General features: G+C 73.7%; 49 protein-coding genes and 1 pseudogene (1 of these 50 running past the window's edge). 39 read left to right on the top strand and 11 right to left on the bottom strand.

What is annotated here, in order from left to right:
• Nucleotides 1–92: 92 nt before the first annotated feature.
• The 5 genes from Q7L73_RS20580 to Q7L73_RS20600 all read right to left on the bottom strand — a co-directional run bounded on the left by Q7L73_RS20580 (nt 93) and on the right by Q7L73_RS20600 (nt 4,855).
• Nucleotides 93–881 (bottom strand): alpha/beta fold hydrolase, encoded by a 789-nt coding sequence (locus tag Q7L73_RS20580; RefSeq protein WP_304691655.1) that lies wholly within the window; start codon nt 879–881, stop codon nt 93–95.
• Nucleotides 882–908: 27 nt separating this feature from the next.
• The gene (locus tag Q7L73_RS20585; protein WP_304691654.1) at nt 909–1,400 is read right to left on the bottom strand and encodes a DUF1269 domain-containing protein; all 492 of its coding nucleotides are present in this window, start codon (nt 1,398–1,400) and stop codon (nt 909–911) included.
• A gap of 89 nt (nt 1,401–1,489) precedes the next feature.
• Nucleotides 1,490–2,227, bottom strand: a complete 738-nt coding sequence (locus tag Q7L73_RS20590) for a hypothetical protein (protein WP_304691653.1) — start codon at nt 2,225–2,227, stop codon at nt 1,490–1,492.
• Between the two features lie 85 nt (nt 2,228–2,312).
• Nucleotides 2,313–3,455 (bottom strand): endonuclease/exonuclease/phosphatase family protein, encoded by a 1,143-nt coding sequence (locus Q7L73_RS20595; RefSeq protein ID WP_304691652.1) that lies wholly within the window; start codon nt 3,453–3,455, stop codon nt 2,313–2,315.
• Nucleotides 3,456–3,517: 62 nt separating this feature from the next.
• Complete coding sequence (locus Q7L73_RS20600; RefSeq protein ID WP_304691651.1) at nt 3,518–4,855, bottom strand: cytochrome P450; 1,338 nt, start codon at nt 4,853–4,855, stop codon at nt 3,518–3,520.
• A 148-nt stretch (nt 4,856–5,003) separates the two neighbouring features.
• Between Q7L73_RS20600 and Q7L73_RS20605 the strand changes: the two genes are divergently transcribed.
• Entirely contained in the window at nt 5,004–5,384 is a 381-nt protein-coding gene (locus Q7L73_RS20605; protein ID WP_304691650.1) for a hypothetical protein, read from the top strand.
• Here Q7L73_RS20605 and Q7L73_RS20610 read toward each other — a convergent pair.
• Together Q7L73_RS20610 and Q7L73_RS20615 are read right to left on the bottom strand one after the other, a co-directional pair.
• Nucleotides 5,381–6,010: a response regulator transcription factor gene (locus Q7L73_RS20610; RefSeq protein WP_304691649.1), complete on the bottom strand. Its 630-nt coding sequence runs from the start codon at nt 6,008–6,010 to the stop codon at nt 5,381–5,383. The two genes, Q7L73_RS20605 and Q7L73_RS20610, sit on opposite strands and share 4 nt — an antisense overlap.
• Nucleotides 6,007–7,296, bottom strand: coding sequence for a sensor histidine kinase (locus Q7L73_RS20615; protein WP_304691647.1), 1,290 nt, complete (start codon nt 7,294–7,296; stop codon nt 6,007–6,009). Before Q7L73_RS20615 ends, Q7L73_RS20610 begins: the two co-directional genes overlap by 4 nt.
• 114 nt (nt 7,297–7,410) lie before the next feature.
• Between Q7L73_RS20615 and Q7L73_RS20620 the strand changes: the two genes are divergently transcribed.
• From Q7L73_RS20620 to Q7L73_RS20680, 13 genes are all read left to right on the top strand, one after another.
• Nucleotides 7,411–7,884, top strand: coding sequence for a hypothetical protein (locus Q7L73_RS20620; RefSeq protein WP_304691646.1), 474 nt, complete (start codon nt 7,411–7,413; stop codon nt 7,882–7,884).
• Nucleotides 7,885–7,975: 91 nt separating this feature from the next.
• Nucleotides 7,976–8,434, top strand: a complete 459-nt coding sequence (locus Q7L73_RS20625; RefSeq protein WP_304691645.1) for a MarR family winged helix-turn-helix transcriptional regulator — start codon at nt 7,976–7,978, stop codon at nt 8,432–8,434.
• Nucleotides 8,435–8,474: 40 nt separating this feature from the next.
• On the top strand, nt 8,475–9,728 hold the full coding sequence (locus Q7L73_RS20630; protein ID WP_304691644.1) for an MFS transporter: 1,254 nt from the start codon (nt 8,475–8,477) through the stop codon (nt 9,726–9,728).
• Between the two features lie 186 nt (nt 9,729–9,914).
• Nucleotides 9,915–12,065 carry a hypothetical protein gene (locus tag Q7L73_RS20635; RefSeq protein ID WP_304691643.1) on the top strand — a complete coding sequence of 717 codons (2,151 nt, stop codon included), beginning with the start codon at nt 9,915–9,917 and terminating at the stop codon, nt 12,063–12,065.
• Nucleotides 12,066–12,188: 123 nt separating this feature from the next.
• Complete coding sequence (locus Q7L73_RS20640; protein ID WP_304691642.1) at nt 12,189–13,418, top strand: sugar ABC transporter substrate-binding protein; 1,230 nt, start codon at nt 12,189–12,191, stop codon at nt 13,416–13,418.
• 9 nt (nt 13,419–13,427) lie between these two features.
• Nucleotides 13,428–14,975 (top strand): sugar ABC transporter ATP-binding protein, encoded by a 1,548-nt coding sequence (locus tag Q7L73_RS20645; protein WP_304691641.1) that lies wholly within the window; start codon nt 13,428–13,430, stop codon nt 14,973–14,975.
• Nucleotides 14,972–16,003: an ABC transporter permease gene (locus Q7L73_RS20650; protein ID WP_304691640.1), complete on the top strand. Its 1,032-nt coding sequence runs from the start codon at nt 14,972–14,974 to the stop codon at nt 16,001–16,003. The genes Q7L73_RS20645 and Q7L73_RS20650 overlap by 4 nt, the downstream gene beginning before the upstream one ends.
• Nucleotides 16,000–16,875: an SMP-30/gluconolactonase/LRE family protein gene (locus tag Q7L73_RS20655; protein ID WP_304691639.1), complete on the top strand. Its 876-nt coding sequence runs from the start codon at nt 16,000–16,002 to the stop codon at nt 16,873–16,875. The genes Q7L73_RS20650 and Q7L73_RS20655 overlap by 4 nt, the downstream gene beginning before the upstream one ends.
• Nucleotides 16,872–17,600: a FadR/GntR family transcriptional regulator gene (locus tag Q7L73_RS20660; RefSeq protein ID WP_304691638.1), complete on the top strand. Its 729-nt coding sequence runs from the start codon at nt 16,872–16,874 to the stop codon at nt 17,598–17,600. Before Q7L73_RS20655 ends, Q7L73_RS20660 begins: the two co-directional genes overlap by 4 nt.
• Nucleotides 17,597–18,373 carry an SDR family NAD(P)-dependent oxidoreductase gene (locus Q7L73_RS20665; RefSeq protein WP_304691637.1) on the top strand — a complete coding sequence of 259 codons (777 nt, stop codon included), beginning with the start codon at nt 17,597–17,599 and terminating at the stop codon, nt 18,371–18,373. The genes Q7L73_RS20660 and Q7L73_RS20665 overlap by 4 nt, the downstream gene beginning before the upstream one ends.
• Nucleotide 18,374: 1 nt before the next feature.
• A complete protein-coding gene (locus Q7L73_RS20670) occupies nt 18,375–19,418 on the top strand; it encodes an Ldh family oxidoreductase (RefSeq protein ID WP_304691636.1) in 1,044 nt (347 codons plus the stop codon).
• A 22-nt stretch (nt 19,419–19,440) separates the two neighbouring features.
• Entirely contained in the window at nt 19,441–20,151 is a 711-nt protein-coding gene (locus tag Q7L73_RS20675; RefSeq protein ID WP_304691635.1) for an SDR family NAD(P)-dependent oxidoreductase, read from the top strand.
• 27 nt (nt 20,152–20,178) lie between these two features.
• Nucleotides 20,179–22,314 (top strand): hypothetical protein, encoded by a 2,136-nt coding sequence (locus Q7L73_RS20680; protein ID WP_304691634.1) that lies wholly within the window; start codon nt 20,179–20,181, stop codon nt 22,312–22,314.
• A 5-nt stretch (nt 22,315–22,319) separates the two neighbouring features.
• Here the strand turns inward: Q7L73_RS20680 and Q7L73_RS20685 are convergent, their stop codons facing one another.
• Nucleotides 22,320–23,978, bottom strand: coding sequence for a GAF domain-containing sensor histidine kinase (locus Q7L73_RS20685; RefSeq protein ID WP_304691633.1), 1,659 nt, complete (start codon nt 23,976–23,978; stop codon nt 22,320–22,322).
• A gap of 107 nt (nt 23,979–24,085) precedes the next feature.
• Here Q7L73_RS20685 and Q7L73_RS20690 point away from each other — a divergent pair, with 107 nt between their 5' ends.
• The 5 genes from Q7L73_RS20690 (at nt 24,086) to Q7L73_RS20710 (ending at nt 30,989) form a co-directional block, all read left to right on the top strand.
• On the top strand, nt 24,086–25,510 hold the full coding sequence (locus Q7L73_RS20690) for a cytochrome ubiquinol oxidase subunit I (protein ID WP_304691632.1): 1,425 nt from the start codon (nt 24,086–24,088) through the stop codon (nt 25,508–25,510).
• A gap of 24 nt (nt 25,511–25,534) precedes the next feature.
• Nucleotides 25,535–26,662, top strand: a complete 1,128-nt coding sequence (cydB, locus tag Q7L73_RS20695) for a cytochrome d ubiquinol oxidase subunit II (RefSeq protein ID WP_304691631.1) — start codon at nt 25,535–25,537, stop codon at nt 26,660–26,662.
• Between the two features lie 6 nt (nt 26,663–26,668).
• A complete protein-coding gene (gene cydD / locus Q7L73_RS20700; RefSeq protein WP_304691630.1) occupies nt 26,669–28,453 on the top strand; it encodes a thiol reductant ABC exporter subunit CydD in 1,785 nt (594 codons plus the stop codon).
• Nucleotides 28,446–30,251 (top strand): amino acid ABC transporter ATP-binding/permease protein, encoded by a 1,806-nt coding sequence (locus Q7L73_RS20705; RefSeq protein ID WP_304691629.1) that lies wholly within the window; start codon nt 28,446–28,448, stop codon nt 30,249–30,251. Before cydD ends, Q7L73_RS20705 begins: the two co-directional genes overlap by 8 nt.
• A 165-nt stretch (nt 30,252–30,416) precedes the next feature.
• Nucleotides 30,417–30,989, top strand: a complete 573-nt coding sequence (locus Q7L73_RS20710) for a hypothetical protein (RefSeq protein ID WP_304691628.1) — start codon at nt 30,417–30,419, stop codon at nt 30,987–30,989.
• Nucleotides 30,990–30,998: 9 nt separating this feature from the next.
• On the opposite strand, the gene Q7L73_RS20715 is transcribed toward Q7L73_RS20710, so the two are convergent.
• Complete coding sequence (locus Q7L73_RS20715) at nt 30,999–31,652, bottom strand: sortase (protein WP_304691627.1); 654 nt, start codon at nt 31,650–31,652, stop codon at nt 30,999–31,001.
• A 180-nt stretch (nt 31,653–31,832) separates the two neighbouring features.
• Between Q7L73_RS20715 and Q7L73_RS20720 the strand changes: the two genes are divergently transcribed.
• The 13 genes from Q7L73_RS20720 (at nt 31,833) to Q7L73_RS20780 (ending at nt 47,563) form a co-directional block, all read left to right on the top strand.
• A complete protein-coding gene (locus tag Q7L73_RS20720) occupies nt 31,833–34,838 on the top strand; it encodes a non-ribosomal peptide synthetase (protein WP_304691626.1) in 3,006 nt (1,001 codons plus the stop codon).
• Nucleotides 34,839–34,940: 102 nt separating this feature from the next.
• Complete coding sequence (locus tag Q7L73_RS20725) at nt 34,941–36,080, top strand: EAL domain-containing protein (RefSeq protein ID WP_304691625.1); 1,140 nt, start codon at nt 34,941–34,943, stop codon at nt 36,078–36,080.
• 22 nt (nt 36,081–36,102) lie between these two features.
• The gene (locus tag Q7L73_RS20730; RefSeq protein WP_304691624.1) at nt 36,103–37,962 is read left to right on the top strand and encodes an ABC transporter substrate-binding protein; all 1,860 of its coding nucleotides are present in this window, start codon (nt 36,103–36,105) and stop codon (nt 37,960–37,962) included.
• Between the two features lie 76 nt (nt 37,963–38,038).
• Entirely contained in the window at nt 38,039–39,358 is a 1,320-nt protein-coding gene (locus tag Q7L73_RS20735) for an ABC transporter substrate-binding protein (protein ID WP_304691623.1), read from the top strand.
• A complete protein-coding gene (locus Q7L73_RS20740; RefSeq protein ID WP_304691622.1) occupies nt 39,346–40,113 on the top strand; it encodes an ABC transporter ATP-binding protein in 768 nt (255 codons plus the stop codon). Before Q7L73_RS20735 ends, Q7L73_RS20740 begins: the two co-directional genes overlap by 13 nt.
• Nucleotides 40,103–40,834: an ABC transporter ATP-binding protein gene (locus Q7L73_RS20745; protein WP_304691621.1), complete on the top strand. Its 732-nt coding sequence runs from the start codon at nt 40,103–40,105 to the stop codon at nt 40,832–40,834. The genes Q7L73_RS20740 and Q7L73_RS20745 overlap by 11 nt, the downstream gene beginning before the upstream one ends.
• Nucleotides 40,831–41,718, top strand: a complete 888-nt coding sequence (locus Q7L73_RS20750; protein WP_304691620.1) for a branched-chain amino acid ABC transporter permease — start codon at nt 40,831–40,833, stop codon at nt 41,716–41,718. The genes Q7L73_RS20745 and Q7L73_RS20750 overlap by 4 nt, the downstream gene beginning before the upstream one ends.
• Nucleotides 41,715–42,767, top strand: coding sequence for a branched-chain amino acid ABC transporter permease (locus Q7L73_RS20755; RefSeq protein ID WP_304691619.1), 1,053 nt, complete (start codon nt 41,715–41,717; stop codon nt 42,765–42,767). The genes Q7L73_RS20750 and Q7L73_RS20755 overlap by 4 nt, the downstream gene beginning before the upstream one ends.
• Nucleotides 42,767–43,552 (top strand): polysaccharide deacetylase, encoded by a 786-nt coding sequence (locus Q7L73_RS20760; protein ID WP_304691618.1) that lies wholly within the window; start codon nt 42,767–42,769, stop codon nt 43,550–43,552. The genes Q7L73_RS20755 and Q7L73_RS20760 overlap by 1 nt, the downstream gene beginning before the upstream one ends.
• A complete protein-coding gene (locus Q7L73_RS20765) occupies nt 43,549–44,355 on the top strand; it encodes an SDR family NAD(P)-dependent oxidoreductase (RefSeq protein WP_304691617.1) in 807 nt (268 codons plus the stop codon). Before Q7L73_RS20760 ends, Q7L73_RS20765 begins: the two co-directional genes overlap by 4 nt.
• Complete coding sequence (locus Q7L73_RS20770; protein WP_304691616.1) at nt 44,352–45,113, top strand: SDR family NAD(P)-dependent oxidoreductase; 762 nt, start codon at nt 44,352–44,354, stop codon at nt 45,111–45,113. Before Q7L73_RS20765 ends, Q7L73_RS20770 begins: the two co-directional genes overlap by 4 nt.
• A 26-nt stretch (nt 45,114–45,139) precedes the next feature.
• Nucleotides 45,140–46,306, top strand: coding sequence for a C45 family peptidase (locus Q7L73_RS20775; protein WP_304691615.1), 1,167 nt, complete (start codon nt 45,140–45,142; stop codon nt 46,304–46,306).
• Nucleotides 46,307–46,375: 69 nt separating this feature from the next.
• Nucleotides 46,376–47,563, top strand: coding sequence for a PP2C family protein-serine/threonine phosphatase (locus tag Q7L73_RS20780; RefSeq protein ID WP_304691614.1), 1,188 nt, complete (start codon nt 46,376–46,378; stop codon nt 47,561–47,563).
• A gap of 19 nt (nt 47,564–47,582) precedes the next feature.
• On the opposite strand, the gene Q7L73_RS20785 is transcribed toward Q7L73_RS20780, so the two are convergent.
• Nucleotides 47,583–48,242: a class I SAM-dependent methyltransferase gene (locus Q7L73_RS20785; protein WP_304691613.1), complete on the bottom strand. Its 660-nt coding sequence runs from the start codon at nt 48,240–48,242 to the stop codon at nt 47,583–47,585.
• A gap of 90 nt (nt 48,243–48,332) precedes the next feature.
• On the opposite strand from Q7L73_RS20785, the gene Q7L73_RS20790 reads away from it, so the two are divergent.
• Genes Q7L73_RS20790 through Q7L73_RS20805 form a run of 4 tightly spaced genes read left to right on the top strand, consistent with a single transcriptional unit; the run spans nt 48,333 to nt 52,227 of the window.
• Nucleotides 48,333–49,892 carry a hypothetical protein gene (locus Q7L73_RS20790; protein ID WP_304691612.1) on the top strand — a complete coding sequence of 520 codons (1,560 nt, stop codon included), beginning with the start codon at nt 48,333–48,335 and terminating at the stop codon, nt 49,890–49,892.
• A gap of 30 nt (nt 49,893–49,922) precedes the next feature.
• Nucleotides 49,923–50,426: a GbsR/MarR family transcriptional regulator gene (locus Q7L73_RS20795; protein WP_304691611.1), complete on the top strand. Its 504-nt coding sequence runs from the start codon at nt 49,923–49,925 to the stop codon at nt 50,424–50,426.
• A complete protein-coding gene (locus tag Q7L73_RS20800) occupies nt 50,426–51,415 on the top strand; it encodes an ATP-binding cassette domain-containing protein (RefSeq protein ID WP_304691610.1) in 990 nt (329 codons plus the stop codon). Before Q7L73_RS20795 ends, Q7L73_RS20800 begins: the two co-directional genes overlap by 1 nt.
• Nucleotides 51,412–52,227, top strand: coding sequence for an ABC transporter permease (locus Q7L73_RS20805; RefSeq protein ID WP_304691609.1), 816 nt, complete (start codon nt 51,412–51,414; stop codon nt 52,225–52,227). The genes Q7L73_RS20800 and Q7L73_RS20805 overlap by 4 nt, the downstream gene beginning before the upstream one ends.
• Nucleotides 52,228–52,310: 83 nt before the next feature.
• Here the strand turns inward: Q7L73_RS20805 and Q7L73_RS20810 are convergent.
• A pseudogene (locus Q7L73_RS20810) lies at nt 52,311–53,501 on the bottom strand (cytochrome P450); the annotation flags it as partial.
• Between the two features lie 82 nt (nt 53,502–53,583).
• Here Q7L73_RS20810 and Q7L73_RS20815 point away from each other — a divergent pair.
• From Q7L73_RS20815 to Q7L73_RS20825, 3 genes are all read left to right on the top strand, one after another.
• A complete protein-coding gene (locus Q7L73_RS20815; protein WP_304691608.1) occupies nt 53,584–54,264 on the top strand; it encodes a TetR/AcrR family transcriptional regulator in 681 nt (226 codons plus the stop codon).
• A gap of 68 nt (nt 54,265–54,332) precedes the next feature.
• A complete protein-coding gene (locus Q7L73_RS20820; protein ID WP_304691607.1) occupies nt 54,333–55,328 on the top strand; it encodes an alpha/beta fold hydrolase in 996 nt (331 codons plus the stop codon).
• 31 nt (nt 55,329–55,359) lie between these two features.
• Nucleotides 55,360–55,664: the start of a potassium transporter Kup gene (locus Q7L73_RS20825; RefSeq protein WP_304691606.1), read on the top strand. It continues 1,624 nt past the right edge of the window; the window shows 305 of its 1,929 coding nt (coding positions 1–305); it begins with the start codon at nt 55,360–55,362; its stop codon lies beyond the right edge, outside the window.

Here is a 55,664-nt window from a genome sequence, read left to right on the forward strand (position 1 = left end):
ACCTCGAGGTCCTGCGCGACCACCCGCTCACCACCCGCCGCTACTACCGGCGGATCGACTACTAGGACGCGCCCGGCGGCGCGGCGCGATCCTCAGCGGGTGAAGCCGAGGATCAGCTGCGCCGCCTCCAGCGGCACGTCGAGCTGGGGGCAGTGGCCGACACCGTCCAGCTCGACCCAGTCGGCCTGCGGCAGCCCCTCGCGGTAGCGGGCGGCCGCCGTCGGCCAGGCGAGGATCTTGTCCTCGTGGCCCCAGACGATCCGCAGCGGGCAGGCGATCCGCGACTGGTCCAGCGGCCAGCCGCCCGCGCGCGCCAGCTCGATCAGCGGCGCGACCGCGTCGCAGGCGTCGACGCCGCGGATCATGTGCGCGACCAGCTCGGCCGGCACGTGCTGCCAGTGCTCGGCGACGAGCGCGAGCGCCTGGCGGCGGCCGTCCTCGGTCGCCGCGATCGCGTCGGCGTGCGGCGCGATCTGCGCCAGCAGCGCCTTCATCTCGGTGAAGTGGTCGAGCGTCGCGAGGTAGGAGTCGTCGCCCTCGGCCCAGCCGCCGGCCGGCGCCAGCGCGACCGCGGTGCGCGCCCGGCCGCGCGCGGCCAGCTCCAGCGTCAGCCAGCCGCCGAGCGAGTTGCCGACGATGTGCGCCGTCTCCCAGCCGGCCTCGTCCATCAGCCGCTCGACGGCATCGGCGGCGAAGTCGATCGTCAGCGGCTGCGGCAGCGGCGGCCCGCCTGCGTGGCCGGGCAGCGCCGGCGCCAGCACCTCGTGCTGCGCCTCCAGCGCCGGCAGCACCAGCTCCCAGGTGCGCCACGTGTCGGTGAAGCCGTGGAGGGCGACCAGCGGCTCACCGCTGCCGCCGCGATGGAACGGGGTGAAGGCCATCGCGGCAGCGTAGTCGAGCGCGGCGGCCTAGCCCTCCGGCGCGAACGAGTCGCGCAGCGCCTGCTCGTCGCTCGCGGACAGGTTCGTCTGGATCAGCTCCGCATGCGTGCCCTGGAAGGCGTCGCGGACGCGGTCGACGACGGCGCCGGAGGTGAGCACGAAGAGGGCCGATCTGCCCGGTCTGATCTCGGCGCGGACTCTCTCGATGAAGTCCTTGTCGATGCCGACGTTGGCGAGCGAGCCGCCGAGCGCGCCAGCCGCCGCCCCGACCGCCAGCCCCAGCAGCGGCACGAAGAAGATCAAGCCGAAGAGGAAGCCCCAGAAGGCGCCGCCGAGCGCGCCCTCGCCGGTCAGGTCGGCGAGGTGGCGGGTCTTCGGCTTCTTCCTGCCCTCCTCCCACGTGACGGTGGCGGCGTCGTGGAGTTGGATCAGCTCCTGCTTCTGCAGCTGCTGCAACGTCGCGACGGCGCCCTCGGCGCCGGCGGCGGTGTCGAATCTCCAGACGGAGAGGGTGGCCATGTGACGGTCCTTTCGATCGTGACGACCGCGCGAGGCTCGCTGCCAGCGGGGTGACACCGCCTCACCCGGGGTGGGTGAGGCGCGCCGCCTCAGCCCTCGTGGGTGACGTCCAGCGTGCCGGTCACGAGCGTCTCGCTGGAGCCGGAGAAGCAGCCGACGCCGACCTCGTACTCCTCTCTGACCGGCTTGCCGCCGAAGCTGACCGGGGCGCTCGCGCCCGGCGCCGGGCGCAGCGTCGTGGCCCGGCGGCGCTCGCTGATCGCCGGCTGCAGGTCGGCGACCAGCTGGCCCCTGCTGAGGAAGACGACGTCGCCGAAGCCGCCTCTGTTGGTTCCGCTGGTCATCCAGTCGCCGTCGACGTGGCTCGGCTTCAGGTACTCGACGTCGACGACCTGCCGGTCGAGCACGACTCTCCTGCGCGATCTCGTCGTCAGCGTGCCGTCGCCGCCGGGCGTGCCGCTGCCGCTGAAGCTGTACTCGGTGAAGGTCGTCGCGGTCTCCGTGATCTCGCCCTTGTCGCCGAGCCCGGCGCACTTCGTTCTGATCGTCCCGGTGACGGTGATCGTGCCGCTGACGGAGTAGCGCAGGCCCTTTCTCGGCGGGTCGCGCGGGAGTCTCTGCTCGGGCGTCGGCGCGGCTCTTCTCTGCGCTCTTCTGTTCGCCGGCGGCTTTCTCTTCGCCGGCTTCGGCTTCGGCTTCTTCGGCTTCGCTCTGGCCTTGGCTCTCGCGGTCGCGGCGACGGGCTGCTGCGCGGTCGCGGCCGCGCTCAGCGGCAGTGCGGGCAGCAGCGCGGCGACGACGGCGCTGGTGAGGATCGATGGGCGCATGCGGCCACCGTCGCGCAGCCGCGCCGTCGCGACCAGCGCCGAACGGCCGAGCCACCTCGGCCGTTCGGCAGAGCCGTCCCTCGCCTTACGGCCGCAGCCGCAGCACGACGCCCGCGTGGTCGGACGGCCACAGCCGCCCGATCGGCGTCGCCGGGGTCCGGTTGAGCGGGTTGCGACCGGTCACCCAGCCCCACTGCACCGGCAGCGATCTGCCGTTCGCGGCGCGGCCGAAGACCATGTCGATGCGGTGGTTGAAGGCGGCCGCGGCGGCGGCCGGCGAGTCGTTCACCAGCTCGCTCAGCCCGGACGTGAAGCCGAGCGCGGCGGGCGCGAATCTGAGCCACTGGTCAGTAAAGCCGCCGGCGCCGGTGATCAGCAGGTACGGGTCCTGGTGCGCTCTCGACTCGCCCGGCTTTCTGCTCGTGTCGAGCGGGTCGGAGTTGCAGTCGCAGACGACGACGGTCGGCCTGCCGGTCGGCGCGGCCGGGCCGGCGAGCAGCTCCGCCGCCTGCGCGTAGGCGACGTCGGAGGAGACCGACTCGAGATGGGTGTTGACGAAGCGGAAGGCACGGCCGTCCGCGCTCACGTCCGCCCAGTCGTAGCCGCGGATGAACTCCAGTCTCTGGCCGGCGACGACGAGCGGGATCCGCGTCACGTAGTTGCCGCCGCCGCTGGCGCTGACGGTCACGCCGCTGCCGACGCGGCGCAGGATCGCGTCCCGCATCGTCAGCCGCACGTTCTGCAGCGAGCCGCCGAGCACGGCCGGGCCGGAGACGTCGGACTCCTGCTGCGCGTGGACGACCTCGTATCTGACGCCGATCGCCGCGAGGTCGCTCACGAGCGTGGTGAGGAAGTCGTAGTCGACGGTCGTCGCGGGCGTGCCGTCGAGCGGTCCGTGACGCCACAGCGCGACCTCCTGCAGGCCGATCAGGTCCGGCTGCGTCGCTGCGATCTCCAGCGCGAGCCGTCTCGACCGCAGTGGGAAGCTCGTCTGGTCGACGATCGCGCGCAGGGTCGTGTTGGCGGCGACGAACGCCGGGCCCTGCTGCTCCGGCGGCAGGCCCTGTATCGCCTCCAGCGGGCGCATGATGTCGCCGCCGAGATAGAGGTTGCGCGTCATCACGGTGACGCCGTCGGCGTGCGCGAGCGCCGGTGCGGCGGTCGCGAGCACGATCAGCGCGATGAGCGCGGCGACGATTCGCCGCGCGCGCAGGCGTGGGTCAGGCACGGGGTTCCCCTCCTCCGTCGATCTCGCAGGCGGCAGCCCCTGCGCCCCCTGCGCTCCGTTAATCAGACTAACGAAAGCGCGGGCGCTTGCGTGGGAACCTGCGCGCGGCGGCGGATCCGCGCCATCCCGCCGCCGGCCGGTGCCCACGCGACGCCGCGGAACTGCCACGGCTCGTCAGGCGCGCGGGTCGGCAGCAGCTCGACGTTGCTCAGCAGCACGCGCAGCACGACGTCCAGCTCCATGTGCGCGAAGGTCGCGCCGATGCAGCGGCGGATGCCGCCGCCGAAGGGGATCCACGAGTAGGTCTCGGGACGGGCGTTGAGGAAGCGGTCGGGGTCGAACACGTCCGGGTTGGGGAAGAGCCGCGGGTCGTAGTGCGTGAGGCCGGCGCTGAGGCCGATCAGCACGCCCTTCGGCAGCGTGTAGCCGCCGACCTCGTACGGTCTGCGCGTGTGGCGGCCGGCGAAGGCGATCACCGGTCGCATCCGCTGGACCTCGCGGATCGTCGCCTCGCGCAGCGCTCTGCCGCCGGCGTCGGCCTCCTCGACGAGGCGGGCGAGGACCGCCGGGTGGCGGCGCAGCCGCTCGACCGCCCACGCGAGCGTGTGCGCGGTCGTCTCGTGGCCGGCGGCGAGCATCGTCACGAGCTGGTCGCGGATCTCCTCGTTGGTCAGCTCGCTGCCGTCGCCGTGGCGCGCCTGGACCATCAGCGCGAGCACGTCCTGGCGCGCGGCGACCTGCGGGTCGGTGCGCGCGTCGTGGATGAGGTCGTCGAGGATCGCGTCGACCTGCGCGCGCAGGCGCAGGAAGCGGCCCCACGGGCTGAGCGGTCCCCAGTCTCTCTGCAGCCGCGGGAAGCGCGAGAGGCTCTGGCCCAGCTCGGTCCAGCGCGGCAGCAGCTGCTCCAGCCGCGCCATCCGCTCGCCGGAGGCGCCGAAGACGGTCTGCAATATCGCCTTCAACGTGATTCTCTGCATCGCCTCGGCGGTCGCGAACTCGACGTCCTCGGGCCACAGCGCGATCTGCTCGCGCGCGATCGCCTCGATCTGCGGCTCGTACGCTCTCATCCGCTGGCCCTTGAACGGCGGCAGCAGCAGCTTGCGCTGCTCCATGTGCTGCTCCTCGTCGATCCCGAGCAGCGAGTTGTTGCCGAGCACCTTGCGCAGCGGGCTCTGGCTGCCGGCGTGGAGCGTCTTCGGGTCGGCCATGAAGACCTGCTTGATCAGGTCCGGGTCCGAGAGCACGACGAGCCGCCCGAGGCCGGCCATGTTGACCGAGAAGATCGGCCCGTAGCGGCGCCGGTTGCGCTCCAGGAACGGGCGCTGGCGGGTCAACATGCCCACCGTCTGCAGCGCCTTCGGCATCCGCGGGCCGGGCGGCATCCCTCTGCTCGGGCTCATCGGTCGGTCGCTCCTCGCTGGCTCTCTCGGACTGGCTCGGGAACTGGCTGGTACGCCAGTGTACCGCGATCGGGCGCGGCTCGCGGCGGCTGCTGCGACGAAAGTCCCATTGCGAGGCGGACGCGGTCCGCGCCAGGGTTGGAGCTCGATGCATCGCCTCCTCGCCGCCCTCGTGCTCGCGCTTCTGCTCGCGACCGCCTCCGCCGCTCACGCCCGCGGTGGCGGCGGCGAGGCGCGCGCGAACGGCGTCTGCGGCCGCGGCGCCTCCGCCGAGCTGCGGCTGAAGGGCGACGACGGCGCGATCCGGGTCGAGCTGCGGATCAAGGGCCGCAGCCGCGGCGACCGCTGGCGCGTCGCGCTCGTGCACGAGCGGCGCGTCTCCTGGCGCGGCACGATCCGCGCCGGCGGCGGCGGCGAGGCGCGCCTGCGCCGCACCCTCCCCGACTACGCCGGCGCCGACGAGATCTCAGCGCTCGCGACTGGCCCGCGCGGCCTCAGCTGCCGCGCGACCGCGACGCTCGGCGGCTAGGAGGAGCGCCCCAGCCCGTGGCGCTCGGCCCACAGCGCCGCCTGGGTGCGGTCGGTCACGTCGAGCGCGCGGAAGATGCTGGTCAGGTGCGACTTGACGGTCTTCTCGCTGATCTCCAGGCGGCGGGCGATCAGCTTGTTCGGGAGGCCCTCGACGAGCAGCTCGAGCACCTCGCGCTCGCGCGCCGAGAGGGCCGCGAGCGGGTCGGGGGCGGAGCGGGCGGTGAGGATCGTGCGGGCGGCGCGCGGGTCGAGCGGGGACTCGCCGCGCGCGGCGGCGCGGATGCCCTCCGCGACCTGCTCGGCCTCGACGTCCTTGAGCAGGTAGCCGCAGGCGCCGGCCTCCAGCGCGCCGACGATCCGCGGGCGGTCGGAGAACGAGGTCAGCACCAGCACGGCCGTCGAGGGGCGCTCGGCGAGGATCCGGCGGGTCGCCTCGATCCCGTCCATCACCGGCATCTCCAGATCCATCAGGACGACGTCGGGCTCGACCTTCAAGGTCTGCTCCAGCGCCTCGGCGCCGTCGGAGGCGACGCCGACCAGCTCGATCCCGTCGAGCGCGCCGATCAGCCGCCCGAGGCCGTCGCGGATCACCCCGTGGTCGTCGGCCAGCAGGACGCGGATCATGTCGGCAGCTCCAGTTCGACGGCGGTTCCGGCGCCCGGCGCGGAGCGCACGTCCAGTCTTCCCCCGGCCCGCTCGGCGAGCCCCTCCAGCAGCGTCAGGCCGACGTGGCCGGCGGCCGCGCTGCGCTCGCGCGTCTGCGCGTCGAAACCGCTGCCGTCGTCGGACACGCGCAGTCGCACGCGCCCGTTCGCCGGCCGCGTGAGCGCGATCTCGACCCGTCTCGGCGCGCCGTGCTGGAGCGCGTTGCGGACCGCCTCGCGCGCCGTCCGGTAGAGCAGCGCGGCAGGCTCGGCGCCGGGCGAGGCGGCCTCTTCCTCGACGTCGAGCGACGTCGTCAGGCCCGCGGCCGCGAACGGGCTCAGCAGGTCGCTCAACGCCACCTCCAGCCCGGCCGCGTCGAGGTTGGGCGGATGGATCTCGACCAGCAGCGTGCGCAGGTCGCGGACGCCCTGGCGCAGCCGCGCGGTCGCGTCGTCGAGCACGTCGGCGTCGTCGGCGTCGCCGCGGGCGCGCGCCTCGGCTGCCAGCGGCGCGAGGCCGAAGGCGACGCCGGCGAGGTCCTGCACGACGCCGTCGTGGAGGTCGGCGGCGATCTGGCCGCGCTCGCGCGCGGAGGCCTCGATCGCGCTGGAGAGCAGCGCCTCGCGCTCACGGTGGTCGCGCTGCAGGCGCCGTTGCAGCGACCACGCGAACGGCAGCTGGAACAGCAGCAGCACGACCAGCCCGCCGAGCAGCGCCGGCGCGAAGGCGCGCAGCAGCCGCGAGCGGTCGGCGCTGATCGAGCTGAAGCGCTGGTAGATCTCGAACAGCACCTGCGTGCCGTTCGGCGTGCGGATCGTCGTGTGCGCCTCCAGCAGCTTGCCCTCCGGCCGCTCGTACCTGTTCTCCGGCCGCGACAGGTCGCTCAGCTCGGCCTCCGAGCCGCCGTGCTCGAACAGCTCGCGCTCGTCCGCGCCGAGCACGAATCTTCTGCCGATCAGCTGCGGGACGTCGGAGTAGAGGACGCTGCCGTCCTTGGTCCACAGCTTCACGCGCACGACCGAGCCGGTCAGCACCTGCCCGAGCACGAGGTCGTCGAGTCTCCGCAGCGCCGCTCTGTCGCCGGTCAGCACGCCGTCGCTCAGCCCCGCCGCCTCGACCACGCGCCCGGCCGCCTCGACCCGTTCGCGCGTGTCGTGCTCGGCCTCGTCGATCGCTATCTGCCGCAGCGCGAGGAAGCCGCCGCCGACGACCACCACGAGCGCCGCCAGGCTGCCGAGCATGAAGCGCAGGAACACGCGCTCCATCTTGCCGCTCCGGCGGTCAGCGCGCACGGCGATGGGACCTAAGTCCCATTGAGAACCCGACCGGCGCGGGCGCAGCATGACCGTCACTGCTTCCCGGCCACAGGAGTTCACGACATGCCCTTCAAGTTCGGTAGATACATGGTCCTCGGCGCGGTCCTCGCCGCGACTGCGGCGACCCCCGCCGTCGCGCTCGCCAAGCACGGCGCCGACGACGGCCCCGGCGATGACCGCGGCGGGCGTCAGGAGCAGGGCGACGACAACGGCGGCCGGCGCGATCGCGACCGCGACGAGAAGCGCGTCGCGGGCCGCTGCGACGGCCGCTCGACCAGCAAGCTGAAGGTCAAGCACGACGACGGCCGCATCGAGGCCGAGTTCGAGGTCGACCAGAACCGCAACGGCGTCACCTGGGGCGTCCAGCTGCGCCGCAACGGCCGCGTCGTCGTCTCGACCAGCGCGACCACGCGCGCGCCCTCCGGCTCCTTCAGCGTCGAGCGCAAGCTCGCCCGCGGCAGCGGCAGCAGCGACCGCATCTCCGCGCGCGCCGTCAGCCCGTCCGGCGAGGTCTGCAGCGCCGCCGCGACGCTCTGAGCAGCGGACGTCCGCACCCCGCTGAGGGGGTCGAACGTCCGAAGGTCCCCGTCGCGCGCTAGAATGCTTGCCGGCAAGCAAGTGTTTTGGCATGAGTGACACCTCGAACCCCGCATCGACCTCCGACCTCGCAGCGCAGTTGCGCCTCTCGCTCGGGCGGCTGTCGCGGCGGCTGCGCGACACCGCCGCCGGCCATGAGCTGACGCCGACGCAGATCTCGGTCCTCTTCATGGTCGTGCGGCGCGGGCCGCTCGGGCTCAAGCGGCTGGCCGAGCTGGAGGACCTCAACCCGACGATGCTCTCGCGCGTCGTCGCAGAGCTGGAGCGGCGCGGGCTGCTGACGCGCGCGCCCGACCCGGCCGACCGCCGCGCCGCCGTCGCCGCCGCCACCGGCGACGGCGTCGCGCTGCGCGAGCGGATCCAGCGCGAGCGGGCGCAGACGCTCGGCCGCGAGCTGGAGCGGCTGGACCCGCAGCAGCTCGCCGCGCTGGAAGCGGCGCTGCCGGTGCTCGACCAGCTCGGCGAGCAGCTCGCCGAGCGGCGCCGATGAGCGCGCCGCGAGAGGGCGCCCGCCGCGCGCGGGAGCGCCGATGAGCGCGCTCGCGCTCCGCACCCGCGCCGCTGCCGCCTTCCCGGCGCTGTCGATACCGAACTACCGCCGCTACCTGCGCGGCCAGTCGCTGTCGCTCGTCGGCACCTGGATGCAGATGACGGCGCAGTCGTGGCTGGTGCTGACGCTGAGCGACTCCAGCTCCGCGCTCGGGATCGTGATCGGCCTGCAGACGCTGCCGGTGCTGCTGCTCGGCCCCTACGGCGGCGTCGTCGCCGACCGCGTCGACAAGCGACGGCTGATGATCGCGCTGCAGACCGCGATGGGCCTGCAGGCGGCGGCGCTCGGGCTGCTGGCGCTGAGCGGCGTCGCGAGACTGTGGATGGTCGCCGCGCTGGCGCTGCTGCTCGGCCTCAACAACGCCTTCGAGAACCCGGCGCGGCAGTCGTTCATGCTGGAGCTGGTCGGCCGCGACAGCCTCCGCAACGCGGTCAGCCTCAACTCGACGCTCGTCAACGTCGCGCGCGTGATCGGGCCGGCGGTCGGCGGCGTGCTGATCGCGACCGTCGGCGTCGGCGTCTGCTTCCTGCTCAACGCCGTCAGCTTCGTCTTCGTCGTCGGCTCGCTGCTGCGACTGGACGCGACCGCGCTCGATCCGAGCCCGCCGATCGTCCGCGCGAAGGGCCAGTTGCGCGAGGGCCTGCGCTACGTCGCGAGCGATCCGCAGCTGGCCGTGCCGCTGCTGATGATGGCGATCGCCGGCGTGCTGACGTACGAGTTCCAGGTGACGCTGCCGGTGCTGGCGAAGGGCCCGCTCGACGCCGGCGCCGAGGGCTTCGGCCTGATGACGGCGGCGATGGGCGCCGGCGCGGTCGGCGGCGGGCTGTGGGTCGCGACGCGCGGCAGCACCGGGCTGCCGTCGCTGACCCGCGCCGCCGCGCTGTTCGGCGTCGTGATGGTGCTCGCGGCGCTGGCGCCGAGCCTGCCGCTGGCGCTGGTGGCGCTGGCGCTCGTCGGCTGGGCGATGGTGCAGTTCATGTCGACCGGCAACGCGACGCTGCAATTGGAGGCCGACCCGGCGATGCGAGGCCGCGTGATGTCGCTGTGGTTCGTCGCCTTCCAGGGCTCGACGCCGATCGGCGGCCCGCTCGTCGGCTGGGCGATGGGCTGGCTCGGCGCTCGCGCCGGCCTCGGCATCGGCGCGATCGGCTGCCTGCTGGCGGCGCTGCTGGGCCTGGCGGCGTGGAGACGCGCCGGCGTGCGCGGCGGCGCGGGCGCGCCGGCCGCGGTCTGATCCGCGTGAAGTTGCTGGTCTCTGGGACCAGCAACTTCACGGGGATGAGGTGAGGCTCTGGCAGAGGCAGGCCCTTGACACCGCTCGTCCGCTCAATTTAGAGTGGTCCTACCACCCGACCATAGGGCCGCGCCTGGCCGGGTGAGCGTGAGGAGAGATCGCGGCATCGACGAAGGGAGCCACGGGATGTCCGTCCCCGCGTGGCCTGGCGCGTGTCGCCGGGTCGCTGCTGCATGCGCGCTCGCGAGCGCCGCACTCGCACTCGCCGCCGCGCCGGGCGCGCATGCGGCCGAGCCGCCGAACCTCGCGCTGAGCGGCACCGCCAGCGCGTCGAGCGCGCTCGGCGGCTATCCGGTCGCGGCCGTCAACGACGGCAGACGCCAGACGACCGGCGGCTACTGGAACGACGCGACGCAGAACGTCTTCCCCGACTGGGTCCAGGTCAGCTGGCCGAGCGCGCAGCAGATCGGCAAGGTCGTCCTGCGGCTGCCGGCCCGCAGCCTGACCGCCGGCCAGCGGACGATGGCGAGACTGACGCTCCAGTACTGGGACGGCAGCGCCTGGCAGGCGATCAGAGCGACCAACGGCCAGCCCAACCCGGCGGTCGACTGGGTCACGCCGACGACCGCCACCGGCGACCAGGTCCGCCCGTACTACTTCGCCCCGCTCAGAACGACCGCAATCCGCGTCCTCTACGACGGCGGCAACAGCGACGGCTGGTCGTTCCTGGAGGAGCTGGAGGCCTACGACGCGACCCAGCTCGGCGACTACGACCGCGCGGCCGACTGGCTGCGCGGCGAGGCGACGCGGCTGGAGGAGGGCTCGCGCAAGACCGCCTTCGACGGCACGCGCATCTACACGCCCGACGGCACCGCCGCCTACAACGCGCTGTGGGTGCGCGACTGGCAGTACATGCTCGAGGGCCGGCCGCAGGGCGTCGGCGCCGCCGACGCGCGCGCGAACTTCATCTACCTCGTCAACAGACAGCGTTCCAGCGACGGCGCGATCCCCGACCGCGTGCAGGGCGACGGCACCGCCGTCTTCAACGTGATCGGGAGCGAGCCGCCGACCGACAACCCGCAGTTCCTCGTGCAGGCCGCGCACGAGTACTGGAAGTACAGCGGCGACCTGACGCTCTTCACCAGATACGCGTCGCAGCTGGAGAGAGGGATGGCGCAGGTCGGCTGGGACGCGACCAACAGCCTCGTCTGGATCGACCCGAGAAACCAGCACTCGCCGTACGGCTTCACCGACACGATCGGCAAGCACGGCGACGAGCTGTTCTCCTCGCTGCTGTGGTGGGAGGCGGCCGGCAACCTCGCCGAGCTGTACGCCGCCGCCGGCGACGCGAGAGCGTCGGCGACGTGGGCGGCGAAGGCCTCCGCGGTCAGAGTCGGCCTGCAGACGCTCTACGACAGAGCGAGCGGGATGTTCCTCGCCTCCTCGCTGACGACCAACCAGATCGACGTCTGGGGCAGCGCCTACGCGGTCGCGCTCGGCGTCACGACGAGCACGCAGGCCGACGCGATCGCGAACTGGCTCAAGAGCAACTACGAGGGCGTCGTCGAGAACGGCCAGCTGCGCCACCTGCCGGCGGGCGAGTACTGGAACAACGTGCTCGCCAGCTACCCGCTCGGGACCTACCAGAACGGCGCCTTCTGGGCGACGCCGGTCGGCTGGCTGATCGTCGCGCTCGACCGCGTCGACAGGGGCCTCGCGCGGCAGACGGCGATCGACCTCGTGACGTACTTCAGAGAGGTCGGGCCGTGGGAGGCCTCCAACGCCGCGCTCGGCTACGTCGGCGTCGGGCAGTATGTCGCGAGCGCGACGACCCCGCTGGCCGGGATCGATCAGGTCGACGGGCCGAACCTCGCGCTGAGCGCGACGGCGAGCGCGTCGAGCACCCACTCCTCTGGGGCGTATCCGGCCGGCGGCGTCAACGACGGTCACGTCGAGGAGGCGCTCGGCTACTGGAACGACGGCACGCAGAACGTCTTCCCCGACACCGTCCAGGTGACGTGGGCGAGCGCGAGAACGATCGACAAGGTCGTCCTGCGGATGCCGGTCGTCTCCTATCTGACGACGGCCGCGCGGACGCAGCCGAGACTGACCCTGCAGTACCTCGACGGCGCGACCTGGAGAGACGTCGCGCCGACCAACGGCCAGCCCAACCCGGTGACGGGCTGGGTCGTGCCGAGCAGAGCGACCGGTGAGGAGCAGCGGACGTTCCGCTTCGCGCCGCTGAGCACGACCGCGCTGCGGGTCCGCTTCGACGCCGGCAACGGCGACGGCTGGGCCTTCCTGGAAGAGCTGCAGGCGTTCCACACGGGCGCCTAGCGCCCCTCGCAGCACCCCGGATCGCCCGTCACGGCGGGCGATCCGGGCGCAGGACTTGACATGACCAACGGTCCACACGTAGGGTGGTACTACCACCGGGCCACTGAGATGGAGGAGAGGCAGATGGACGGACGGATCCAGCGCGGGCGGGTGGCCCGCGCACTGCTCGCGACGACCCTTGCATGCGTCGCCACGGCAGGCGCCGCCGGATGCGGCAGCAGCAGCGACGACGACGGCTCCACGAGCGCGTCGAGCGGCGCCGGCACCGCCGCGGCGACGACCGCCGGCGGCGGAGGCGGCGACGCGACCGAGATCGCGGCGCGGACCTTCTCCGACAGAGTCTGCGAGCCGAAGGACCCGTCCGTGATCGCGGACATCCCGAGATCGGTCGCCGGCTTCACCGGCTACGACTCGGCGCCCGGCGACTGGCTCGCCGAGCCGGCCGACAGCCCCTTGAGAGGCAAGCGCGTCAGCTGGACCTCGATGGGCCTCGGCCAGCCGTTCTTCCTCGCGATCCAGGACCACTGGAAGTCGTTCGCGAGCAGATACGGCTTCGACCTCAAGACCTACGACGGCAAGTTCGACGCCAGCGGCGTGCAGAAGGTCGTCGAGGACATCAGCGCCGACAAGCCCGACGCGGTCGCCTTCGCGCCGCTGGACTCCGACGCCTCCGTCCCGCAGATCAGACGCCTGACCGGCTCCGGCGCGAAGGTCGTCACGTACAACGTGCAGCCGCGCGAGCAGGAGGTGCCGCGCGTCTTCGCCGACGACTACCTCGGCTCGCAGATCGTCGGCTGCAACGCCGGCGCCTACTGGAACGAGAAGTTCGGCGACAGACAGGCCGTCATCGGTGTCGTCGACCTGCCCGAGCTGCCGCAGGTGCAGGACCGCAGAAACGGCTTCGTGAAGGGCTTCCTGTCGCAGGTGCCGACGGCCAAGGTCGGCGCCAGCGTCGACGGCGGCGGCACGCTCGACAAGGCCGCTCCCGCCGCGACCGACCTGATCCAGGGCAACCCCGACGTCAACGTCATCTTCGGCATCAACAACGACTCCTCGCTCGGCACCGTGCAGGCGCTGAAGGCGGCGGGGAAGTACGACGCCGACTGGGGCGTGCTCGCCTCCGTCGACGGCTCCGCGCCGGTGATGAGAGAGCTGGGCGACCCGAACACGCCGTACAAGGCCGAGGGCGGCTACCCGCCGTACGACTTCGCCGTCGCGGCCTTCAACCTGCTCGGCGCGGCGATGGAGGGCAGAACCGACGCGAGAACGCAGGTCGTGCTCGTCTACCCGCCGATCAAGCCGGACGCGGCCGCGATCAGAGAGTGGCTCGACGTCCAGTACCCGGGCAGCTGAGCTGAGGCGATGAGCGAGTCCCGTGTCGCAGAGCCGCCGCCCCGCGCCCAGCACGCGGAGCGGCCGCCGGCCGCGCCGCCGCTGCTGCGCGTGCGCGGCGTCGGCAAGCGCTTCCCCGGCGTCGTCGCGCTCGACGCCGTCGACTTCGAGCTGACGGCCGGCGAGGTCCACTGCCTGCTGGGCGAGAACGGCGCCGGCAAGTCGACGCTCGTGAAGATCCTCGCCGGCGCCCAGCGCGCCGACGAGGGCGAGATCGAGCTGAACGGCGAGGCGGTCTCGTTCGCGAGCCCGCAGGAGGCGCAGCGGCACGGGCTCGCGTTCATCTTCCAGGAGCTGAGCGTCGTGCCGAGCCTGTCGGTCGCCGACAACATCGCGCTCGGCAACGAGCGCGTCCGCGGCGGTCTGCTGCAGCGGCGCGAGGCGCACGCCGAGGCGCGCGCGCTGATGGAGTCGATCGGCTTCCCCGGGATCGACCCGGGGCGGCCGGTCCGCACGCTCTCGATCGCCGAGCAGCAGGGCGTGATGATCGCCCGCGCGCTGCGGCTCGACAGCAGGGTGATCGTGATGGACGAGGCGACCTCGGCGCTGACCGGCGAGGAGGTCGCGCGGCTGTTCGCGCTGATCCGGCGGCTGAAGCAGGGCGGGCGGGCGATCGTCTTCGTCTCCCACCGGCTGCAGGAGCTGGCCGAGATCGGCGATCGCGTGACGGTCTTCAAGGACGGCAGACACGTCGCGACCGTGCCGGCGAGCACGCCGCCGCAGGAGCTGGTGCGGCTGATGGTCGGCCGCGAGGTGCAGGGCTTCCCCGACGGCGGTCGCCGCCGCTCGGGCGAGGTCGTGCTGCGCGCCCGCGGGTTGCGGACCGCGCGGCTGGACGGCGTCGACCTCGACGTGCGCGCCGGCGAGGTGCTCGGCGTCGCCGGCCTCGTCGGCTCCGGCCGCACCGAGCTGCTGCGGGCGCTGTTCGGCGCCGACCGGCTCGACGGCGGCAGCGTCGAGCTGGACGGCAGAGCGCTGCGGCTGCGCCGCCCCGGCGACGCGATCGACGCCGGCCTCGCGCTCGTGCCCGAGGACCGCCGCGGCCAGGGGATCGTCGCGCTGCGCTCGGTCGGCGAGAACCTGCTGACGATCTGGGAGACGCACCGGCGCCTGCGGCCGAGAGGGGAGCGGCCGCGGGTGCTGGCGCAGCGGCTGCGCGAGCAGCTCGCGATCAAGACGCCGTCGCTGGAGCAGCGGATCTCGCTGCTGTCGGGCGGCAACCAGCAGAAGGTCGTGATCGGCAAGTGGCTGGCCGTCGGGCCGCGCGTGCTGCTGCTCGACGAGCCGACGAAGGGGATCGACGTCGGCGCCAAGATGGAGCTGTTCCGGCTCGTCGACAGACTCGCGCGTGCGGGGATGGCGGTCGTGATGGTCAGCTCGGAGCTGCCGGAGGTGCTCGGCATGGCCGACCGCATCTGCGTGATGAAGGACGGGCGGATCGCCCGCGAGTTCGAGCCGGGCGTGAGCGAAGAGGAGATCGTCGCCGTCGCGCTGAGCGAAGAGGAGGAAGCGAAGTGAGCACCCTGTCCACGCGGCTGCGGACGCGGCTGCGCGAGCGCGGCGGGATCGACGTGCAGACGGTCGTCACGCTGGCCGTGCTGATCGCGATGATCGTCGTCTTCTCGCAGCTCAACGACCGCTTCCTGACGGTCGACAACTTCAAGAACGTGCTCGTGCAGACGGCGCCGGTGATGCTCGTCGGCTGCGCCGTGACGCTCGTGATGATCGCCCGCGGGCTCGACCTCTCGGTCGGCTCGGTGGCGGCGGTCGCGGCCGTCTTCGCCGCCGCCTTCACGGCCAGACACGGCTGGTCGCTGGTCGCCGCCGGGATCGGCGCGCTCGCGATCGGCGGGCTGTTCGGGCTCGTCAACGGGCTGCTGATCGTGCGCCTGCAGGTCAACCCGATCATCGCGACGCTGGGGACGATGAACGTCGCCCGCGGCGCCGCCTACCTGATCTCGTCGTCGGCGATCATCGTCGGCCTGCCGGCCGGCTGGGGCGACCTCGGCACCAGCTCGGTCGGCCCCGTGCCGACGCCGGTCGCGATCGCGCTGGTCGCGATCGTCGTCTTCCAGCTGGTGCTCAACCGCACCGCCTTCGGCCGCCACGTCTACGCGATCGGCGGCAACGAGGAGACGGCGCGGCTGTCTGGCGTCAACGTCGGCCGCGCGCTCGTGATCCTCTACGTGCTGGCCGGGCTGACCGCGGGCCTCGCCGGCCTGATGATGGCCTCGCGCTTCGGCAGCGGCGACCCCAACGCCTACGTCGGCTTCGAGTTCGACGTGATCGTCGCGGTGATCCTCGGCGGCACGAGCTTGGCGGGCGGGGAGGGGCGCGTCGCCGGTACCGTCCTGGGCGCTCTGATCGTCGGCTTCCTCTCCAACTCGCTCAACCTGATCGGCGTCGACCCCTTCTGGCAGTACGTCGCGAAGGGCACCGTGCTGATCTTCGCGGTCGTGCTCGATCGCTTCGTCCGCTCCGGCACCGCCGGCGCGCAGCTGCGGCTGCCGCGGCTCGGGCGCAGAACGGCGGGGGCGGCCGCATGAGCGCCCCGACGCAGGTCGCGCTCGACGCGATCGAGGTCGTCGCCGACGGCCTCGACCACCCCGAGGGCGTCGCCGTCGGCGCCGACGGCACGCTCTACGCCGGCGGCGAGGCCGGCCAGCTCTACCGCATCGACCAGGCGACCGGCGCGGTCGAGCAGATCGCCTGCTCGGGCGGCTGGATCCTCGGCCTCGCGCTCGACTGCGACGACACGATCGTCGCGTGCGACCCGAAGCGCAGAGAGCTGCTGACGGTCACGCCCGGCGGCGAGATCGCGGTGCTCTCGCGCGGGACCGCCGCGCTGCCGCTGACGAACCCCAACTGGCCGGTCTTCTCCGACGACGCGCTGTACGTCTCCGACTCCGGCACGTGGGAGGGCGCCGAGGGGCGGATCTACCGCGTCGCGGGCGACGGGACGACGGAGCTGTGGACCGACGCCGTGCCGCGCTTCACGAACGGGATGGCGCTCAACGCCGCCGGCGACGCGCTGTTCGTCGTCGAGTCGACGGGACCGAGCGTCAGCCGCGTGCCGATCCTGCCCGACGGCTCGGCCGGCGCGCCGGAGCTGGTCGTGGAGCTGCCGGGGACCGTCCCCGACGGGCTCGCCTTCGACGAGGAGGGCGCGCTCTACATCGCCTGCTACCGGCCGGACCGGATCTACCGGCTCGACCGCCACGGCGACCTCGCGGTCGTCGCGGAGGACTACCAGGGGACCGTCGTCGGCGCCCCGACCAACGTCGCGCTCGGCGGGCGCGACGGCCGTGACCTCTTCATCGCCAGCCTCGCCCGCTGGCACGTGGGGCGCCTGCGCGTGGCCGTGCCCGGCCTGCCGCTGCGCTATCCGTCATTGCGATCGATCAGGGGACGCAGATGAGTCCGGACAACCCGCTCTACGGGACGATCGAGCCCGTGCGCAGCACCGACGCCGTCGCGCAGCGGATCGAGCGGCTGATCCTCGACCAGCGGCTGGCGCCGGGCTCGGCGCTGCCGGCCGAGCGCGAGCTGGCCGCCCAGCTCGGCGTCTCCCGCAATGTGCTGCGCGAGGCGCTGCGGTCGCTGTCGCAGAAGGGGCTGATCAGAGTCGTCCACGGCCGCGGCGCGTTCGTGCAGGAGCCGACGACGGAGGCGGTCGAGGAGTCGCTGACGATGCTGCTGCAGCGGCGCCGCGTCTCGCTCGTCGACCTCTGCGACGCGCGCCTGCTGCTGGAGCCGGAGATGGCGGCGCTCGCCGCCGCGCGCGGCAGCGAGGCCGACCGCGTCGCGCTGCGCGCGGCGATGACGGCGCTGGAGCAGGCCGCCGAGGACGCCGAGGCGCACGTCGAGGCCGACCTCGCGCTGCACCGCCGGATCGCGGAGATGGCCGGCCACAGCGTCTACGAGGCGATCACCGAGGCGGTCCGCGCGCCGGTCACGCGCTCGATGCTGCTCGGCACCAGCGTGCCGCGCGCGATCGACGCCTCCGACGACCACCACCGCGCGATCGTCGAGGCGATCGCCTCCGGCGACGGCGACGCCGCGCGTGCCGCGATGCGCGAGCACATCGCCTACATCCGCGACTACGTCGAGGAGCGCGACGAGGCCCAGCGAGGTGGCAGATGAGCCGCTTCGCGGGCAGGACGGCGGTCGTCACCGGCGCCGCCTCGGGCATCGGCGAGGCGTGCGCGCGGCTGCTGGCGGCGGAGGGCGCGGCGGTCGTCGTCGGCGACCTCGACGGCGACGGCGCCGCGCGCGTCGCGCAGGAGATCGAGGCGGCCGGCGGGCGCGCGCTCGCGATCGCGACCGACGTCGGCGACTCGGCCCAGGTCGAGCGGATGCTGACCGTCGCCGACGAGCGGCTCGGCGGGATCGACGTGCTCGTCAACAACGCCGGCGTGCTGCGGCTGGACAAGATCGTCGACGTCAGCGACGAGGCGTGGGAGTTCACGCTCCGCACCAACCTGACGAGCGTCTTCTACTGCTCGCGCGGGGCGGCGCGGCGGATGATCGCGCAGGGCCGCGGCGGCCGGATCGTCTCGATCTCCTCGATCCACGCGGTCCTGTCGGAGCCCGACGGCGGCCCCTACACGGCCGCCAAGGGCGGGATCGAGGCGTTCTCGCGCACGCTCGCCGCCGAGCTGGCGCCGCACGGCGTCACCGTCAACTGCGTGCGGCCGGGCGCGACCTGGACCGCGCTCAGCCGGCCGCTCTACACCGCGCCGGTGCTGGCGGCGCTGAAGCAGCGGATCCCGCTCGGCGAGATCGGCGAGCCGGAGCAGATCGCGCAGGCGGTCGCCCACTTCGCCAGCGACGCGAGCCGCTACTCGACGGGCACGACGCTCGACGTCGACGGCGGCTACATCATGGACGGCAGCCTCCCGGCGGCGAGCTACTGAGATGGCGCTCGCACAGGAGACAGAGGCGGCCGCGGTCGAGCGCTGGGGCGTCAGCGTGCTGATGCGCGCGGGCCTGCGGGCGGAGGCGGCCGGCGCCGTCTGCGCCAACCTCGCCTACGCCGAGGCGCGCGGGCTGCGCACGCACGGCTTCGTGCGGCTCGGCGTCTACCTCGAACGGATCGAGGCCGGCGGGATCGTCGTCGGCGCGCGGCCGCAGATCGTCCGCAACGGCGGTGCGACGGCGGTCGTCGACTGCCACGACGGGCCGGGCGCGGTCGGCGGCGCGTACGCCGCCGAGCTGGCGATCCGGCTCGCCGGCGAGCACGGCGCCGGCTTCGTCGCCGGCCGCAACGCGAACCACTTCGGCGCCGCCGGCTGGTACGCGGAGACGATCGTCGAGGCGGGGATGGTCGGGCTCGTCGCCTGCAACACCGACGCGGTGATGGCGCCGCCGGCCGGCGGCAGACGCGTGCTTGGCACCAACCCGATCGCGATCGCCGTGCCGGGCGACGCGGGCGTCCGCCCGCTGCTCGACATGGCGACCAGCGGCGTCGCCTACGGCAAGCTGATCGTCGCCGCCGAGGAGGGCAGCGAGATCCCGCTCGACTGGGCGGTCGACGCCGCCGGCGCGCCGACGAGCGACCCGCGCGCCGGGCTCGACGGGGCGCTGCTGCCGGCGGCCGGGCCGAAGGGCTTCGGCCTGGCGTACATGATCGACATGCTGGCGGCGATGGGCGGGGCGCAGGTGAGCGCCGACGTCCACCCGCTCTACGGCGACAGGTCGATCCCGCAGGGGCTCGGCTTCGCGATGCTGGCGATCGACCCGGAGGCGCTGGAGGGCGCGCTGTTCGCGGCGCGCGTGAGGCGGCTCGCGGAGGCCGTCCGCTCCGCTGGCCGCGCCGGGCAGCCGGCGCCGCTGATCCCGGGCGAGCCCGAGGGCCGCTTCGCCGCCGAGCACGCCGGCCGCGCGCCGCTGCTGCCCGGCACCCGCCGCACGCTCGCCACAGTCGGCGAGCGCTACGGCGTGCCGTTCCCGCTGCTCTGATCAATTAAGCGAGAGGAAGACGATGGATGCAGGGAAGGGGCGCGTGGCGCTCGTGACCGGTGCTGCTTCGGGCATCGGCCGTGCGACGGCGCTGGAGCTGGCCGTGCGCGGGTGGGAGGTCGTCGGGCTGGACCGGGCCGCGGGCGAGGGCGTCGCCGTGACGGTCGACGTGACCGACACCGCTGCGGTCGCCGCGGCGGTGGCCGGGGTCGGCCGTGTCGATCTGCTCGCGAACGTCGCCGGGACCGGTTCGACGCAGAACGTGGTCGAGACGCCGCCGGAGCTGTGGGACGCGGTCTTCGCGGTGAACGTGAGAGGGATCTTCAACACCTGCCGGGCGGTGCTGCCGGGGATGGTGGAGCGGGGCGGCGGGGCGATCGTCAACGCGGCGTCGATCGCGGGGATGGTCGGGTTGAGGGACCGCGCGGCGTACTGCGCCTCCAAGGGCGCGGTGATCGCGCTGACGAAGGCGATGGCGATCGACCACGTCGGTGACGGGATCCGGGTGAATTGCGTCTGCCCGGGGACGGTCGACACGCCGTGGGTGGGGCGGTTGCTGGAGCAGTCGGGCGATCCGGAGGCGATGCGGGCGGCGCTGGTCGCGCGGCAGCCGATGGGTCGGTTGGGCAGGGCTGAGGAGGTGGCGAAGGCGATCGCCTATCTCGCCTCCGACGATGCCGCCTTCGTCACCGGCACCGAGCTGGTGATCGACGGCGGCCTCGTCGCCGGATAAATCGCAGCACGACAAGGAGGAGAGACCATGTCGTTCCCGCTGTTCCGCAGCGCCGCGCTCGCGGCGCTGCTGGCGGCCGCCTGCGCGCAGAGCGCGTCCGCGGCCGCACCGAACCTGTCGCTGAGCAGCAACGGCGGCGCCGCGAGCGCCTCCAGCACGCTTGCCAGATACCCGCTCGCGAAGGCCGTCGACGGCGCGCGGCCCGTCAACCCCGACTTCGACTACTGGAACGACGGGACGCAGGGCGTCTACGGCGACTGGATCGCCGTCAGCTGGACGACCGCCCGCCAGATCGGCCACGTGACGCTGCGGATGCCGGTGCTGCCGAGACTGACCGCCGCGCAGCGGACGATCGGCAGACTGACGCTGGAGTACCTCGACGGCGGCGGCTCCTGGAGAGCGGTCACGACGACCAACGGCCAGCCGAACCCGGTCGTCAACTGGGAGACGCCGACCGCGGCCGACGGCAGCCAGATCAAGGAGCTCTACTTCGCGCCGGTCGCGACCAGATCGATCCGCGTCCGCTACGACGCCGGCAACAGCGACGGCTGGGTCTTCCTGGAGGAGCTGGAGACGTACGAGAGCAGCCAGCTGCAGGACTACGAGGAGTCGATCTCGTGGCTGCGCGGGGAAGCGCTGAGAGTCGTCAACGGCGCGCGCCTGACCGGCGCCGGCGGCACGACGATCTTCGCGCCCGACGGCGTCGCCCACTACCAGGGCCAGTGGACGCGCGACTGGGAGTACGCGCTGGAGGGCTACCCGGAGTCGATGTCGGTCGGCGAGCAGCAGGCCGCGTTCAACTACTTGATCGCGACCCAGCGCGCCGACGGCCAGATCCCGACGCTCGTGACGCCTGGCGGCGCGCCGATCTGGGGCCCGCACGGCGACGACACCGACAACGCGCAGTTCCTCGTCAAGGCGGCGTGGGAGATCTACAGATCGAGCGGCGACATCAGCCACTTCAGAGCGAACGCGGCGAAGCTCGCGGCGGCGATGAACGGCGTCCCGCGCGATGCGACGACCGGCCTCGTCTGGATCGACCCGGCCAACCCGCACTCCTCCTACGGCTTCACCGACTCGATCGTCAAGACCGGCAACGAGCTGTTCTGCTCGCTGCTCTACGTCGAGGCGTCGAAGCGGCTGGAGCAGCTCTACACGGCGGCGGGCGACAGCAGATCGGCGGCGACCTGGGCGGCGCGCGCGAGCAGCGTGCAGGCCGGCCTCGCGACGCTCTGGAACAGCACGACCGGCCTCTTCGACGCGACCTCGATCGCGCCGCGGCCCGACGTCTGGGGCAGCGCCTACGCGGTCGTGCTCGGGCTCGCGACGCCGACGCAGCAGGCGAGCATCGCCAACTGGCTGAGAGCGCACTACGGCGAGGTCGTCGAGAACGGCCAGCTGCGCCACCTGCCCGGCGGCCTCTTCTGGAACGCGATCTTCGACCCGCTCGCGACCGCCGGCCAGTACCAGAACGGCGGTTTCTGGGGGACCGCGACCGGCTGGGCGGCGTACGCGCTCGCGACCGTCGACCCCGGCCTCGCGCGGCAGACGGTGATCGACATGGCTCGCTACTACAGAGAGGTCGGCCCGTACGAGGCCTCGCGCGCCGCGACCGGCTACCTCGCCGTGCCGCAGTACGTCGCCAGCGTCACCGCGCCGCTGGCCCCGCTGCGACAGCTCGACGGCCCCGACCTGGCGCTGCCGGAGAACGGCGGCAGCGCCTCCGCCTCGTCGCTGCACCCGTCCGGCACCTTCAGCGTCGGCGCGCTCACCAACGGCCGCCGCGACGGCACCGTCAACTACTGGAACGACGGCACCCAGGGCGTCTGGGGCGACTGGGCGAAGGTCGAGTGGAGAACGGCGAAGACGGTCTCGAAGGTCGTGCTGCGGATGCCGGTCGTGCCGTTCCTGACGGCCGCCCAGCGGACGATCGGCAGACTGACCGTGCAGTACTGGGACGGCAGCGCCTGGGTCGCGCCGAGAGCGCTCAGCGGCGAGGCCAACCCGGTTGTCAACTGGCTCGCGCCGACCGTCCACGACGGCAGAGCGGTCAAGACGTTCGCGATCGCCCCGGTCGCGACGACGGCCGTGCGGGTGCTGTTCGACGCCGGCAACGTCGACGGCTGGTCGTTCCTGGAGGAGCTGGAGGTCTACGGCGGCTGAGCGGCTCAGCCGGACGGGACGGTCGCCGTCACGGTCGTGCCCGCGCCGGGCGCGGAGGTGACCGTGACGCGGCCGTCGAGCAGCGCCATCCGCTCGCGCATGCCGAGCAGGCCGAAGCCGCTCGTGGCGGCGCCGGGGTCGAAGCCGGCGCCGTCGTCGAGCACGGCGACCTCGAGTCTGCCGCCGTGCTCGCGCACGGTCACCGCGACGCGGCTCGCGTCGGCGTGCTTGACGGCGTTCGTGAGCGCTTCCTGCACGAGCCGGTAGACCGCGTCCTCGACCTCGGTGCGGGGGCGCGGCGCCGCCTCGTCGGCGTCGTGCGCCAGCTCGACGTCCAGCTCGACGTCGAGGCCGGAGGTCGCGGTCACGCGCTCCGCCAGGCCCTCCAGCGCCGGCCGCAGGCCGAAGGCGTCGAGCGCGGCCGGGCGCAGGTCGGCGATCAGCCGCCGCAGGCCGGCGATCTCCGTGTCGATCTGCTCGATCGCGTCGCCGATCGCGCCGTGGACGCGCTCGAGGTCCTGCGAGCGGCGGGCGCCGGCCAGCAGCACCTTCAGGCCGGCCAGCTCCTGCAGCGTCTCGTCGTGCAGCTCGCGCGCCCACCGCTGGCGCTCCCGCTCGCTCGCCTCGATCGACCGCCGCAGCCCCTCGCTGGCGACCGTCTGCGCGGTCGCCACCGCGGTCGCGGCGGAGGCGGCGAAGCTCTCCAGCAGCCGCTCGTCCTCGCGCGTGAAGTGCTCGTCGCCGTCGCGGTCGAAGGCGCAGAGGACGCCGAGCGGCCGGCCGCGGAAGACGAGCGGCACGAGCAGGCCGCTGGTCGCGTCGAGCTGCTCGCCGAGCGCGAAGCGCAGCTCCGTGCGCGCGTCCGCGAGCGTCTGCGCGCGCCGCTCCAGCATCACCCTGCCGCTGACCGAGCCCTCGACCGGCACGCGCAGCCCGTCGAGCGACCCGGCGAGGCCGCCGGCGACCGTCGCGACCGCCAGCTCGTCGCCCTCTCTCAGCAGGATCAGCACGCCGCGCGCGTCGACCAGCGCCCGCGCGCGCTTCGCGATCAGCTCCAGCACGCGCTCCAGGTCGGTCTCGCCGCCGACCGCGCGCGCGATCGCGGTCGTCGCGTCCATCGCCCTCAGCGCCTGCTCCAGCTCGTGGCGGCGGCGGTGCTCGCGCGTGTAGGAGCGGGCGTTGTCGATCGCGATCGCGGCCCAGCCGGCGAGCAGCACGATCGCCTCCTCGTCGTCGGCGTCGAACGGGACGCCGCCGGCCTTCTCGGTCAGGTAGAGGTTGCCGAACGCCTCGCCGCGGATCGTGATCGGGACGCCGAGGAAGCTGTGCATCGGCGGATGGCCGAGCGGGAAGCCGTACGAGCGCGGATGGTCGGAGACGTCGTCCAGCCGCAGCGGTCTCGGCTCCTCGATCAGCACGCCGAGGACGCCGCGGCCGCGCGGCAGGTCGCCGATCGCGGCGTGCTGCGCGGAGTCGATCCCGATGCTGAGGAAGCGCTCCAGCTCGGCGCGGCGCTCGTCGAGGATCCCCAGCGCGGCGTACCGCGCGCCGGTCAGCGCGCGCGCCTCGTCCAGCACGCGCTGCAGCAGCGTCTCCAGGTCCAGCTCCGCGACGACCGAGCGGCCGACGTCGAGGATCCGTCGCAGGCGTCGTTCGTCGAGCATCGCTGACCGCGATTCTACGAGCCTGCGCCGGCCTCCGTAGTCCGCCGCAAGCGCGACACGGTGTCGGGCGGATGGCAGCGCGCGGGCGCGCTCATACCTTGCAGCGCATGACAGCCCTGGAGCTTGCCCGCCTGCAGTTCGGCATCACCACCCTCTTCCACTTCATCTTCGTCCCGATGTCGATCGGGCTCGTCTGGTGGGTCGCGTACTGCCAGACGCGCTGGTACCGCACGAGAGACGAGACCTACCTGCGGATGACGAGATTCTGGGGCAAGCTGATGCTCGTCTCGCTTGCAATCGGCGTCGTCACGGGCATCGTCCAGGAATTCCAGTTCGGCATGAACTGGTCGCAGTATTCGCGCTACGTCGGCGACATCTTCGGCGCGCCGCTGGCGATGGAGGGGCTGGCGACCTTCTTCCTCGAGTCGACCTTCCTCGGCCTGTGGCTGTTCGGCTGGGGCCGGCTGTCGCCGAAGGTCCACCTCGTCTCGATCTGGCTGCTGGCGATCGGCACCGTCATGTCGGCCTTCTTCATCCTCGCCGCCAACTCGTGGATGCAGCACCCGGTCGGCTACGTCCTCAACGAGGCGACCGGCCGCGCCGAGATGACCTCGATCTTCGCGGTGCTGACGAACTCGACGCTGCTCTACGCCTTCCCGCACACCGTCCTCGGCGCGATCACGACCGGCGGCATGGTCGTGCTCGGCGTCAGCGCCTGGCAGCTGCTGCGCGAGCGCCGCTCCGCCAGCGGCGGCGGCGACGCCGTCTGGGCCCGCTCGGCCAAGCAGGTGCTGCCGATCGTGCTCGTCGCGGCGCTCGGGACGGCGCTCGCCGGCCACTTCCAGGGGATGCTGCTGGAGAAGCAGCAGCCGATGAAGATGGCCGCCGCCGAGGCGCAGTTCGAGACCGAGAAGCCGGCCGCCTTCTCGCTCTTCGCGACCGGCGACCTGGAGCACAACCCCGGTCACACGAACGTCGACATCCGCATACCGTACGCGCTCTCGTTCCTGGCGACCGGCTCGTTCACCGGCGAGGTCAAGGGCATCAACCAGATCCAGGCCGAGGAGGAGCAGAAGTACGGGCCGGGCGAGTACGCGCCGGTCGTCGGCGTCACCTACTGGAGCTTCCGCGCGATGGTCGGCGCCGGCTCGCTGATGATCCTCTTCACGCTGATCGGGGTGGTGCTGGCGCGGCGCAAGCGGCTGACGCGCACGAGCTGGTTCCTGAAGCTGGCACTGCCGTTCGTGCTGCTGCCGCCGATCGCGAACCTGAGCGGCTGGGTCTTCACCGAGATGGGCCGCCAGCCGTGGGTCGTCTACGGCCTGCTGCGGACCGACGACGCCAACTCGCCGCTCGTCAGCAGCGCCTCGCTGTGGATCACGCTGATCGGCTACACGCTCCTCTACGGCGTGCTCGCCGGCGTCGGCGGCTGGATCGCCGCGAAGGAGATCCGCCACGGCGCGGAGCCGCCCGAGTCGCAGCGGCCCGACGACGCGCCGCCCGTCCGCCCCGACCTCGCGCTGACGTACTAAGCCGCGTTCATAGGACCTTTCACCATGGATCCCACCACGCTCGAAACGATCTGGTTCCTGCTGATCTGCATCCTCTGGATCGGCTACTTCGTGCTCGAAGGCTTTGACTTCGGCGTCGGCCTGCTGCTGCGCGCCGTCGGCCGCGACCGCGCCGAGCGGCGCATGCTGATGCACTCGATCGGCCCCTTCTGGGACGGCAACGAGGTCTGGCTGCTGGTCGCCGGCGGCGCCACCTTCGCCGCCTTCCCCGGCTGGTACGCCTCGCTCTTCTCCGGCGCCTACCTCGCGCTCTTCGTGATCCTCGTCGCGCTGATCTTCCGCGGCGTCGCGTTCGAGTTCTGGGGCAAGCACGACACGGCCCGCTGGCGCGGCACGTGGGAGTGGGCGCTGATCCTCGGCTCGGCCGTGCCCGCGCTGCTGTGGGGCGTCGCCTGGGCCAACATCGTCCGCGGCCTGCCGCTCAACGCCGCGCACGACATGACCGGCACGTTCTTCGACCTGCTGACGCCGTACACGCTGCTCGGCGGCGTCGTCTCGCTGGCGCTGTTCACGCTCCACGGCGCGATCTTCCTGACGCTGCGGCTGTCCGACACCGACGCCCCCGAGGCGCACGCGCGCGCCGAGGCGATCGCGAAGCGCGTGACGCCGGTAGCGCTGGTGGCCGTCGTCGCGTTCCTCGGCTGGACGCTCGCCGAGCAGGACGGCGTCGAGTGGTTCAGCGCGCTGCTGGCGGTCGGCGCGGCGGTGCTCGTCGGGGCGGTGATGGCGCTGCTGTCGCAGGGGAAGTTCGGGCTCGCCTTCGGCGTCTCGGCCGGCGCGATCGCGCTGACCTTCAGCGCGCTGTTCGCCGACCTGTTCCCGAACGCGCTGCCGTCGACCACCTCGGCCGCGAACGACCTGACGCTCGCCGCCGCCGCCTCGACGCCGTACACGCTGAAGGTGATGACGGTCGTGGCGGTGCTGCTCGTCCCGGTCGTGCTCGCCTACCAGGCGTGGACGTACTGGATCCTGCGCGCGCGGCTGGGCAAGGCGACCTTCGAGGAGGTCCGCAACCCGGTCGACCTGGTCGCGAGAATGACCGGCGGGACGCCCGGGGGCGGCGGGCCCGGCGCCGGCGGCTCGCTGCCGGGCGGCGCCGGCGGCGGGAGCTGATCGGCGATGGCTCCGCCCGTGGATCCGCGGCTGCTGCGCGCCTCGCGCGCGGCGCGCCGCCAGCTCGCGACGGCCGCCGCGCTGGCCGTCGCGGCGGCCGTGCTGATCGTCGCGCAGGCGGTCCTGCTGGCCGACGTGATCGCGTCGGTCTTCATCGACGGCGCGACGCTGCACGACGTGCGCTGGGAGCTGGTCGCTTTGGTGGGCGCCGTCGCGGGGCGCGCGGCCGTCGCGGCGGGCTTCGAGCTGGCCGGCCGCGCCGGCGCCGCGCGCGTGATGTCGGAGCTGCGCGAGCGGCTCGCCGAGCACCTGCTGGTGAAGCGGCCGCTGCGCCCGGCCGAGCGCACCGGCGAGCTGGCGACGACGGCCGTGCAGGGCGTCGACGCGCTGGAGGGCTACCTCGCCGGCTACGTGCCGCAGCTGGCGCTGGCGGCGACGGTGCCGCTCGCCGTGCTCGGCTGGGTCGGCCTGCACGACTGGGTCGCGGCGCTGCTGCTGGCGATCTCGGTCCCGCTGCTGATCGTCTTCATGATCCTGATCGGCCGCTCCGCCCAGACCGCGACCGAGGCGCGCTTCGGCGCGCTGTCGCTGCTCGGCGCGCACTTCCTCGACGTCGTGCGCGGGCTGGAGACGCTGCGCGCGCACAACCGCGACCGCGCGCAGGAGGCGACGATCGCCGCCGCCGGCGAGCGCTACCGCGTCGAGACGATGGCGACGCTGCGGGTCGCCTTCCTGTCCGCGCTCGTGCTGGAGCTGATGGCGATGATCGGCACCGCGCTGGTCGCGGCGGCGGTCGGGGTCCAGCTGGTCGAGGGCGTGCTGACGCTGCAGGTCGGGCTGGCGGTGCTGCTGCTGGCGCCGGAGCTGTTCGCGCCGCTGCGCGAGGTCGGCCGCCAGTTCCACGCCGGCGCCGACGGCCTCGCGGCGGCGGAGCGGATCTTCGCGGTGCTGGAGGAGCCGGCGCCGGCATCCACCCAAGAGATGCCGATGGTGTCGGTGATCCCGTCCAGCTCCTTCCCGATGCCCGACCCGGGGCGCGAGCCGATCCGCTTCGAGCAGGTCGGCTTCGCCCATCCCGGCCGCGAGCGGAAGGTGCTCGACGGCTTCGACCTGACGCTGCAGCCGGGCGAGCTGACCGCGCTCGTCGGCACCTCCGGCGCCGGCAAGTCGACCGCCGCCGCGCTGCTGCTGCGGCTGATCGAGCCGACCGCCGGACGTGTCAGCTGCGGCGACGCCGACCTGCGCACGGTCGGCCTCGACGGCTGGCGCCGGCAGCTCGCGTGGGTGCCGCAGCGGGCGCGGATCTTCGCCGGCACGGTCGCCGACAACGTCCGTCTCGCCGACCCCGGCGCGAGCGACAGGGAGGTCCGCCGCGCGCTCGCGGCGGCCGGCGCGGCGAGGTTCACGACCGCGCTGCCGGAGGGGATCGAGACGCGCGTCGGCGACGGCGGCCGGCCGCTGTCGGCCGGCGAGAGCCAGCGGATCGCGCTCGCGCGCGCCTTCCTGCGCGACGCGCCGCTGCTCGTGCTCGACGAGCCGACCGCGCACCTCGACGCCGAGACCGCGGCCGCCGTCGAATCGGCGATCGTGCGTCTCGCCGCCGGTCGCACGACGCTGCTGATCGCCCATCGCCCGACGCTCGCCGCGCGCGCCGACCGCGTCGTCACGCTCGCCGCCGGCTGCGTCGTGCGCGATGCGCGGTCGATCACTGGTCTGCTGGACCTGCAATCGACCGCGGCTGCGGTCGCGAGTCCGTTCGGCTTCCGCGCGGGGCGGGTGCGTCATGGCTGAGGCATTGCTGCGGACGGCCGCGCTGGTGCGGCCGCGGCGCGGGCGGTTCGCCGCGACGGTCGCGCTCGGCGCGGGCGCGCTGCTGGCCGGCGCCGCGCTGCTGATGACCTCCGGGATGCTGATCAGCAGAGCGGCGCTGCGGCCGGAGGTGCTGAGCCTGCTGGTCGTGATCGTCGCCGTGCGCGGCTTCGGGATGGCGCGCGCGCTGCTGCGCTACTGGGAGCGGGTCGTCTCGCACGACCTCGCCTTCCGCGTGCTCGCCGACCTGCGGCTGCGCTGCTTCCGGCGGCTGGCGCCGCTCGTCCCCGGTGACCTGCGCGGCGTCGGCGCCGGCGAGCTGCTGACCCGCTTCGTCGCCGACGTCGACCAGCTCCAGCACCTCTACCTGCGCGCGCTCGCGCCGCCGCTGGTGGCATTGGTGGCGATCGTCTGCTGCGCTGTGGCAGCGGCGCTGCTGCTGCCGGCGGCGGGCGTCGTGCTGGCGGCCGCGCTGCTGCTCGCGGCGGTGCTCGTGCCGCTGCTGACGGCGCGTGCCGCGGCCGGCGCCGCGCGCCGCCAGGGCGCCGCGCGCGCGGCGCTGACGAGCGAGCTGGTGGAGGCGATCGAGGGCGGCGCGGAGCTGGCCGTCGCCGGTCGCGCCGACGACCGCCGCGCCCGCCTGCGCGGCGCCGACGCGGAGCTGTCGCGGCTGGCGCGCAGCGACGCGCGCGCGGGTGCGCTGGCGGTCGGGCTCGGGACGCTGCTGGCCGGTGCCGGCGCGGTCGCGGTGCTGCTGGTCGCGATCCCGGCGGTCTCGGACGGATCGCTCGACGGCGTCTGGCTGGCGGCGCTGGCGCTGCTGGCGCTGGCGGCGTTCGAGGCGGTCGAGCCGCTCGGCGGCGCGGCCCGTCATCTGCACGCGTGCAGCGCGGCGGCGACGCGGCTGGAGCAGCTGATGGCGACCGAGCCGCGCGTGCAGGACCCGCTCGCGCCGGTGCCGATCCCGCCGCGCGCGACGCTGGAGCTGCATGCGGCGACGGTCGTGCTCCCGGGCGCGCCTTCCGCTGTGGAGGACGAGCACGACTGCGGTGCCTGCGCGGGCGACTGCGGAGGGCCGGGCGACGGGCGCGGGCACGCGCCGGTTGCCGGCGCGGTGCTCGACCGCGTCTCGCTGCGGCTGTCGCCGGGCGAGCGGGTCGTGCTGGTGGGCCCGAGCGGCGCCGGCAAGACGACGCTCGCGCGCCTCGCCGCGCGCCTGATCGACCCCGACGGCGGCCAGGTGACGCTCGGCGGGGTCGACCTGCGCGCCGCGACGCAGGAGCAGGTCCGCAGCAACGTCCTGACGATCACCCAGGACGCGCGCATCTTCACCACGACCGTGCGCGAGAACGTGCTGCTGGCCGCGCGCGGTGCCGACGCTTCCCGGGGGGAAGGGGCCGGCGGCGACACGGAGGTCGCCGCCGCGCTCACCGCCGCCGGCCTCGGCGACTGGCTCGCGACGCTGCCGCACGGCCTCGACACGCTCGTCGGGGAGGACGGCGCGCAGCTGTCCGGCGGCGAGCGCCAGCGGCTGCTGCTGGCGCGGGCGCTGATCTCCGATGTGCCGCTGCTGGTGCTCGACGAGCCGACCGCCCACCTCGACCCCGCCACCGCCCGCGCCGTCCTGCAGGACCTCGACGCCGCCGCCGGCGACCGCGGCCTGCTGCTGATCACCCACGACCCCGCCCTCGTCCCCCGCGCCGACCGCGTGCTGGAGCTGCGCGGCGGCCGCCTCACCGAGCTGACCACCACAGCCGCATCTGTCACCAGCAACGATTGATCGAGTGCTGGTCTGAATTACAAGACAAATCGGGTAGTAATCGCTCCGTCCCGATGAGATGCTGGCAAGGCGAGTGTCAGGTGCTCCGGGCTAACGACCCGCGCTCGGCCCGCTCTCATCGAGGGCGGGCCGTTGTCGTTAAGCGCGCCGCGCTAGCCTGGCGCGATGGAGTCGCTGGAGGTCGCGTTCGAGAAGGCTGCCGCCGGGCGGCGGTATCGATCGCTGCTGCGGCGGGCGGACGGGGTCGAGGTCGCGTTCGAGGGCGGGGCGTACAACAAGCTGGGCGCGCGGGGCGAGCTGCCGCATGACCTCGCGCATCTGATCGTCGAGCGGGAGCTGGAGCTGACGCAGGGGGTCTGGGGCGTGCTCGCGGCGGGCGGGCTGTTCCGCCACGCGACCGTCGTCGCCGGGCGGCAGGCGCCGCATGCCGCCAGACGCGGGCGCGAGCTGGTCGAGGCGGCGAGCGACGCGATCATGCAGGCGGAGCTGCTCACGCGCGTCGTCTGCGACGCCTGCGCGGCCGGCCCGCCGTTCGACCCCGCCGCGCTGCGACGCGTCAACGGCGAGGGCTGGTGGAGCGAGCTGGTCACGCGCGAGCTGGTCGAGCGCTGCGACGCGCAGCTCGCCGAAGCCGCCCGCGCCTGGGCCGCGCTCGCACCCGGGAGGCGGCTCGTCGAGCGCTGGCCGCTCGCCCGACAGCGCCGGCCCGCCTCACGCCGCGGCGCTCACGCCCGCTGACCCCGCGCGTCAGCCGTTCGGTATCAGCGCGTCGAGGCGGGCGTCGACGATCCAGCGGTGGTGGCCGGGCGGGTAGGTCGAGGTCTGCAGGCGCAGCAGCTCGCGGCGGCCGGGGCGCAGCAGGCCGAGGCTGCGCTCGGACTCCTGCCGGCGGCTGATGACCGTGTAGCGGGCGGTCGCGTACGGCAGCGAGACGACGATCGGGTCGCCGCGGCGTGCCGAGGCGACCGCGTGGAACGGGCCGCCGTGGGTGCGGTTGTGGCCGGCGACGTAGATCAGCCGCCCCTCGCCCGGCAGGTGCGAGCGCTCGTACCAGCCCGGCTGGCGGTCGATCGTCGCCTGGTCCAAGCCGGCGTTGATCGGAACCACGCGTTCGTCGCGCGGCAGCACGATCAGCCCGACCGGCATCCCGTGCTCGGTCGCGCGGCGGTACGCGGCGGCGCGGCGCGCGAGCCGGCGGGCGGCGGCGCTGCCCGGCGCGACCGCGTGCGCGCGCATCGCGGCGGGCACGTCGTCGGCTGGGACCAGGTCCGCGTACGGCTCGGCGACGGCGCCGGCGGTCGTGGCGGGAGGCCGCGTCGCACCGGCGCTGGCGATCGTGGCGCGAGGCTGCGTCGCGCCGCCGCAGCCAGCCGCCGCGACCGCCGCAGCCGCCGTCGCCAACGTGAGCAGGAGGAGGAGCAGTGGGCGCGCAGGCGTCATCGCGCCAATCTGACGCAGCGACCCCACGCAGCGCAACCGCCAACCCGCGCGCCGCCCGCTCAGGAACCGCGCGCCGCTGACGATCACCGGGAGAGGGGCCGGTTGCGGCCGGTCGACCCGAGCTTCCAGCGAGAGGACCCGATGTCGCAGCCGATCCTTGACGACGCGCGTTTCGACGACCGTCCGGTCACGTTCGACGTCGAGCGGACGATCGTCGACCACGTCGCCGGGCACGCGCTCGCCACGCCCGAGGCGCTCGCTGTCAGCGACGGGCGCAGCGCGCTCACCTACCGTGAGCTGAACGCGCGCGCCAACCGGCTCGCGCACGTCCTGCACGCGCACGGCGCCGGCGCGGAGCGCTGCGTGGCGCTGTGCGTCGACCCGTCGAGCGAGATGGTGCTCGGGGCGCTCGCGGCGCTGAAGGCCGGCTCCGCCTACGTGCCGATCGACCCCGAGTACCCGCAGGAGCGGATCGCGCTGATCCTCGAGGACACCGACCCGATCGCGGTGCTGGTCGACGAGACGACGCCGCCGCAGGTGCTTGAGGCCGCCGCCGCGCGCGCGATCCACTTCACCGCCGACCCCGACGAGCACGACGCCGCCGGGCGCCACGCCGGCCTCGCCCCGCCGCCCGGCGCGCCCGCGCCCGAGGACCTCGCCTACGTCGTCTTCACCTCCGGCTCGACCGGCCGCCCGAAGGGGGTCGAGGTCGAGCACCGCGCGCTCGCGAACCTCGTGCAGGCGCTCCAGTGGGAGTGCAGATCGGGGCCTGGCGACCGCTTCGCGCAGACCGCCTCGCCGTCGTTCGACGCGGCCGTGATGGAGATCTGGCACCCGCTCTTCGCGGGCGCCTCGCTGCACCTCTCGCCGCGCGTGCTGCGGCGCGACCCGCGCGCGCTGGTCGAGTGGATGGCGAGCGAGGAGATCACGATCACGATGGTCCCGACGGCGCTCGTCGCGATGCTGTTCGGCCGCGGCGAGCTGTATCGCCGGCTGCCGCGGATGCGCTGGCTCTGCACCGGCGGCGCGGCGCTGCTGACGCGCCCCGCGGCCGACACGCCGTACCCGCTCGTGAACATGTACGGGCCGACCGAGACGACCGTGATCGCGACGCAGGGGATCGTCCCCGCCGACGGCGCCGAGCCGCCGACGATCGGCCGCCCGATCGCGAACACGCTGATCCACGTGCTCGGCCCCGAGCGCGAGCAGCTGCCGCTCGGCGCCCGCGGCGAGATCTGGATCGGCGGGCCGCAGGTCGCGCGCGGCTACCGCGGCCGCCCCGACCTGACCGCCGAGCGCTTCCTGCCGGACCCGTACGCCGGCGTCGAGGGCGCGCGCATGTACCGCACCGGCGACATCGGCGCCTGGCGCGAGGACGGCGAGCTGGAGTTCCACGGCCGCGTCGACGACCAGATCGAGATCCGCGGCTACCGGATCGAGCCGCAGGAGGTCGAGGCGGCGCTGACCGCCCACCCGGCGATCGTCGACGCGGTCGCGATCGCGGTCACGCACGGCCGTCGCGGCGAGCAGCTGGCGGCGTACTTCACGGCGACCGAGCCGGCGCCGTCGGCGGCCGAGGCGCGCGCCCACGCGCGCTCGATCCTGCCGGAGTACATGGTCCCGACGACCTTCACGCGCGTCGAGCGGTTCGCGCTCACGCCGAACGGCAAGATCGACCGCAAGGCGCTGCCCGAGCAGCCGCTGCGGCGCGCCGACCTCGACGGTGCCTACGTCGCGCCGGCCAGCGAGCGCGAGCAGCGGTTCGCGGCCGTCTTCGCGCAGGTGCTGGAGCTGGACGAGGTCGGCGTCGCCGACGACTTCTTCGCCTTCGGCGGCGACTCGCTCGACGCGGTCGAGTGCGCCGGCGGGCTGTCGGACCTGCTCGGGCGCGAGCTGGCGGTGCAGGAGCTCTACCACGCGCCGACGATCGCGCGGCTGCTGGAGGCGATCGACGGCGCCGCGGCCGGCGCCGAGATCGACTGGGCGGCGGAGATCGAGCCGCGCCTCGGCGGCGTCGAGGCGGTCCCGCGGACACCCCGCAGCGGTGGCCGGACCGTCCTGCTGACCGGCGCCAGCGGCTTCGTCGGGCCGCACCTGCTGGCCGAGCTGGCAGCGGCGACGCGCGCCGAGGACGGCCGCGTCGTCGCGCTCGTGCGAGCGCCGTCGGCGGCGGCCGGGGCGGAGCGGCTGCAGCGCGCGCTGCTCGCCGAGCGGCGCGACCTGAGCGCCGACTGGGAGCGGATCGAGGTGCTGCCCGGCGACCTCGCGCAGGAGCGCTTCGGGCTCGACGAGGCGGCGTTCGCGGCGCTCGCGGGGCGGCTCGACGCGATCGTCCACAACGGCGCGCTCGTCCACCACCTGTACGACTACGAACGCCTGCGCGGTCCCAACGTCGAGGGCACGCGCACCGCGCTGCGGCTCGCGAAGCTCGCCGGCGGGATCCCGCTGCGCTTCGTCTCCTCGATCTCGACGGCGCTGGGAGCCGACGCGGCCGCCGGCCTCGCCGAGCGCGCCGACGTCGCGACCACGCCGCCGCCCGGCGGCGGCTACGCGGAGACGAAGTGGGTCGCGGAGCGGATGGTGCTCGCCGCGGCGGCGCAGGGCGTGCCCGTCGAGGTCGTGCGGCTGCCGCGCGCGATGGCGGCCGAGCACTCCGGCGCGACCTCGACCCACGACGCCGCGATCCGGCTGATCCGCGGCTGCATCGAGCTGGGCGCCTACCCGCGCTGGAGCGGCTGGGAGCCGTGGGCGCCGGTCGACGACCTCGCCGCCGCGCTCGCGCACGCGCCGTTCGAGACGCCGGAGTCCGCCGCGCTCGTCTACCCGCCGGCCGCGATCGCCGGCTTCGAGCAGGTGCTGCGGGCGGCTGCCCAGTACGGCTACGCGCTCGACCCGCTGCCGCTGGCGGCCTGGCGCGAGCGGCTGCACGCGGCCGGCGCGACGAACGCCGCCGCGGCCGTCTACGCCGAGTTCGGCCTCGGCGACGACGAGCAGCCGCCGCTCCTCGTCCCGGTCGGCGACGACTGGGGCCTGACGCCGCGGCTGCCCGGCCCGGACTGCGCGCCGGTCGGCAGCGAGTACGTCTGGCGGATGCTCGACTACCTCGTCAGCGTCGGCTACCTGCCGCCGCCGGCCGCGGTCCGCTGAGCGGCGCGGGTCAGAGTGGACTCACCGTCGCTCAAGCCGGAAGCGATCGCAGCCGACCCAAGAAAGACGGGCGTTCCTCGACCAGCTGGGCTTGAACGACAGATGCACACAGATCCAGACGGTCGCGACGGCACGCCGGAGCAGCTTGCGGCGCTCGTCATCGCCTGCACCCAGCCGGGCACGCTGCGGACGCTGTTCCAGCCGATCGTCGATCTGCAGCGAGGGCGCGTCGCCGGGTACGAGGCGCTGACGCGGATCGAGCTCGAGCCGCGGCTGGGTCCGGACCGCTGGTTCGCCGCCGCGCACGCCGCCGGCCTCGGCCCGCGGCTGGAGGCGGCCGCCGTGCGCAACGCCCTGCGGGCGCGGTCGGAGCTGCCGGGCAACTGCTTCCTGACCGTCAACGTCGCGCCCGAGGCGCTCCTCAGCGACGAGCTGCAGTGCGCCTTCGCCGCCGCCGGCGACCTGCGCGGGGTGATCGTCGAGCTGACCGAGCAGACGCCGGTCGACGACTACGACGCGCTGCTGGCGGCGTTCGCGCCGCTGCGCGAGGTCGGCGCGCTGCTGGCGGTCGACGACGCCGGCGCCGGCTACGCGTCGCTGACGCACATCACGCGGCTGCGGCCGCAGCTGATCAAGATCGATCGCACCCACGTCGCGGGGATCGACCACGACCCGGCGAGGGTCGCGGTCGTGCAGACGCTCGGCGAGCTCGGCTCGCGGCTCGACGCCTGGGTGCTGGCGGAGGGCGTCGAGACGCGCGCGGAGCTGGAGACGGTCATCGACCTCGGCGTGCCGCTGGCGCAGGGCTGGTTCCTCGGCAGACCGAGTCCGGCGATGGCGCCGGCGCTGCCGCAGCTGCAGGTCGCGCACGGCGAGCGGGCGAGGCGCGTCGCCGCCGGGGCGCTCGGCGAGCTGCTGGAGCGCGCCGTCTGCATCGCCCACGACGCGCCCGCGTCGCTCGTCGCGCAGACGTTCGCGAGCGAGCCGGCGGCGCGCGTGCTGGTGCTCGTCGACGAGCACCAGCGGCCGCTCGACCTCATCCACCGCAGCAGCGGCCGCAACGGCGGCGGCGTGCTGACGGTCGACCTCGCGACGTCGCTGCCGCAGCTCGTCCAGCGGCTCGTCCACCGCGACGAGCGCGTCCGCTTCGACCCGGTCGTCGCCTGCGACGAGCAGGGCGCGGTCGTCGGGCTGCTGACGCTGGAGCGGCTGCTGCTGGCGCTCGCGGCCGAGCCGGCTTGATCGGCGGGGCTACCATGGAGCGATGCCGAGCGATGCACTGCGCGCCAGCGCGACGGTCGCCGGCAGCCTGGGGGAGCTGCCCGCGATCGCGGCCTACCTGACCCGCTCCGGGCAGCTGATCGAGCACAACGACGGCCGCGGACGTCGCGCGCTGGAGCACGATCCAGCGCTCGCGCGCCACGTCGAGGCGATGCTCGCCTGCGCGCTCGACGAGCTGCGCTTCCTCTGGCGCGCGCCGGACGGCGGCTGGGTCGCGGTCGTCGCGCAGCGGGTCGCCGCGACGTTGCAGCACGAGGAGGCGGCGCTGGTCGAGCTGCACCCGCTCGCCGTGCTGCCGTACGGGCTGACCCCGCGCGAGGCGGAGGTGCTGACGCTGCTCGCCGGCGGGCTCGGCAACGCCGAGGTCGCGGCTCACCTCGGCACCAGCGCGCGCACGACCTCGACCCAGGTCGCGACGATCCTCGCCAAGCTCGACCAGGTGACGCGCGCCGGCGCCGCGAGCATGGCGGTCGAGCAGGGCCTGCTGCGGCTGCCGGTTGCCGGCGGCGGCCACGCGATCGCGCGGCTGGCGATCGGCCAGGTCGACATCGTCGTGCGGCGCGCGCAGGCACGCGCCGCCGCGCCGGCGTCCGCGCCCGCCCCGGCGTCCGCGGCCTTTGCCGCGCCGGAAGCTCCCGCGGAGACCCGCCCCCGCCGCGGCTCCCGCCCGCGCCCGCTGCTGATCGGCGGCCTGCTGCCGCTGTCGGGCCCGATGGGCGCCGACGGGCGCGAGATGCAGAACGGCTCGCGGCTGGCGATCGCCGAGATCAACGCCCGCGGCGGGATCGCCGGGCGGCCGATCGAGCAGCTCGTCGTCGACGTCGACATCGACGACCGGCACGCGATCGACGCCGCCGTCCGCCGGCTCGTCGACGCCGAGGTCGACGCGATCACGACCGGCTACACGTTCGCCGAGGACCCGACCCGCTACGACGCCGTCGCCGCCTACGGCTGCCCGCTGCTGACGACCGAGACCTCCGAGGTGCAGGCCGAGCTGGTCAGGTCCGACCGCTCGCGGCTGGCGCAGGTCTTCCAGGTCGGCCCGACCGAGTCGCACTACGTCGCCGGCTTCGTGCGCTTCCTCGACGACCTCGTCGCGGCCGGCTCGTGGCGGCCCGCCAACCGCCGCCTGGCGATCGTCGAGACGCCGATGCCGGGCGGGCACGTCAGCACGCCGGAGGCGATCGACGCGATCGAGCAGGCCGGCTGGAAGCTCGACACCGTCCACTCGGTCGGCGGCTACGAGGTCGACTGGACGACGGTCCTGACGCAGATCAGGGCGACCGCGCCGGCGGCCGTGATGCTCGCCCACTTCGTCCCCGGCGAGGCGGCCGAGTTCCAGCGCGCCTTCGTCGCCGACCCGACCGACACGCTGATCTACGGCGTCTACGCGCAGTCGGTGCCGGAGTACGCGCAGCTCGCGGGCGCCGCCGCCGACGGCGTCCTCTGGGGCACCGTCACCGGCAGCTACAGCGACCGCATCGGCGAGGCGTTCGCGCGCCAGTACGAGGCCGTCTACGGTGTCCGCCCCGGTCGTTCGCAGGCCGGCCTCTCCTACGACCAGGTCAGCCTCCTGAGCCTCGCCTGGGCGCGCGTCGGCAACCCGCGCGCGTTCGACGCCGTCGGCGACGAGCTGCGCCGGATCGCCCATCGGGGTATCAACGGCACGTACGTGCTCGGCCATGAGCGACAGTGCGGCCTCAACTATCCCTATGACACGCCTGACCCCTCGCTCGGGCAGGCGCACCTCGTCTTCCAGCTGCGGGACGGCGTCAACCGGATCGTCCATCCGACGCTCTACGCCGACGGCGCGTTCGCGCTCCCGCCCTGGTTCAGCAGCTGACGGCCTACGTCGGTTGGCGTATGGAGCCGCCGCGGCTGCCGGGCTACCTTCCGCCGAGGTCCGGAGGAGGAACTTGATGACCGATGAACCGACGCGGCGTCCTGTCCGCGTCACACGCAGACAGCTGGTCGCGGGCATGGGCTCGGCGACCTTCGGCGGCCTGCTCGCAGGCGGCGCAGCCGGCTTCTTCGGCGGGCGCTCAGACCAGAACGCGGAGGCCAGCGGCGGCACGGGCAAGCCGATCACGGTCGGCGCGCTGCTGCCGGTGACCGGCGCCGCGGCCGGCGACGCGCAGGAGCAGCTGCGCGGGCTGAAGCTCGGCGCCAAGCAGATCAACGAGGCCGGCGGCATCGGCGGGCGGCCGATCGAGATCCAGGTGCAGGACGCGAGAGACCAGACGCCGGGCGTGATGAAGGCGGCGATGCTGAAGTTCGTCGGCGACCGCGTCGCGGCGATCTTCTCGCCGTTCCTGACCTACACGAACACCGAGACGCCGGTCGTCGGCAAGGCCGGCATCCCGCTGTTCCACATCAACACGTTCCAGGGCAACGTCGACTGGGCGAAGAAGAACGGCTACGACAGCATCTTCCAGTGCTGCCCGTCGGAGACGTGGTACGCGACCGGCTTCAGATCGGTGATGGACGCGCTGATCGCCTCCGGCAGATTCCAGCCGCGCAACAGAACGGCCGCGATCGTGACCGGCAACGACGCCTACAGCGCCTCGGTCGCGAGCACCTTCCGCAAGGACATCGAGAAGGCCGGCTGGAAGGTCGTCCAGTACGACACCTACACCGCCCCGCAGGCCGACTGGGGCGGCGTGCTCGCGCGCATCCGCTCCAAGGACCCGGACGTGATCTTCCAGTCCGACTACCTGCCGGGCGACGAGGCGTCGTTCATCAAGCAGTTCGCGCAGGGGCCGACGCGCTCGCTCGTCTACCAGCTGTACGCGCCGTCGGTCCCGGAGTACCTCGAGCTGGCGGGCAAGGCCGGCAACGGCGTGATGTGGGCGACGACGACCGGCACGATGTTCGAGGACGACCTCGGCACGCGCTTCTTCGACGACTACCGCAGAGCGTACGGCGAGGATCCCGGCCGCTCCAACGCCGGCGCCAACTACGACATGATCCGCCTGTGGGCGCAGGCGGCGGCGCTGGCGTCGAGCCCGTTCGCCTACGAGGAGGTCGCGGCCAACGTCCGCACGCAGGTCTTCCGCGGCGTCAACGGCGCCTACGTGCTCGGCGAGCAGCTGACCTGCCTGCCGTACCCGGCGGCGGTCAGAGATCCGTCGCTCGGGATGGCGTTGCAGACCTACCAGATCCAGGACGGCAAGCAGGTCCGCATCTCGCCGGACCCCTACACGACGGGTGAGTTCCAGGAGCCGTCGTGGTTGGCGTGAAGGAGCCGGCGAGCCTGGAGCTGCGCGAGATCGCCAAGCACTACGGCGGCCTGCGGGCCGTCGACGGCGTCTCGACCGTCGCCGAGCCGGGCGAGGTGCTCGGCATCGCCGGCCCCAACGGCGCCGGCAAGACGACGCTGTTCGACGTCGTCTCCGGCCTCACGCCGGCGACCGCCGGCGACGTGCTGCTCGGCGGCGAGCCGATCGCCGCGCTGAGCGTCCACCGCCGCTGCCACCGCGGCATGGCGCGGACCTTCCAGCAGCCGACCGTCGCCGGCTCGCTGACGACGTACGAGAACCTGCTCGTGGCGGCGAAGTACGGCCGCGCGGGCGAGCACTGGAACGGCCTCGGCGCCGATGCCGTCGACGACGCCGAGTGGGCGCTCGACTGGTCCGGCCTGGCCGCGAAGGCCGACGAGCCGGCCGAGCTGCTCGGCGTCTTCGACAAGAAGCGGCTGATGATCGCGACCGCGGTCGTGCTCGGCCCCCGCACGCTGCTGCTCGACGAGCCGTTCGGCGGCCTCAACGACGCCGAGATCGACACGACGCTGACGCTGATCCAGGCGGTCGCCGGCTTCGGCGTCGCCGTCGTCTGCATCGAGCACGTGATGCGCGCGCTCGTGAAGCTGTCGGCGCGCGTGTTGGTGATGCACCAGGGCAAGCCGTTCTTCGAGGGCACGCCGCAGGCGATGCTGAAGGACCGGCGCGTGATCGAGATCTACCTCGGCGAGAAGGCGGCCCGCAATGCCGGCTGACGCGTTGCTGGAGGTCCGCGGCGTCAGCTGCGGCTACGGCGAGACGACGATCGTCCGCAACGCCGAGCTGACCGTCGGCGCGGGCGAGACGCTCTGCCTCGTCGGCCCCAACGGCCACGGCAAGTCGACGCTGCTGCGCGCGATCACCGGCCTGCTGCCGCTGAGCGCGGGCGAGGTCCGCTTCGGTGGCGAGCGGATCGACGGCCGCGCGGCCGAGCAGCTGACCGAGCTGGGGATCGTCCACATCCCCCAGGGCGACCACCTCTTCCCCGACCTGACGGTCGAGGAGAACCTGCTGATGGGCGCCTTCCCGAAGGGCGCCTGGAAGGACCGCGGCACGGCCCTGGACGAGGTCTTCGCGCGGTTCCCGAAGCTGAAGGATCGGCGCCGCCAGCGCGCTCGCACGCTCTCGGGCGGCGAGCGGCGGATGGTCGCGATCGGCCGCGGGCTGATGCGCCAGCCGCGCCTGCTCGTGATCGACGAGCCGTCGCTCGGCCTCGCGCCCGTGATCGTCGAGTCCGTCTACGAGATCATCGCCGGCGTCGCCGCCCAGCGCACGACCTCGATCCTGCTGGTGGAGGAGAACTTCACCCACGTCGAGGAGGTCGCCGACCGCGTCAGCGTCCTGGAGATGGGGCGGATCGTCCGCACCGGCCTGCCGGCCGAGCTGGCCGACGACGCCGCCGTCACGCAGTCCTACCTGGGAGCGCTGCCCTCATGAGCGACATCCTCAGCATCCTCGTCAGCACCGTCGTGCTGGGCTCGATCTACGGGCTCGTCGCGCTCGGGATGACGCTCATCTACGGCATCCTGCGCGTGCTCGACATGTCGCAGGGCTCGATGGTGATGGTCGGCGGCTTCGTCGGCTGGGCCGTCATGACGAGCGCCGGGCTGTCGCCGTGGCTGGCGATCGTCGCGGCCTTCGCGGCGACCTTCGCGCTCGGCGTGCTGACCCAGGTCGTCTCCGTCCAGCCGCTGATCGGCCGGCGCGGGACCGACTTCGAGATGATCACCTTCATCACGACCTTCGCGGTCGCGATGGTGCTCTCCAACCTCGCGCTGCAGTTCTTCGGCCCGCGCCAGAAGAACGTGCCGGAGCTGGTCGGCGGCTCGATCCACCTGTACGAGTCGGTCTCGCTGCCGTACCAGTCGATCGTGATGACCGCGATCGCGCTCGCGCTGATGCTCGGCTTCGCGCTCTTCCTCAACCGCTCGCGCTACGGCATCGCGATCCGCGCGGTCGCGCAGGACCTCGACGCCGCGCGCCTGATGGGCGTGCCGATCAAGCGCGTCTTCCCGCTCGTGATGGGCTTCGCCTCGGCGATCGCCGGCGTCGCGGGCGTCTTCCTCGCGACGCAGTACTTCGCCTCGCCGACGGCCGGCGACCAGCCGCTGCTGATCGCGCTGATCGTCGTCATCTTCGGCGGCCTCGGCTCGCTGCAGGGCGCGATCGTCGCCGCCTACGCGATCGGCCTGATCCAGGCCGCCGCGTCGGTCTACGTCTCGACCACCTGGGCGCTGCCGATCCTCTACGGAGTGATCGTGCTGGTGCTGATCATCCGGCCGCAGGGGATCGCCGGCCGCTCGCTGGAGGCACGCCTGTGACCCGCCGCCCGACGCCCCTGCAGGCGACCTTCTCGAAGCCGAAGGTCACCATCAGCGCTGCGCTCGTCCTGCTTGCCGCACTCGTCCCGTTCATCTACCCGAGCACGTACGGCACCGGCGTGCTCGTGACGATGCTGATCTTCACCGTCCTCAACCTGAGCTGGAACTTCGTGCTCGGGATCGCGGGCGTGTGGAACTTCGGCCAGCTGGCGATGTTCGCCGTCGGCGGCTACGGCGGCGGCCTGCTGATCATCCACGCCTCGCTGCCGCCGTGGCTGGCGCTGCTGGCCGGCGGGATCGGCGGCACGCTGCTGGCCGTCCTGCTGGCGCTGCCGACGCTGCGGCTGTTCGGCATCTACACCTCGCTGCTGACGTTCGCCGCGGCGCAGGTCGTGCAGCTGGTGATCCAGAACGACAGCTCCGGCACGACCGGCGGCGCGCTCGGCCTGCCGACCGTCAAGGGCCTGTTCGAGTCGCTCGACCCGCTGTGGGCGACGCGCGCCTGGTACTGGCTCGTGCTCGCGATCGTCGTGGTCGTCTGCGCCGCGATCGCGCTGCTGGCGCGCTCGCCGCTCGGGCTCGCGCTGCGGACGCTGCGCGACTCGGCCGCCTACGGCTCGGCGCGCGGGATCGATCCGCGCGGCCACCGCGTGCTGGCGTTCGCGATCTCCGGCTTCGTCGCTGGCGTCGCGGGCGCGCTCTACACCGTCTACAACGGCTCGATCTCGCCGACCGTGATGGGCCTGACGCCGATGTCGATCTACGTGACGATGATCGTGATCGGCGGCCTCGGCTCGATCACCGGGCCGATCGTCGGCACCGCGCTGGTGACGGCGATCCAGCAGGCGCTGATCGACCACCCCGGCACGCAGCTGACGGTGCTCGGCGTCGTGCTGATCGCGATCGTCGTGTTCGTGCCGCGCGGGATCGCGTTCGAGGCCGGCCGCGTGCGCGACCGCGTCGTGCGCTGGATGAACGAAGAGGAGGAGGTGCCGGCGGGGCCGGCGTCTCCGGAGGGGCGGCTCGTCGCGGGCCGGGAGGGAACGTGATGGACGTCGCATTCAGCTTCGACTTCGACGCCGAGGAGGTCTGGATCGGGGAGGACCCGGCCAACGCCGACCGCCCCGGCGTCCTCTCGCAGGGCACCTACGGCGCGAGAGTCGCGGTGCCGCTGCTGCTGGAGCTGCTGGAGCGGCGCGGGGTGAAGGCGACCTTCTTCGTCCCCGGCCGCGTCGCCGAGCGCCACCCCGGGCGGGTGCGCGAGATCGTCGCGGCCGGGCACGAGATCGGCCTGCACGGCTACACCCACCGCTCGCCGTCGGAGCTGGCGCCGGGCGAGGAGGAGCAGGAGCTGGTGCGCGCGCGGGCGGTGCTGGAGGGGCTGGGGGCGTCGTTGAGCGGCTACCGCTCGCCGTCGTGGGACTTCAGCGCGCAGACGCTGGAGCTGCTGGCCGCGCACGGGATCGCCTACTCCTCGAATCTGATGGACGACATCAGGCCCTACCGCCACGCGAGCGGCGGGATCGTCGAGCTGCCGGTCCAGTGGCTGCTCGACGACGCCGCCCACTTCTGGTTCTCGAACAAGGACTGGGCGAACACGATCGCGCCCGCCAGCCACGTGCGCGAGATCTGGCAGGAGGAGTTCCTCGGCATGCGCAGGTACGGCGGCACGGCCGTCTTCACGATGCACCCGCAGATCATCGGGCGGCCGTCGCGGCTGGCGTTCCTCGACGCCTTCATCGGCTTCGTGCTCGGGCACGAGGACGTGCGCGTGCGCACCTGCGGCGAGATCGCCGCCGACGTGCCGGCCTCCTCGCAGGAGGTGGTCGCGTGAAGGCGATCGTGACCGGCGCCGCGCGCGGCCTCGGCGAGGGGATCGCGCGCCGGCTCGTCGCCGACGGCGGCGACGTCGCGCTGCTCGACGCGATCGACGAGGTCGAGACGACGGCCGCGACGCTCGCCGCGAGCGGCGGGCGCGGCGAGCGCGACGGCGACGCCCCGGGCGGCCCGGCCGGCGGCACCGTCGTCGGGCTGCGCTGCGACGTGAGCGACGAGGCGGCCGTGAGCGCGGTCGTCGCGGAGGCGCTGGAGCGGCTCGGCGGCGTCGACCTGCTCGTCAACTGCGCCGGCATCGGCGGCCCCGGCGAGCCGCTCGCGGAGGTCGACGCGGAGGCCTTCCGGCGCACGCTCGACGTCAACCTGACCGGCTCGTTCCTGATGGCGAGAGCGGTCGCGCCGGCGCTGATCGCGCAGCGCGCCGGCTCGATCGTCAACATCGGCTCGATCTTCGGCCAGCAGGGCGTGCCGTTCGGCGCCGCCTACTCGTCGTCGAAGGGGGGAGTGACGCTGCTGACCCACTCGCTCGCGCTGGAGCTGGCGCCGCACAGGATCCGCGTCAACGCGATCGCGCCCGGCCACATGGAGTCGGTGATGCACTTCGACGAGCTGCGCGAGCGTGCGCGGCGGGCCGGGATCAGCTTCGAGGAGGAGGTCGAGAAGGCGCGCGCGATCGTTCCGCTCGGCCGCCACGGCAACGGCGCCGACGTCGCCGGCGCGGTCGTCTGGCTCGCCTCGCCGGACGCCTCGTACGTGACCGGCCAGACGATCAACGTCAACGGGGGGCTGCTGCTGTCATGAGCGCGTCAGACGGCGGCGCGGCGGGCGGCGGCGAGTTCGCGGGCCGCCGCGCGCTGATCAGCGGCGGCGCCTCCGGCATCGGCGCGGCGACGGCGGCGCTGCTGCGCGAGCAGGGCGCCCGCGTCGTCACGCTCGACCTGACCGCTGACGGCCCCGACCAGGTCGCCGCCGACGTGCGCGACGAGCGGGGGGTCGAGGCCGCCGTCGCGCGCGCGGCCGAGCTGCTCGGCGGCCCGCCGCAGCTGCTGGTCGCCTCGGCCGGCGTCTACCCGATCAAGCCGCTCTGCGAGATCGACGCGGCCGAATGGGATCGCGTGCTGGGGATCAACCTGCGCGGCGCCCACCTCGTCGGCCGCGCCTTCGCGCGCACGCTGCTGGAGGGCGAGAACGGCGCGACCGCCAGCGGCGCGATCGTCAACGTCGCCTCGCTCGCCGCCACCAACGCCGACGCGAGCGAGCCGGCCGGCCACTACGCCGCCAGCAAGGCCGGCCTGCTCGGCCTGACCCGCCAGCAGGCGGCCGAATGGGGCCCGCGCCTGCGCGTCAACGCCGTCAGCCCCGGCGTGATCGAGACGCCGATGCTGCGGATCACCGACGACCCTGCGACCGCCGCCGCCTACCTGCGCGAGCGCGTCCCGCTGAGACGGCTCGGCACGGCCTGCGAGGTCGCGCACACGATCGCCTTCCTGCTCTCCGACCGCGCCGCGTACGTCACCGGCGCAGCACTGCCGGTCGACGGCGGGTCGAGCTTCAGCTAGGCCCAGAGGACGAAGGGACGTACCTGATGTACCCACGCATTCGCGTCTCCGGCGACGCACGTGAGCGCGGCCGCCAGTACGGCGAGCAGGCGCGTGAGCGGATCGCCCGCTCGATCGCCGCCTACCGCGAGGTGTTCGCGCACGAGGCCGGCTGGGCGTGGGAGCGCGTCCGCAGCGAGGCGGCCGCCTTCCGTGCGCCGATCGTCGCCCACGGCGCCAAGTACATGGAGGAGATCGAGGGGATCGCCGAGGGCGCCGGCGTCGACGCGCTCGACGTCCTCGCGATCAACGTCCGCACCGAGGTGATGTTCGCCGCGAAGGCGCGCAGAGCGGCGGCGAGCGGCGCCGCGCCGCGGCCGTCGCTGCCGCTGGAGTGCAGCGCGCTCGCGGTCTCGCCCGAGCGGACGGTCGACGGCCGCCTGCTGGTGGCGCAGAACTGGGACTGGCTCGTGCACAGCTTCGAGACGGTCGTCGTGCTGGAGGCCGAGCAGGACGACGGGCCCGACTACGTCACCGTCGTCGAGGCCGGCCTGCTGGCGAAGACCGGCCTCAACTCGGCCGGCGTCGCGCTCGCCACCAACGCGCTCGTCTGCTCCGACGACCGCGGCGAGCCGGGCGTCCCGTACCACGTGCTGCTGCGCTCGATCCTCGACGCCGAGACCGTCAGCGACGGCCTCGCGGCGATCGTCCGCTCGCCGCGCTCCTCCTCCGCCAACTACCTGATCGGCGACGCCGATGGGGTCGCGGTCGACGTCGAGGCCGCGCCCGGCGACGCCTCGCGCGTCTTCCTCGGCTATCCGGAGGACGGCGTCGTGCTGCACGTCAACCACTTCACGTGGGCCGACGAGCGGCTGCGCGACCTGTCGCTGTGGGCGATGCCGGACAGCCCCTTCCGGCTCGCGCGGCTGCGGCAGCTGACCGCTCCCGCCGCCGGCCCGCTCGACCGCGCCGCGATCGAGCGGCTGCTGTCGGACGAGAAGATGCGCCCGTACGCGATCTGCTGCCGTCCCGACCCGCGCGACGAAGGCGCGATGCGCTGGGCGACCGTGCTCGGGATCGTGATCGACCCGGCGCTGCGGACGATCTCGCTCGCCTCCGGCATCCCCGCCGACACCGGCTTCGAGCAGCTCGATTACACTACATTTCTTCACAAATCGTCGTTGCGGGACGACGTGACGCGGGTGCCGGCCTGAGCGAGGCCGCGCCTGGATTGGGGGCGCGGTATGGCGGGTAGCGGCGACCGGATGGACGTTGCGAGCGACGTGGACGAGGGACGGGAGTCGCTTCAGCGGCTGACCGATCCAGCGCTCGCGCACATGCCGCAGGAGCAGCTTCTCTCGGAGCTGCTCGAGCGGGTGGCGGCGATCCTACGCGCCGACACCGCGGCGATCCTGCTGCTCGACGGCGACGGACGGCACCTGCTCGCGCGCGCTGCCAAGGGCGTCGAGGAGGAGGTCGAGCAGGGCGTCCGGATCCCCGTCGGCAAGGGCTTCGCCGGCCGCATCGCGGCCGAGCGGCGGGCGATCGCGATCGACGACGTCGACCACGCCGACATCCTCAACCCGATCCTGCGCGAGAAGGGGATCCGCTCGCTGCTGGGGGCGCCGCTGGTGGTCGAGGGGCGGGTCGTCGGCGTGCTGCACGTCGGCTCGCTCGTGCCGCGCCACTTCGACGCCGACGAGGCCGACCTGCTGCAGGTCGCCGCCGACCGCGCCGCGAGCGCGATCGAGTACGCGGTGCTGACCGAGGGACGGCGGCTCGCGGTCGCGCTCCAGCACCAGCTGCTGCCCGGCCTGCGCTCGCTGCCCGGCGTCGAGCTGGCGAGCCGCTACCTGCCCGCGACGAGAGAGGAGGCGCTCGGCGGCGACTGGTGCGACGCCTTCCCGCTGCCCTGCGGCCGGCTCGCGGTCGCGGTCGGCGACGTCGTCGGCCACGGCGTCGCCGCGGCGGTCGTGATGGCGCAGCTGCGCACCGCGCTGCGCGCCTACGCCTCCGAGGGCGCGTCGCCGGAGGAGGTGCTGACGCGCATGAACCAGCTGATGTTCAACCTCGGGCCGATGTCGATGACGACGCTCGCGCTGGCGATCGTCGACCCGATACGGGGCGAGCTGCGGCTCGCCAACGCCGGCCATCCGCCGCCGCTGGCGGTCGGGCCGCACAGCCGCTCGTTCCTGGCCGAGCCGGTCGGGCTGCCGCTGGCGGTCGCGCGCGAGGCGCGCTACGAGAGCGGCGTTCACAGCTGCCCGCCGGGCACGACGCTCGTGCTCTACACCGACGGCCTCGTCGAGCGCCGCGGCGAGGTGATCGACGCGGGGCTGGAGCGTCTGCGGCTGGCCGTCCCCGCCGGTGCGGGCGCCGACGCCGCCTGCGCGCGGATCGTCTCCGCGCTCGCCGCCGACGCCCGCCGCGACGACGTCGCGCTGGTCGTGCTGCGGCTGCCGGGCGCCTGACGCCCCCCGGCGTGCAGCCTCAGGCCGGGCGTGCGCCGACGGTCGCCCGTCCGATCGCCTGCTCGGCGACCGGCGGCGGCTCCTTGAAGGCGCCGGCGCGTATCCGCCGCTGGCGGTCGATCGCGAAGCCGGCGGCGGCGATCGCCGCAGCCGTGTCGCGCGCGGTGTGGCAGCCGCCGAAGGCGTGCGGCCAGAAGGTCCGGTCGCAGACGTGCTGGAGGGTGGAGGTGAGGCGGTCGCGCGCGAGCACGTGCTCGAAGAAGCGCAGCTCGCCGTCGTCCTTCAGCACCCGCCGCAGCTCGGCCAGCGCGGTCGCCTGGTCGGGCACGCTGCAGAGCACGAGGCAGGCGACGGCGGCGTCGCAGGAGCGGTCCTCCAGCGGCAGCGCGTCGGCGATCCCGTCGACCACCGTCACCCGCACGCGCACGTCGTCTCTGGCCGCCGCGGTGCGCGCCTGCTCGCGCATGTACGGCTCCGGCTCGACCGCGACGACCTCCGCAACCGTCTCCGGGTAGAGCGGGAAGTTCGTCCCGGCGCCGGCCCCCAGCTCGACCACGCGCCCCTGCAGCCCGGCCAGCAGCTCGCGCCGCCGCGCCTTCATCTCGGCCGGCTCGTTCGGCGCCAGCACGCGCGAGTAGAGGCGAGCGAACAGCGGGTTGCGGACCTCTCCGGCAGCCATGCGAGGCAGTCTACGCCGCGTCGCAGTTGAGACCGGCATGAGACCGGCGCGCTACTGCGCACGCGCGCGGCATGCGGTTGGCTGGCGCGCATGGGACGGATCCGGAGAGCGCTCGAAGGCGCGTGGACGAAGTTCGAGGAGCACAACGAGCGCAGCCAGGAGCGCGCGGTCGCGAAGCTGACGCCGGCCGAGCGCGAGCACTATGAGCTGTGGGAGCAGCGGACGGCGGAGGTCAGCGCGGTGCTGGCGGCCGGCGGCACGCCCGACCAGCTCGGCGACCCGCGCCTGACCGCGACGGTGCTGCAGGGCCCGGCCGGCGAGGCGGTCCACGGCGTGACGAAGTTCCCGCGCGTGCGCGAGCCGATCGAGGAGCAGGCCGCGTGGGAGCGGCAGGCGGCGGCCGAACGGGCCGTGCGCGACGCCGCGCGGGCGCCGTACCTCGCCGCCGAGCGCGCGCCGGTCGCGATCACGCGGATCGCCGCGCGCGAGGCCGACGCGCTCGACGCGCTCGCCGACCACCTCGCCGCGAGCGGCCTCGCCGCCCGCCCCGACCTCGTCTACGGGTGCTGGCGCGTGCCCGACTCGATCGAGGTCGGCCGCCTGCGCCTGCGGGGCGGCGGCCCGATCGCGGAATGGGCGGTCGCGCACGCCGCGCCTGCCGCGGCGCCGCCGGACTCGCTCGCGACGACGACGCCGCCCACCGCGCTGCCGCTGCCGCCCGCGCCGCGCCCGGCGATGCGGGTGCTCGACGCGCGCGAGCGGCTCGTCGCGCGCGCCGTCGGCGAGCCGCGGCCGCTCGACGAGGACGTCGCGCTGGCCCTGCTCGCCGCCGCCGGGATCGGCCCCGAGCGGACGCTCGGGATCGCGCGGCTGCTGCGCTTCGAGGACCACGAGCAGAACGAGCACGACCGCACGCACGAGGCGCACGTGCGCGGCTGCGTGCTGCTCGTGCCGGCCGAGCACGGCGACGCGCTCGCGGCCGCCGGCGGCCCGCCGCCGTGGCAGGTCCCGCAGGCGCAGCCGCCCGCGACCCGCGCGCCGGAGACGCCTCCGAGCGCGCCGTCGCCGGGGAGCGACTCGCCTGGGGCGGACGTCGTCGTCGACGTCCTCCAGTGGGACGCGATCGCGCAGGCGGTCCAGCCGGTGCGGCAGCGGCGCGCGCCGCTGCCCTCGCCGTTCCCATACCTGCCGCTGACGCCCGAGGAGCTGCTGACGGCGTACCTGGAGATCGTCGGCGTCGCGCCGGCCGACACCTGCTCGCTGCAGGTGACGCACGACCGCCCGTTCGACCTGCTCGGCCGCTCCAGCGACCGCTGGGGCGTCCGCCGCACCGGCGGCGGGCCGGCGCTGCCGTGCGCCGACGGCGAGCTGCGCGAGCGGATGACCGGCGGCCACCACGTCGTGATCGCCTACCGCGACCGGCCCGCCTACGCCGCCGGCCGCGAACGCTTCGACGCCTACGCCGAGACCGTCCTGCAGGTTCGCCTCAGACGCGGCCTCGGCCTGCGCGCTCCGGTCCCGAAGCCCGACGGCAAGCTGCTGAAGGCGCTCGACGCCGCCGCCGACGTGTACGAGCTCCTCACGCTGGACCCGTCTGCCGACGACCGCTTCGCGCCGCCGCGCTACTGCTGGCCGCCCACAGATTCTTGACATTCCTGAAATTCCTGTAAACTCAGCCACATGCGGCTGACAGCACAGGAGCTGGCGTTCGTCGACCGCCTCGGACGCCACTACGCGAAGCAGTACGGGGTGCCGCCGGCGACCGGCCGCGTGATCGGCTGGCTGCTGATCTGCGAGCCGCCGCAGCAGACGGCGGCCGCGATCGCGGAGGCGCTCGGCATCAGCCGCAGCGCCGTCGGCGGCGCGGTCACGATGCTGGAGACCTGGGGCGCCGTGGAGAAGACGCGGCAGCCGGGCGAGCGCGCCGACCGGGTCGTCGTCGTCGGCGGCTTCGGCAGCGACGGCCTCGCCAGAGTCGACGAGTACGAGACGCTGGCCAACTTCGCGCGCGAGGGGTTGGAGCTGCTCGCGGGCGCCTCCGAGCAGCAGCGCGCGCGGCTGCTGGAGATGGCCGCGTTCGCGGAGTTCCTGATCGAGCGGCTGCCGCAGCTCGCCGACGAGTGGGCCGTCAAGCGCGACGAGATGCGGGCGGCCGGAGCGCTGCCCAGAGAGGACTGGAGCTGATGAGCACCCCCGCGATCGAGGCGCAGGGAGTGCGCCAGGTCTTCGGCAAGAAGGGCGAGGTGGTCGCGCTCGACGGGCTCGACCTGAGCGTCGAGGCCGGCACCGTCTTCGGCCTGCTCGGCCCCAACGGCGCCGGCAAGACGACGCTCGTGCGCGTGCTCGCGACGCTGCTGCAGCCGACCGCCGGCAGCGCCCGCGTGCTCGGCCACGACGTCGTCTCGCAGGCGCTCGCGGTCCGCCGCCGGATCGGCCTCGCCGGCCAGTTCGCCGCCGTCGACGAGGAGCTGAGCGGGCGCGAGAACGTCGAGATGGTCGGCCGCCTCTACCGCCTGCCGGCGCGCGAGGCGAAGCGGCGCGCGGCCGAGGTGCTCGAGCGGCTGGGGCTGTCCGACGCCGCCGACCGCCCCGTCTCGACCTACTCCGGCGGCATGCGCCGCCGGCTCGACCTCGGCGCGAGCCTCGTCGGCCGCCCGCCGGTGCTGCTGCTGGACGAGCCGACGACCGGCCTGGACCCGCGCACCCGCCAGGAGCTGTGGACGACCGTCGACGAGCTGCGCAGAGACGGCACGACCGTGCTGCTGACGACCCAGTACCTGGAGGAGGCCGACCGGCTCGCGCAGCGGATCGCCGTCGTCGACCACGGCCGCATCGTCGCGCAGGGCACCGCCAACGAGCTGAAGGCGACGATCGGCACCGAGCTGCTGTCGGTGCGGATAGCCGACCCGGCGCGGATCGCCGACGCGGCCGCCGCGCTGGCCGAGCTGGCGACCGGCGAGGAGCCGCTGGTCGACGCGGCCGCCGGCGAGATCCGCTTCGCCGTCGCCGACCCCGCGCTGTCGGCCGAGGCCGTCCGCCGGCTCGACGCGCGCGGGCTCGCGATCGCCGCCGTCGAGCTGCAGCAGCCGAGCCTCGACGACGTCTTCCTGACGCTCACCGGCCGCCGCGCCGCGGAGCACGACACCGCCGACTCCGAGGAGGTCGCCGCATGAGCGCGACCGCAGCGACCCCGGCCGCGCCCGCTCCCGAGCGCGACCGCCTGACGCTCGCCGAGACCGTCGGCGACGCGCGCGTGATGGTCCGCCGGCAGCTGCGCAAGACGCTGCGCAAGCCGGTCTACATCGTCTTCGCGTTCGTCCAGCCGGTGATGTTCGTGCTGCTGTTCCGCTACGTCTTCGGCGGCGCGATCAGCACGCCCGGCTTCGACTACGTCGACTTCCTGATGCCGGGGATCATCGTCCAGACGGCCGTCTTCGGCGCGCTGCTGACCGGCATCGGCCTGACCGAGGACCTCAGACGCGGCGTGATCGACCGCTTCCGCTCGCTGCCGATCGCGCGCAGCGCCGTGCTCGTCGGCCGCACCGCCGCCGACTGCTGCATGAACGTGCTGACGCTGACGGTGATGCTGCTGGTCGGGATCGCGGTCGGCTTCCGGCCCAGCGAGCCGGTCTGGTCGGTGCTCGCCGGGCTGCTGCTGGTGCTGGCCTTCGCCTACACCTTCTCGTGGATCAGCGCCTGGGTCGGGCTGAGCGTGAAGGACCCGGAGACGGCGCAGTCGGCCGGCTTCATCTGGGTCTTCCCGCTCACCTTCGCCTCCTCGGCGTTCGTCCCGACCGACTCGATGCCGGGCTGGCTTCAGTCGTTCGCCGACGTCAACCCGATCACGCTCGCGGTCGACGCCGCGCGCGCGTTGATGATCGGCTCCGGCGACGTCACGACGCCGCTGCTGGGCACCTTGGCCTGGCTGGCCGGTCTGCTGCTCGTCTTCGTGCCGCTGTCGGTGCGCGCCTTCCGGCGCGCGTGAAGCACCACGCGGGCGCCGTCGCCCGGCGTGATCGTGATCATGCGGCGGGCCGGCGCGGTTCTCGGCCCGGCCGCTGACACGGTGAAGCGGCGCGCGGCCTCGCGCAGCACGATTCTCATCTCCAGCTGCGCGAACGAGGCGCCGAGGCAGCGGCGGCGGCCGCCGCCGAACGGCAGGAAGGTGTACGTGCCCGGCTTTCTCTCCAGGAACCGCTCCGGCTTGAAGGCGTACGGGTCGGGATAGATCGCCGGGTCGTGGTGGACGAGGTAGGCGCCGGCGGTCAGCACGACGCCGGGCTCGTAGGTGATCCCGCCGACCTCGAACGGCTGCTTGACCAGCCGCGGCTCCGGGATCAGCAGCACCGGGCGGCGCCGCAGCACCTCGTTGATCGTCGCATCGAGGTAGGCGTCGTCGTCGCTCGCGAGCCGCTCGGTCACCTCGGGCGAGCGCGCGAGCTGCTCGAAGGAGAAGCTGAGCGAGGAGGCGGTCGTCTCGTGGCCGGCGACGAGCGCCGTCATCAGCTCGTCGCGGATCTCGACGTCGGCCATCGGCGAGCCGTCGCTGTGTCTGGCGCCGAGCAGCATCGAGAGGATGTCGTCGCGCTCGCCGGCGCCCTCCTGGCGGCGCTCCTCGATCAGCGCGTACAGCTCGACGTCGGCCTGCGCGCGGTCGCGCTCGAAGCGGCCGAAGCGGCCGCGCCCTCTCATCAGCCTCTGCAGCGGCGGCATCAGCGAGACGGGCGACTCGCCGAAGGTGAGGATCTGCGGCATCAGCTCGCGCAGGCGGTCCAGCCGCGGGCCCTCGTCGAGGCCGAAGACGGCGCGCAGGATGATCTCCAGCGTCAGCGCCTGGAGCCGCTCGTGCAGCTCGACGGGCTGGTCCAGCGGCCAGCGGTCGAGCTCTCTGTCGGTCAGCTCGGCCATCAGCCCGGTCAGTCTCTGCATCCGGTCGCCGTGGAAGGCGGGCAGCATCAGCTTGCGCTGCTCCATGTGTCTGCCCTCGTCGAGCAGGATCACCGAGTTGGGGCCGACGACCGGCTCCAGCAGCGCGGCGCCCTCGCCGGGGTGGAGGACCTCGGGCGGCGCGGTCAGCAGCGCTCTGATGTCGGCCGGGTCGGTCAGCACGACGAAGTTGCCCTGGCCGGAGAGCTTCATCGTGAAGGGCGTGCCGTAGCGGGCGCGCATCTTCTCCATGAAGCCGAGCGGACGCAGCCACCAGCCGATCGTCTGCAGCAGCGCCGGCATCGGCGATGTGGGTGGCAAGTTGGCCTGCATCTCTCGTCCTTCCACGATAGGGTCAGAGCGTGCCGACGAGTATATGTACTGGCGAGTATCTGTCAAGTAAAGTGGTGCGCTGATGCCACGGGGAGAGTTCGACCGCAGCGCGCGCAAGGCGGCCACGCGCGCGAGACTGCTGGAGGCCGCGGCGCGGGTCTACGCCGCGCGCGGCTTCGCCGGCGCGACGCTCGACGACGTCGCGCTCGAGGCCGGCCTGACGAAGGGCGCCGTCTACGGCCACTTCGGCTCCAAGGACAACCTGCTCGTCGCGCTGATGGACGAGTACGTCGCCGGCAAGGTCGCCCAGCAGGTCGGCTTCTTCGACCGCGACGAGACGACCTGGAAGCGCCCCTTCGTCGGCTCCGACACGTTCATGCGCGAGCTGGACGAGGAGCCCGACGCCTTCCGCCTGCTGATCGAGTTCTGGCTCGCCGCGACCCGCGACGAGCAGCTGCGCGAGCGCTTCGCCGACGGCTTCCACGCGCTCCGCGGCATGTTCGCCGAGTTCTGCCGCGAGAGCGCGATCGACGCCGGCATCGAGCCGCTGCCCGAGGTCGACGACACGACCGCCAACGTCTCGCTCGCGCTCAGCCTCGGCCTCGGGCTGCTGCGCGTCGTCGACCCGGCCAACGTCTCGCCCGCGACGCTCGGCACGGCGTTGTCGGTCTTCATCCGCGCGATAGAGCGCGACGAGGAGCTGCGCGCCGACATGGCCGACCCCGCAGCCCGCATCGCCCGCGAGCAGGAGCCGGCGGGCTGAGCCTCCGCGTTTGCCGATTCGGCACGCGGATTTGAGGCGGATGGGGTTGGGCGGGAACCATCGATGACATGAACCAGCGCCTGATCGACACGCCCAGCGGCCAGCGGATCCAGATCGTCGAGGACGGGGATCCCGCCGGGCCGCTCGTGCTGCTGCTGCACGGCTTTCCCGAGACGTCGCGCTCGTGGCGGCATCAGCTGCCGGCGCTCGCGGCGGCCGGCTGCCACGCGGTTGCGCCGGACCTGCGCGGGTACGGCGGGTCGGGGGCGCCGGAGACGGTGGAGGACTACCGGATGCTGTCGCTCGTCGCCGACAACGTCGCGCTCGTGGAGGCGCTCGGGGCGGCGTCGGCGATCGTGATCGGGCATGACTGGGGGTCGCCGATCGCCGCCGCGAGCGCGCTGCTGCGGCCCGACCTGTTCACCGCCGTCGGGCTGCTGAGCGTGCCCTACACGCCGCCGGGCGGGCCGCGGCCGACGAGCGTCTTCGCGCAGATGCCGGGGCCGGAGCAGTTCTACGTCGCCTACTTCCAGCAGCCGGGCGTCGCGGAGGCGGAGATCGAGGCCGACCCGCGCGAGTGGGTGCGCGGCTTCGCGGCGGCGCTCGCGGGTGGGGCGGACGCGCCTGCGCCCGGCGACGACGCCGCGCCCAGCGGCCCCGTCTTCACGATCCCGCCCGGCGGGCGGATGCGCGATCGCTTCCCGGCCGGCGCCGCCGCCGACCGCGCGCTCGCCGGCTGGCTCCCCGACACGGAGCTGGACGCGCTGGCGGCGTCGCTGACCGAGCATGGCGCGACCCCCGCGCTCAACCGCTACCGCAACATGGACCGCGACTGGGAGGATCTCGCCGCCTGGCGGGGGCAGCCGCTGCGCCAGCCGTCGCTGTGGCTGGTCGGCGAGCGCGACGCCTCGGCCGTCTGGCTCGCCGACGCGATCGCGGCCTATCCGCAGACGCTGCCGGGCCTGCGCGGCGCGCACACGCTCGCCGGCGCCGGCCACTGGCTGCAGCAGGAGCGGCCCGCCGAGGTGAACGCGCTGTTGACGGACTGGTTGCGCAGCTTGTAGCGCGCTCCGCGAGCGCTACAGTTGCGCGCCGATGACCGCGCCCGGCGACGCCGCCAAGACCGCCGCCAAGCACGGTGCGCCCGCCGCACTCGCGCTCGGCGCGCTCGGGGTCGTCTTCGGCGACATCGGCACCAGCCCGCTGTACGCGCTGCAGGCGGTCTTCGCGGCCGACGGCGGCGCCGTCAAGCCGACGACCGGCGACGTCTACGGCGTCATCTCGCTGATCGTCTGGGCGGTGACGCTGATCGTCTCGATCAAGTTCGTCACGTTCATCATGCGCGCCGACAACCAGGGCGAGGGCGGGATCATGGCGCTCGTCGCGCTCGTGCGGCGGGC

It is taken from the genome of Conexibacter sp. CPCC 205762, from assembly GCF_030646155.1.
Lineage (GTDB): Bacteria > Actinomycetota > Thermoleophilia > Solirubrobacterales > Solirubrobacteraceae > Conexibacter.

What these genes read in the sequence shown, in the direction of transcription:
- Q7L73_RS20580 (WP_304691655.1), bottom strand. Translation starts at nt 881, where the DNA reads ATGGCCTTCACCCCGTTCCATCGCGGCGGCAGCGGTGAGCCGCTGGTC.
- Q7L73_RS20585 (WP_304691654.1), bottom strand. Translation starts at nt 1,400, where the DNA reads ATGGCCACCCTCTCCGTCTGGAGATTCGACACCGCCGCCGGCGCCGAG.
- Q7L73_RS20590 (WP_304691653.1), bottom strand. Translation starts at nt 2,227, where the DNA reads ATGCGCCCATCGATCCTCACCAGCGCCGTCGTCGCCGCGCTGCTGCCC.
- Q7L73_RS20600 (WP_304691651.1), bottom strand. Translation starts at nt 4,855, where the DNA reads ATGAGCCCGAGCAGAGGGATGCCGCCCGGCCCGCGGATGCCGAAGGCG.
- Q7L73_RS20605 (WP_304691650.1), top strand. Translation starts at nt 5,004, where the DNA reads ATGCATCGCCTCCTCGCCGCCCTCGTGCTCGCGCTTCTGCTCGCGACC.
- Q7L73_RS20610 (WP_304691649.1), bottom strand. Translation starts at nt 6,010, where the DNA reads ATGATCCGCGTCCTGCTGGCCGACGACCACGGGGTGATCCGCGACGGC.
- Q7L73_RS20615 (WP_304691647.1), bottom strand. Translation starts at nt 7,296, where the DNA reads ATGGAGCGCGTGTTCCTGCGCTTCATGCTCGGCAGCCTGGCGGCGCTC.
- Q7L73_RS20620 (WP_304691646.1), top strand. Translation starts at nt 7,411, where the DNA reads ATGCCCTTCAAGTTCGGTAGATACATGGTCCTCGGCGCGGTCCTCGCC.
- Q7L73_RS20625 (WP_304691645.1), top strand. Translation starts at nt 7,976, where the DNA reads ATGAGTGACACCTCGAACCCCGCATCGACCTCCGACCTCGCAGCGCAG.
- Q7L73_RS20630 (WP_304691644.1), top strand. Translation starts at nt 8,475, where the DNA reads ATGAGCGCGCTCGCGCTCCGCACCCGCGCCGCTGCCGCCTTCCCGGCG.
- Q7L73_RS20635 (WP_304691643.1), top strand. Translation starts at nt 9,915, where the DNA reads ATGTCCGTCCCCGCGTGGCCTGGCGCGTGTCGCCGGGTCGCTGCTGCA.
- Q7L73_RS20640 (WP_304691642.1), top strand. Translation starts at nt 12,189, where the DNA reads ATGGACGGACGGATCCAGCGCGGGCGGGTGGCCCGCGCACTGCTCGCG.
- Q7L73_RS20645 (WP_304691641.1), top strand. Translation starts at nt 13,428, where the DNA reads ATGAGCGAGTCCCGTGTCGCAGAGCCGCCGCCCCGCGCCCAGCACGCG.
- Q7L73_RS20655 (WP_304691639.1), top strand. Translation starts at nt 16,000, where the DNA reads ATGAGCGCCCCGACGCAGGTCGCGCTCGACGCGATCGAGGTCGTCGCC.
- Q7L73_RS20660 (WP_304691638.1), top strand. Translation starts at nt 16,872, where the DNA reads ATGAGTCCGGACAACCCGCTCTACGGGACGATCGAGCCCGTGCGCAGC.
- Q7L73_RS20665 (WP_304691637.1), top strand. Translation starts at nt 17,597, where the DNA reads ATGAGCCGCTTCGCGGGCAGGACGGCGGTCGTCACCGGCGCCGCCTCG.
- Q7L73_RS20670 (WP_304691636.1), top strand. Translation starts at nt 18,375, where the DNA reads ATGGCGCTCGCACAGGAGACAGAGGCGGCCGCGGTCGAGCGCTGGGGC.
- Q7L73_RS20675 (WP_304691635.1), top strand. Translation starts at nt 19,441, where the DNA reads ATGGATGCAGGGAAGGGGCGCGTGGCGCTCGTGACCGGTGCTGCTTCG.
- Q7L73_RS20680 (WP_304691634.1), top strand. Translation starts at nt 20,179, where the DNA reads ATGTCGTTCCCGCTGTTCCGCAGCGCCGCGCTCGCGGCGCTGCTGGCG.
- Q7L73_RS20685 (WP_304691633.1), bottom strand. Translation starts at nt 23,978, where the DNA reads ATGCTCGACGAACGACGCCTGCGACGGATCCTCGACGTCGGCCGCTCG.
- Q7L73_RS20690 (WP_304691632.1), top strand. Translation starts at nt 24,086, where the DNA reads ATGACAGCCCTGGAGCTTGCCCGCCTGCAGTTCGGCATCACCACCCTC.
- cydB (WP_304691631.1), top strand. Translation starts at nt 25,535, where the DNA reads ATGGATCCCACCACGCTCGAAACGATCTGGTTCCTGCTGATCTGCATC.
- cydD (WP_304691630.1), top strand. Translation starts at nt 26,669, where the DNA reads ATGGCTCCGCCCGTGGATCCGCGGCTGCTGCGCGCCTCGCGCGCGGCG.
- Q7L73_RS20705 (WP_304691629.1), top strand. Translation starts at nt 28,446, where the DNA reads ATGGCTGAGGCATTGCTGCGGACGGCCGCGCTGGTGCGGCCGCGGCGC.
- Q7L73_RS20710 (WP_304691628.1), top strand. Translation starts at nt 30,417, where the DNA reads ATGGAGTCGCTGGAGGTCGCGTTCGAGAAGGCTGCCGCCGGGCGGCGG.
- Q7L73_RS20720 (WP_304691626.1), top strand. Translation starts at nt 31,833, where the DNA reads ATGTCGCAGCCGATCCTTGACGACGCGCGTTTCGACGACCGTCCGGTC.
- Q7L73_RS20725 (WP_304691625.1), top strand. Translation starts at nt 34,941, where the DNA reads ATGCACACAGATCCAGACGGTCGCGACGGCACGCCGGAGCAGCTTGCG.
- Q7L73_RS20730 (WP_304691624.1), top strand. Translation starts at nt 36,103, where the DNA reads ATGCCGAGCGATGCACTGCGCGCCAGCGCGACGGTCGCCGGCAGCCTG.
- Q7L73_RS20735 (WP_304691623.1), top strand. Translation starts at nt 38,039, where the DNA reads ATGACCGATGAACCGACGCGGCGTCCTGTCCGCGTCACACGCAGACAG.
- Q7L73_RS20745 (WP_304691621.1), top strand. Translation starts at nt 40,103, where the DNA reads ATGCCGGCTGACGCGTTGCTGGAGGTCCGCGGCGTCAGCTGCGGCTAC.
- Q7L73_RS20750 (WP_304691620.1), top strand. Translation starts at nt 40,831, where the DNA reads ATGAGCGACATCCTCAGCATCCTCGTCAGCACCGTCGTGCTGGGCTCG.
- Q7L73_RS20760 (WP_304691618.1), top strand. Translation starts at nt 42,767, where the DNA reads ATGGACGTCGCATTCAGCTTCGACTTCGACGCCGAGGAGGTCTGGATC.
- Q7L73_RS20770 (WP_304691616.1), top strand. Translation starts at nt 44,352, where the DNA reads ATGAGCGCGTCAGACGGCGGCGCGGCGGGCGGCGGCGAGTTCGCGGGC.
- Q7L73_RS20775 (WP_304691615.1), top strand. Translation starts at nt 45,140, where the DNA reads ATGTACCCACGCATTCGCGTCTCCGGCGACGCACGTGAGCGCGGCCGC.
- Q7L73_RS20785 (WP_304691613.1), bottom strand. Translation starts at nt 48,242, where the DNA reads ATGGCTGCCGGAGAGGTCCGCAACCCGCTGTTCGCTCGCCTCTACTCG.
- Q7L73_RS20790 (WP_304691612.1), top strand. Translation starts at nt 48,333, where the DNA reads ATGGGACGGATCCGGAGAGCGCTCGAAGGCGCGTGGACGAAGTTCGAG.
- Q7L73_RS20795 (WP_304691611.1), top strand. Translation starts at nt 49,923, where the DNA reads ATGCGGCTGACAGCACAGGAGCTGGCGTTCGTCGACCGCCTCGGACGC.
- Q7L73_RS20800 (WP_304691610.1), top strand. Translation starts at nt 50,426, where the DNA reads ATGAGCACCCCCGCGATCGAGGCGCAGGGAGTGCGCCAGGTCTTCGGC.
- Q7L73_RS20805 (WP_304691609.1), top strand. Translation starts at nt 51,412, where the DNA reads ATGAGCGCGACCGCAGCGACCCCGGCCGCGCCCGCTCCCGAGCGCGAC.
- Q7L73_RS20815 (WP_304691608.1), top strand. Translation starts at nt 53,584, where the DNA reads ATGCCACGGGGAGAGTTCGACCGCAGCGCGCGCAAGGCGGCCACGCGC.
- Q7L73_RS20820 (WP_304691607.1), top strand. Translation starts at nt 54,333, where the DNA reads ATGAACCAGCGCCTGATCGACACGCCCAGCGGCCAGCGGATCCAGATC.